General features: G+C 69.5%; 38 protein-coding genes and 2 pseudogenes. 23 read left to right on the plus strand and 17 right to left on the minus strand.

All coding sequences use genetic code 11. The features are described 5' to 3' along the window. Positions 1 to 142: 142 nt before the first annotated feature. Positions 143 to 282 (minus strand): annotated as a pseudogene (locus ACFQO7_RS32460) (short-chain dehydrogenase); the annotation flags it as partial. 198 nt (positions 283 to 480) lie between these two features. Between ACFQO7_RS32460 and ACFQO7_RS32465 the strand changes: the two are divergent. Next, positions 481 to 1128, plus strand: coding sequence for an RNA polymerase sigma factor (locus ACFQO7_RS32465; RefSeq protein WP_376809966.1), 648 nt, complete (start codon positions 481 to 483; stop codon positions 1126 to 1128). Positions 1129 to 1195: 67 nt separating this feature from the next. Beyond that, on the plus strand, positions 1196 to 2062 hold the full coding sequence (locus ACFQO7_RS32470; protein WP_376809967.1) for a hypothetical protein: 867 nt from the start codon (positions 1196 to 1198) through the stop codon (positions 2060 to 2062). 271 nt (positions 2063 to 2333) lie between these two features. On the opposite strand, the gene ACFQO7_RS32475 is transcribed toward ACFQO7_RS32470, so the two are convergent. The 4 genes and pseudogenes from ACFQO7_RS32475 to ACFQO7_RS32490 form a co-directional block, all read right to left on the minus strand. Beyond that, positions 2334 to 2702: a hypothetical protein gene (locus ACFQO7_RS32475; RefSeq protein WP_376809968.1), complete on the minus strand. Its 369-nt coding sequence runs from the start codon at positions 2700 to 2702 to the stop codon at positions 2334 to 2336. 803 nt (positions 2703 to 3505) lie between these two features. Next, a pseudogene (locus ACFQO7_RS32480) lies at positions 3506 to 4218 on the minus strand (IS256 family transposase). A gap of 713 nt (positions 4219 to 4931) precedes the next feature. Next, positions 4932 to 6212 carry a ricin-type beta-trefoil lectin domain protein gene (locus ACFQO7_RS32485; RefSeq protein WP_376809969.1) on the minus strand — a complete coding sequence of 427 codons (1281 nt, stop codon included), beginning with the start codon at positions 6210 to 6212 and terminating at the stop codon, positions 4932 to 4934. A 545-nt stretch (positions 6213 to 6757) separates the two neighbouring features. Then, positions 6758 to 7150: a hypothetical protein gene (locus tag ACFQO7_RS32490; RefSeq protein WP_376809970.1), complete on the minus strand. Its 393-nt coding sequence runs from the start codon at positions 7148 to 7150 to the stop codon at positions 6758 to 6760. Positions 7151 to 7533: 383 nt separating this feature from the next. Here ACFQO7_RS32490 and ACFQO7_RS32495 point away from each other — a divergent pair, with 383 nt between their 5' ends. From ACFQO7_RS32495 to ACFQO7_RS32530, 8 genes are all read left to right on the plus strand, one after another. After that, on the plus strand, positions 7534 to 9075 hold the full coding sequence (locus ACFQO7_RS32495) for an RHS repeat domain-containing protein (protein WP_376809971.1): 1542 nt from the start codon (positions 7534 to 7536) through the stop codon (positions 9073 to 9075). 17 nt (positions 9076 to 9092) lie between these two features. After that, a complete protein-coding gene (locus ACFQO7_RS32500) occupies positions 9093 to 9932 on the plus strand; it encodes a hypothetical protein (RefSeq protein ID WP_376809972.1) in 840 nt (279 codons plus the stop codon). A gap of 781 nt (positions 9933 to 10713) precedes the next feature. Next, the gene (locus ACFQO7_RS32505; protein WP_376809973.1) at positions 10714 to 16788 is read left to right on the plus strand and encodes an RHS repeat-associated core domain-containing protein; all 6075 of its coding nucleotides are present in this window, start codon (positions 10714 to 10716) and stop codon (positions 16786 to 16788) included. Next, entirely contained in the window at positions 16779 to 17375 is a 597-nt protein-coding gene (locus tag ACFQO7_RS32510; protein WP_376809974.1) for a hypothetical protein, read from the plus strand. Before ACFQO7_RS32505 ends, ACFQO7_RS32510 begins: the two co-directional genes overlap by 10 nt. Positions 17376 to 17779: 404 nt before the next feature. Then, complete coding sequence (locus ACFQO7_RS32515; protein WP_376809975.1) at positions 17780 to 24571, plus strand: polymorphic toxin-type HINT domain-containing protein; 6792 nt, start codon at positions 17780 to 17782, stop codon at positions 24569 to 24571. Further along, on the plus strand, positions 24571 to 24912 hold the full coding sequence (locus ACFQO7_RS32520) for a hypothetical protein (RefSeq protein ID WP_376809976.1): 342 nt from the start codon (positions 24571 to 24573) through the stop codon (positions 24910 to 24912). The genes ACFQO7_RS32515 and ACFQO7_RS32520 overlap by 1 nt, the downstream gene beginning before the upstream one ends. A 538-nt stretch (positions 24913 to 25450) precedes the next feature. Continuing rightward, complete coding sequence (locus ACFQO7_RS32525) at positions 25451 to 28507, plus strand: DNRLRE domain-containing protein (protein ID WP_376809977.1); 3057 nt, start codon at positions 25451 to 25453, stop codon at positions 28505 to 28507. Positions 28508 to 28512: 5 nt separating this feature from the next. Beyond that, the gene (locus tag ACFQO7_RS32530) at positions 28513 to 32139 is read left to right on the plus strand and encodes a LamG-like jellyroll fold domain-containing protein (RefSeq protein WP_376809978.1); all 3627 of its coding nucleotides are present in this window, start codon (positions 28513 to 28515) and stop codon (positions 32137 to 32139) included. 89 nt (positions 32140 to 32228) lie between these two features. Here the strand turns inward: ACFQO7_RS32530 and ACFQO7_RS32535 are convergent, their stop codons facing one another. Then, positions 32229 to 33017: a S1 family peptidase gene (locus tag ACFQO7_RS32535; protein WP_376809979.1), complete on the minus strand. Its 789-nt coding sequence runs from the start codon at positions 33015 to 33017 to the stop codon at positions 32229 to 32231. Positions 33018 to 33385: 368 nt separating this feature from the next. On the opposite strand from ACFQO7_RS32535, the gene ACFQO7_RS32540 reads away from it, so the two are divergent. After that, positions 33386 to 33760 carry a PRC-barrel domain containing protein gene (locus ACFQO7_RS32540; protein ID WP_376810007.1) on the plus strand — a complete coding sequence of 125 codons (375 nt, stop codon included), beginning with the start codon at positions 33386 to 33388 and terminating at the stop codon, positions 33758 to 33760. Positions 33761 to 33874: 114 nt separating this feature from the next. Here the strand turns inward: ACFQO7_RS32540 and ACFQO7_RS32545 are convergent, their stop codons facing one another. Continuing rightward, complete coding sequence (locus ACFQO7_RS32545) at positions 33875 to 34021, minus strand: hypothetical protein (protein WP_376809980.1); 147 nt, start codon at positions 34019 to 34021, stop codon at positions 33875 to 33877. A gap of 310 nt (positions 34022 to 34331) precedes the next feature. Here ACFQO7_RS32545 and ACFQO7_RS32550 point away from each other — a divergent pair, with 310 nt between their 5' ends. From ACFQO7_RS32550 to ACFQO7_RS32570, 5 genes are all read left to right on the plus strand, one after another. After that, positions 34332 to 34619: a hypothetical protein gene (locus tag ACFQO7_RS32550; protein WP_360528895.1), complete on the plus strand. Its 288-nt coding sequence runs from the start codon at positions 34332 to 34334 to the stop codon at positions 34617 to 34619. A 347-nt stretch (positions 34620 to 34966) separates the two neighbouring features. After that, positions 34967 to 36424, plus strand: coding sequence for an MDR family MFS transporter (locus ACFQO7_RS32555; protein WP_376809981.1), 1458 nt, complete (start codon positions 34967 to 34969; stop codon positions 36422 to 36424). A 268-nt stretch (positions 36425 to 36692) separates the two neighbouring features. Further along, on the plus strand, positions 36693 to 37655 hold the full coding sequence (locus tag ACFQO7_RS32560) for a polyphosphate polymerase domain-containing protein (RefSeq protein WP_376809982.1): 963 nt from the start codon (positions 36693 to 36695) through the stop codon (positions 37653 to 37655). Continuing rightward, the gene (locus ACFQO7_RS32565; RefSeq protein WP_376809983.1) at positions 37652 to 38329 is read left to right on the plus strand and encodes a DUF4956 domain-containing protein; all 678 of its coding nucleotides are present in this window, start codon (positions 37652 to 37654) and stop codon (positions 38327 to 38329) included. The genes ACFQO7_RS32560 and ACFQO7_RS32565 overlap by 4 nt, the downstream gene beginning before the upstream one ends. Next, positions 38329 to 39978 (plus strand): CotH kinase family protein, encoded by a 1650-nt coding sequence (locus ACFQO7_RS32570; RefSeq protein WP_376809984.1) that lies wholly within the window; start codon positions 38329 to 38331, stop codon positions 39976 to 39978. Before ACFQO7_RS32565 ends, ACFQO7_RS32570 begins: the two co-directional genes overlap by 1 nt. Before the next feature lie 32 nt (positions 39979 to 40010). On the opposite strand, the gene ACFQO7_RS32575 is transcribed toward ACFQO7_RS32570, so the two are convergent. Then, entirely contained in the window at positions 40011 to 40991 is a 981-nt protein-coding gene (locus ACFQO7_RS32575) for a helix-turn-helix domain-containing protein (protein ID WP_376809985.1), read from the minus strand. Between the two features lie 103 nt (positions 40992 to 41094). Here ACFQO7_RS32575 and ACFQO7_RS32580 point away from each other — a divergent pair, with 103 nt between their 5' ends. The 3 genes from ACFQO7_RS32580 (at position 41095) to ACFQO7_RS32590 (ending at position 43922) form a co-directional block, all read left to right on the plus strand. Beyond that, on the plus strand, positions 41095 to 42144 hold the full coding sequence (locus ACFQO7_RS32580; protein WP_376809986.1) for a saccharopine dehydrogenase NADP-binding domain-containing protein: 1050 nt from the start codon (positions 41095 to 41097) through the stop codon (positions 42142 to 42144). Positions 42145 to 42153: 9 nt separating this feature from the next. Continuing rightward, entirely contained in the window at positions 42154 to 42789 is a 636-nt protein-coding gene (locus ACFQO7_RS32585) for a hypothetical protein (protein ID WP_376809987.1), read from the plus strand. A gap of 86 nt (positions 42790 to 42875) precedes the next feature. Next, positions 42876 to 43922: a questin oxidase family protein gene (locus tag ACFQO7_RS32590; protein ID WP_376809988.1), complete on the plus strand. Its 1047-nt coding sequence runs from the start codon at positions 42876 to 42878 to the stop codon at positions 43920 to 43922. On the opposite strand, the gene ACFQO7_RS32595 is transcribed toward ACFQO7_RS32590, so the two are convergent. Then, positions 43919 to 45931 carry a phage holin family protein gene (locus tag ACFQO7_RS32595; protein ID WP_376809989.1) on the minus strand — a complete coding sequence of 671 codons (2013 nt, stop codon included), beginning with the start codon at positions 45929 to 45931 and terminating at the stop codon, positions 43919 to 43921. The genes ACFQO7_RS32590 and ACFQO7_RS32595 overlap by 4 nt on opposite strands. Positions 45932 to 46065: 134 nt before the next feature. Between ACFQO7_RS32595 and ACFQO7_RS32600 the strand changes: the two genes are divergently transcribed. Beyond that, on the plus strand, positions 46066 to 47283 hold the full coding sequence (locus ACFQO7_RS32600) for an RNA-guided endonuclease InsQ/TnpB family protein (RefSeq protein WP_376809990.1): 1218 nt from the start codon (positions 46066 to 46068) through the stop codon (positions 47281 to 47283). 62 nt (positions 47284 to 47345) lie between these two features. Here ACFQO7_RS32600 and ACFQO7_RS32605 read toward each other — a convergent pair whose 3' ends face one another. From ACFQO7_RS32605 to ACFQO7_RS32630, 6 genes are all read right to left on the minus strand, one after another. Further along, positions 47346 to 48104: an MBL fold metallo-hydrolase gene (locus ACFQO7_RS32605; RefSeq protein ID WP_376809991.1), complete on the minus strand. Its 759-nt coding sequence runs from the start codon at positions 48102 to 48104 to the stop codon at positions 47346 to 47348. Positions 48105 to 48113: 9 nt separating this feature from the next. Further along, positions 48114 to 48983, minus strand: a complete 870-nt coding sequence (locus ACFQO7_RS32610; RefSeq protein ID WP_376809992.1) for a hypothetical protein — start codon at positions 48981 to 48983, stop codon at positions 48114 to 48116. 20 nt (positions 48984 to 49003) lie between these two features. Further along, on the minus strand, positions 49004 to 50314 hold the full coding sequence (locus tag ACFQO7_RS32615; protein WP_376809993.1) for a Dyp-type peroxidase: 1311 nt from the start codon (positions 50312 to 50314) through the stop codon (positions 49004 to 49006). 20 nt (positions 50315 to 50334) lie between these two features. Further along, entirely contained in the window at positions 50335 to 51348 is a 1014-nt protein-coding gene (locus tag ACFQO7_RS32620) for a hypothetical protein (RefSeq protein ID WP_376809994.1), read from the minus strand. Between the two features lie 8 nt (positions 51349 to 51356). Further along, positions 51357 to 51890: a hypothetical protein gene (locus ACFQO7_RS32625; RefSeq protein WP_376809995.1), complete on the minus strand. Its 534-nt coding sequence runs from the start codon at positions 51888 to 51890 to the stop codon at positions 51357 to 51359. 81 nt (positions 51891 to 51971) lie between these two features. Continuing rightward, on the minus strand, positions 51972 to 53378 hold the full coding sequence (locus tag ACFQO7_RS32630; protein ID WP_376809996.1) for an MFS transporter: 1407 nt from the start codon (positions 53376 to 53378) through the stop codon (positions 51972 to 51974). A 225-nt stretch (positions 53379 to 53603) separates the two neighbouring features. On the opposite strand from ACFQO7_RS32630, the gene ACFQO7_RS32635 reads away from it, so the two are divergent. Together ACFQO7_RS32635 and ACFQO7_RS32640 are read left to right on the plus strand one after the other, a co-directional pair. After that, complete coding sequence (locus tag ACFQO7_RS32635; protein WP_376809997.1) at positions 53604 to 54113, plus strand: helix-turn-helix domain-containing protein; 510 nt, start codon at positions 53604 to 53606, stop codon at positions 54111 to 54113. 733 nt (positions 54114 to 54846) lie between these two features. Then, a complete protein-coding gene (locus ACFQO7_RS32640; protein WP_376809998.1) occupies positions 54847 to 55332 on the plus strand; it encodes a hypothetical protein in 486 nt (161 codons plus the stop codon). 106 nt (positions 55333 to 55438) lie between these two features. Here ACFQO7_RS32640 and ACFQO7_RS32645 read toward each other — a convergent pair whose 3' ends face one another. Beyond that, positions 55439 to 56152: a GNAT family N-acetyltransferase gene (locus ACFQO7_RS32645; protein WP_376809999.1), complete on the minus strand. Its 714-nt coding sequence runs from the start codon at positions 56150 to 56152 to the stop codon at positions 55439 to 55441. A 140-nt stretch (positions 56153 to 56292) separates the two neighbouring features. Here ACFQO7_RS32645 and ACFQO7_RS32650 point away from each other — a divergent pair, with 140 nt between their 5' ends. After that, positions 56293 to 56976 (plus strand): HEAT repeat domain-containing protein, encoded by a 684-nt coding sequence (locus ACFQO7_RS32650; RefSeq protein WP_376810000.1) that lies wholly within the window; start codon positions 56293 to 56295, stop codon positions 56974 to 56976. Here the strand turns inward: ACFQO7_RS32650 and ACFQO7_RS32655 are convergent. After that, complete coding sequence (locus ACFQO7_RS32655; protein WP_376810001.1) at positions 56962 to 57594, minus strand: DUF998 domain-containing protein; 633 nt, start codon at positions 57592 to 57594, stop codon at positions 56962 to 56964. The two genes, ACFQO7_RS32650 and ACFQO7_RS32655, sit on opposite strands and share 15 nt — an antisense overlap. Positions 57595 to 57671: the final 77 nt, after the last annotated feature.

Consider the following 57671-nt stretch of genomic DNA (forward strand, 5'->3'; position numbering starts at 1 on the left):
GCGGCTGGTTCAACGGCTACGTGATCAACAAGGAGTCGTTCGAGGACCTCAACGACACGTCGAAGCTGATGTTCAAGGCGGCGTCGGTCGACAAGCTGGGCGAGTTCGTCCTGGTCCACCCGGAGATCGTGAACAAGAAGCCCTAGCGGTATCCGGTGACGTCGGCGGGCTTGCCCGGGTCCTGGACCTCGACGAGGTAGCGCCAGCAGTCGGGCGGCTGCCGTCGAGGTCGGTGAACCCGTACTCCCGGGCCAGCTGCCCGCTGGACACCGACTGCCCGTTCGGCTGCCACTCGCAGGATGCGTCGTCAGGGTGACCCTGTCCCCGCCGTGGCATCGTCACGCTCCGTGCCGGTGTCGAAGGGCTCAGAAGTTGTGCCGGTGCGCCGACAAGCGGCGCCGAGCCCGGAAATCGGGGATCGTTACCGTTCCGTGACTATTTCGCGGGAAGTATGTGCAGGTCAGCAGACACGTTCCTGTTGTGGGTGCTCATCAGGAACTGAATGACCAAGAGCTGTGGCTCCGGGCACAGTCGGGCGACGCGAGTTCGTTCGGGCTGCTCTACGAGCGCCACTTCCCGACGGTGTACAACTTCTGCTTCCGGCGGACCGCAGAGGTCGCCGCGGCGGAGGATCTGGCATCTGTGGTGTTCGTCGAGGCGTGGCGGGGCATGACCGGGACGGCACTGCTGCAGCCGAGCGTGCTGCCATGGCTGCTGGGTATCGCGCACAACCTGCTACGCAACCAGTGGCGCGCGGCTCGACGCAGGAAAGCGGCCCTTGCCCGGCTTCCCCCGCTTGGCGACACGCCGGATCACGCCGACAAAGTGGTCGAGAAGCTGGACGCCGAACAGCGTATGCGCGCAGTCCGTGCGGCGCTCGCACGGTTGCCGCGTCGCGAACAGGAGGTGATCGAGTTGTGTGTGTGGGCGGGCCTGTCGGCGCCGGAGGCCGCCGACGTATTGGGAGTCGCGGTGGGCACGATCCACTCGCGGATGCATCGCGGACGGGCCAGATTGCAGTCCCTGATTCGGGAAGCGCCGTCAACCAGCGGCCATGAATACGGCAGGAGCACAACGGTGCTCCTGCCGAAGGCGGATGTGATGGAGGTTAGTGATGGCAGAGCATGACGTCTGGTCTCCGCCCAGCGCTCCTGCGCTGTCCGCCGACCGGCGGACGTCTCGCAGAGAGCAGGTCATGGCAATGATCCAAGAGGATCAGGTAGCGGTCGCCACGCCCGTCAAGGCACCGCACCGGCGGCGTCGCGTATTCCTGGCGGTCCCCGCGATGGGGGCGGTGGTGGCGGTCGCTGCGCTCGTCGTGTCAGGAATGTCCGGCCCGGGAGCCGATCCCCAGGGGCCGGGCGGTTCCGTTGCGGGCATGGAGACGGCGAACATGCGGCTTGTCGCCGCCATCACGGCGACCGAGCAGAGCAGCTACAAGGTTCGGACCGTCTCCAAGCTCGCCTACGAGCCGGGGAAGTTCAACATCTGGAGAAACACCGCCTGGTTTGACCCGGCTACCCGCAGCGCCGCTGTCAACCCCGAGGTCATCGAAGGCTTGGTGGGCCAGCAGGAGCGCCTGGTGGACGGAGATCTCTACATTTGCACTGTCGGCGACGGTTGTGAGAAGAAGCCGGGCAAGCACGATGGGCTCACCTATGAATACGCTCTGAACGGCAAGCTGGGCGGCGCAGCAAGCCTGATGAGCTTGCTGGACGTCCTGCGTGAAGCGGATGCCAAGATCACCGAGGACGGGAACAAGTATCACTTTGAGGTGACGGTGAAGTCAACGCGTGCCGGCACGAACCCTCCGCAGGTGATGCTCGAGACCTTGACCGGCGACATCACCATCGACGCAGACAAGAGAATCGCCAGCGTGGCATACGAGCGGGTGCTCGACTCAGAGAAGCCGGGCTGGGAGGCGACCAGCTACAACGTTGTGGCCACCTTCTCCGACTACGGCAAGGTGACCATCGAACGCCCGGCCCCGAACGAGTGGGTGTGCGCGAATCCGGATGCGTGTCGGGCCCTGGCCGACGAGGTGGGCCGAAAGTGGCTGTGACGTTGGCGCACGTAGATCGATAACGCGGTGCCCGACGGGATGGCCGGATAGCTGAGTGCCGGCCCGGATCCAGGTCCGGGCCGGCACTCAGCGTCGGCGTCCGTCGTTGGGCAATAGCCTCGCAAGAGGTGCATCGACAGCATTGGAGCCAGCCGTCGGCACCGCGAGGGGTTACGCGGAGTCCGGGCCGAGATCCTCGACACCGTGGCAAGCGATCAGGAGGTCAGTGCGACGCTTGTGGTGCGCATGTATGGTTCCGGCTCTCGGTACGTCAGGCCGATTCGGTTGGGCGCAGCCGGAACCACAGCACGCGGGAGTCCTTGGCAACCCCGAACGCGAAGGTCGGGGCGTCGTAGGCCCACGCACTCTGCCAGGCGCTGATCGGCGACTCCGGGTCGATCCACCGCATGGTCCCGTACTCGCGCAGGTCGGGCAGTTCGTAGGTCATCAGCGAACCGCCCAGCACGGCGAGGGTGGAGCCGTCCGGGGTCGTGACCCACGGCCCGAGGCGCCTGCGCTCGTCAAGCGTGATGATGCCGTCCGCGTCGCCGACAAGCCGGCTGTTGTCGACCAGGTCGTAGATGTACACCCCGAACTGGTTGTGTCCCGTCGCGACCAGGAACCGGTCGTCAGGGGTCACTAGAACCTGGCCTCCCTGCGGAGCCGGTGCCGCCCAGCGTCGCATCTCCGTACCGTCGATGGCGTCATAACAGACGACGGTCCCCTCGACGGTGCCGTACACGTAAAGACGGGTGCCGTCGCGGGAGAACGTGGCCCGCACGTCGCGGCCCGGCAGCGCGAAACGCAGCGCTCCGGAGGCGGAGTCGTCACGTCGACACCCTGGCCGAGCACCGCGAAGGAGTCGGCCGCAGCGTCCCGGACGATACCGTGATGTCTCGTGAACGGGGGGTATCGGCGCAGCTCACGCCCCGGACCTGGTTCGTCGAGCCGGACCCGGTACAGGAAGCTGTCGGTAAGTGACGTGTACGGCTTGGCGAGGTAGACGAGTTCCGAAGGTCCGAGGAAGGCGACACCGGGGCTGAGGTGGTGCTCGGTCAGGCTCCACGACGCCACCGAGGTGCCGTCCGCGGTACGCAGGACGTGGACGATCGGTTCGTCGCCTGCGTCAGGTGCGACGCCGCAGGCGAGGAGGGCCCCGTCGTTGCTCAGGTCCAGGTCCCACGGTCCTGACGCGTGAACGGCCTCGCAGTGGGCACCGTCGGGTGTCCATCGAGCCGTCATCTCACACCTCCCAGGTTTGGCAGCCCAGCCTCGCTGGCGGACAGGTCACCGGCCTGAGATGTGGCGTTCCGCGCGATGTTCCCCCACGGCCTGCCCACTCCCGCGATCCTCCGACGAGGTAGATCACGGCGTACGAACTCGCACGGTTTAACCGGGACTGTTGGGTTCTTTGTGGGTGAGTTGCCGGTGTGATCGATATGGTTAGTTGTTGTTGATCCGGTCGCTGTAGGTCAGGGCGAAGGCGTTGAGGGCTTTCTTCGATCCGTAGATCCGCACGGACAGCAGGTTGCTGCCGTTGCGGCTCTTCTCCCGCAGGACCAGGTACAGCACTTTCAACGCGGCCTGCTCGGTCGGGAAATGACCGCGTCGGCGGGTTGCCTGCCGGAACCGGGAGTTGAGGCTCTCGACCATGTTCGTCGAGTAGATGACCTTGCGGATCTCCTGGTCGTAGTCCAGGAACGGGATGAACCGCGGCCATGCCTCGCGCCAGGGCCGGATCACCGCGGGGTGCTTGTCACCCCATTTGTCGGTGAACTCCTCCAGTTGGGCCTCGGCCGCGGCCAGGGTGGCCGCGGTGTAGATCGCCCGTAATTCCACAATGAGGTGCTGCCAGTACTTGCGGCTGGTTAGCGCAGCGTGCCGCGCACCAGGTGGATCACGCACGTCTGGTGGATCGTAGCCGGCCAGGTCGCCTCGATCGCCTCGCTCATGCCCTTGAGCCCGTCGGTGCAGACGATCAACACGTCGGCCACGCCACGGTTGCGTAGCTCGGTCAGGTACGACAGCCACTGCTTGGCGCCCTCGCCGCCGGTGCCGACCCACAGCCCGAGCACGTCGCGTTCGCCGTCGAGGTTGACCCCGACCGCGACGTAGACCGGCCGGTTGGCCACCGCACCGTCCCTGACCTTGATCACGATCGCGTCGAGACCAGCCGGATCGCCCTTCGTAACCCAGGTGATCGGACAGCTCCGTCTCCAGGGCGGTCTCCAGCCCCCCGGCGAGTGATCCCCGCCAGCAGCCCACCCGGGCCGACCAGCTTCAACCCGTCGGCCCTGGCCTGCGCCAGCAGTTCCTCGGCTAAGCGCTGATCCGCACGCACCGCCATCACTGACCCGACGATCGGCCCCTCAGCTGTCGCGAGCTCCTGGGCGATCTCTTCCTTCGACATCCGGTGATCCCTTCCGAACCAGACCCTTGCCTGGTTCAACAGGCCACGCCGGACTCACCCACAAGATTAATTGCAGGCCCAAGAAGATCGACGTGTTGGGCGTGGCCGGCTGTGTTTGCGAGGTCGTCAGCCTCAGTTGGGTACGCGCGGCCGGACGGCAGGAGCGGTGATACCTGCTCCCTGAACTGCTGATATGTGGTTCGGATGCTGCAGGGTATGGTCCACCACTGGACATATGCTGTTATGTCCGAATGTATCGACTGGCCTGGCTCGTTGAGCTAGGCCTTTCGTGTTCAGGAGGGGTTCGACCACCGTGTCACCGACGCCATCGCTGCCGCTTCGTGCGTCTGGTCGCGCGCGGACGAGGTAGGGACAGCGATCCCGGAATGGGTGGGAATCCCTGGTCGGAATTCCCACCCCCGGATTCTGTGATCGCCGACTCGTGCGCTCAGTTGCGGGTCATGATCGTGTCCAGCGCTGATTGCTGCCGCCGTGGCATGTCCACAGCACCACGGCCGTGCCGTTGCCGGTGCCCGCGCCGGTCACGTCCAGGCAGAGGCCGGACTGAACGCCGGTGATGGTGCCGTCGGAGTTGAGCCGCCACTGCTGGTTGGCTCCGCCGTGACAGGTCCAGATCTGGAGCCGGGTCCCGGTGGCGGTGCCCGCGGCATCGAGGCACTTGTTGCCGTAGACGGTCAGCTGGTTGCTGGATGTCGCTGTCCAGGTTTGGTTGGTGCCACCATTGCAGTCCCAAATCTGCGTGAGCGCCCCGTCGGACTGGCTGCGCCCGTTGACATCCAGGCAACGGTTCGATGCGACGCCGCGGAGTGGACCGGTGGAGCCAGGTGGTGGGCTGCTCGGCGGTGGGCTGCTGGGCGGCGGGCTGCTCGGCGGGGTGTCGAGGGTGAGGTTCTTCTGCAGCACCTGCCACTGGGTACGGCACAGCCCGCAGTTGGAGCCGACGAAGTTGCTGCCGGCGGAGATGTCGCCCTTCAGGCGCCACTTGAGGTAGAGCACCGCGACGCGGCCGAACTCGCCGCCGTTGGTCTGGCCGTAGGTGCCACCGTGTCCGACGTTGAGATTGCCCATGAACGCGGGTAGGCCGGACGGCAACTTGCCCCAGTCGTCCATGGCGTTGCCGTAGGCGATGTCGCCGGGTCCGCCGATGAAGTAGGCGATCGGCGCGGTCAGTCGCCGCAGCTGGTAGTCATCGGCGTCGTTGAGCAACCCGCTGCTGAAGATGGCGACGGTGGTGACCCGTGGGTCGTTGTCGACGGCGTACGCCTCCAGGCCGCCGCACGAGAAGCCGGCCACGGCGATCTTCGAAGTGTCGATCTTTCCGTAGTACTTGCCGCCCTGCCGACTGTTCTCCGCCACGACCCAATCCATGGACGCCGTGTGCATCGACGAGTTGGTGCTGCCCGATCCACCGGGAGCGCCGTTGGCGATGGCCAGGAAGCCGTGCGAGGCGATCTCGCGCAGGAAGTTCTGCTGGTCCAGGCCGTTGCCGGAGCAGCCGCCATTTCCCCAGACGAACACGGGCATGCGTTCGCTCGGCAGGGCCTGCGGGCGGTAGATGGTGTGGTTGGGCAGGGTGCTCGAAGTCTCGTAGTCGGCCGGGTACGGGCCGGATCCGCCGACCGCGGCATCTGCCGGGGTCGGATCGAACGCCATGATCGCGGTCGTGGCTGCGATGACTACTGCCGCCAGTCCGGCGCTGACCGTTGTTCGTTTTCTCATTCCACCCTCCAAGGGCGTGGCGGTGGGGCGCTTCCTCGGGCATGACGCATCGACGGCTGCGACGGCGGTCGGCGTGCAGTCGTGCTCAGGCCGAGCTGGCCGGCGACGGGGGTGAAGAGGCCGATCTCTCGGCTACGCCGGCCTCAGGTCAGGGGCCCGGTGGGAACAGTGTGCACTTACTATCACTGGAGTAACGAAAAGTGTCAATGTTCAATCGGGACTGCCCAGCTCCGGTCAAGTGCCCGCGCTCGACGCCCACACCGTTCCTGCTGCGGGCCTGTGACGACCGGCAGGACCGCACCGGGCCGCCCCAGCGAACAGCTGCGCTCCGGGCGGAATTCGGCGACCTGTCACCGCCCGAGCCCGATCAGCGCTGGCAAGACTGGCTGGGCGACCTCGCGCAGCGGCATGACCGGCTGCGCACATCTGCCGCATGCCATGCGGCCCATGTCAATGAGCAAGACTGTTTGCGGTCAGCGCTGATCGGATTTGACGGCCGGTGCCAGTGGCCGGGGCCACTGGCACCGCTGCGCGTCCGACACGGGTCAGAGCTTGGTCGGGTAGCGATAGCCCTGGTCGTAGAGTTGCTTGCGGTAGGCCGCGTTGCTGTCCCAGTTGTTGGGGTACGCCTGCTTGCTGTACGCGGGTGTCAGGGCGACCAACCACGCCGGGGTCGGAGCATCCGTTCCCTTGAAGCCCGGGATGAAGACCTTGCCGCTGGAATGGGGTTTGCCGCTCTCAACGTGCACGTGCGCCTGCACGATGTAGCGCCACCCGTTGAGCACCACCTCGTAGCTGTAGCAGAACGAGCCGTCGAAGCTGTAGTTCTTGTCCAGCGAGTCGTAGTAGTGCAGCAGGCTGTGCGTGGGCTGGGCGGCGTCCCAGGCGGCGAAGACCTCCTGGAAGGTGTTCGGGGGCTGGGCATTGGAGCTGGTCACGATGTCCTCCTCGTCGGTGCGCCGTTCGGTGACGGCTTACGTAAGGGACAGATGGCGTGGCGGTGCCCGCGGATACCTCCCGTCGGTTTCCCGACGTCCTGCCTCGCCCGGGTGACCTGGCCAATGTGCGGTCGGGCACCGAGACCGCTTCCCGAGAACCTCCGGGCGGCTCAAGGCCAAGCCGCTACACGGTCGCCTCCGGCGAGCCTTGTCCTGCCCGGAGAACCTCGGGCAGAGACGAACCTGCCGACCGAGGAGATCCCGCAGCGCCGCGTTGGTGAGGCGTGACTCCGTGCCGCCTAAGGGCAGCGGACCTGGCGCTTGGCTGTTCGCCTTTCGAGGCGATCGCGTCACCGTCGCGATCGCCTCGACGGAGGCGCACCGTGGCAAGCTGGGACATCAAACCGGCCGAGCACCGTCAGACGTGGGAAATCACGCCGTTCACCAACGTCGGACCGTTGAGTTTCGGAAGCAGCCCTGAACAGGTGCGCCATGCACTCGATGCGTCGTCCCCGCCCTGGCTGTTTCGCAGCCCTGTGACCTGCGACTCCCTGCCCATCCGCACACGGTCACGTTCGCTGCCCTACCGCCACAAAGCGGACCGGGATCGCAGACTGTGCAGCAGTCGAGCAGGCAGCCACGATCGTGAGATCTACCTGCCTGGCATGGAGCTGTCCGTCAACGGCACGACCGTGTCCGGAACCAGGTACTACGCGTTCGCGGGCAGAACGGTTGCGATCAGGACACCGGCCGGCATCTCGTTCGAGGCGGCGGACCATCACCGCACCGGCACGTGTGCGATCGACACCAGCACGGGTGCGATCACTTGGCGGCGCACCACACCATACGGCGGCAGCAGGGGAACTCCGCCCGCGGCGTGGCCCCATCAGAAGGGGTTCATCGGCGGCACGCAAGATCCCACCGGTATGACCCATCTGGGCGCACGCGAGTACGACCCGGGCATCGGCCGGTTCGTGTCCGTGGATCCGATCATCGACATGCAGGACCCCCAGCAGATGCAGGGCTACTCCTACGCACTCAACAGCCCGCTCGTCCTCAGCGATCCAGACGGCCGGAGGCCCATCGACGAAATGGGCATTCCGTGCACGAAGGCGGAGGGGAGCTCGAGCGCGCACGGCGTGGCGGTGGCTCTGCGAGTCGCATACCTCCAGATGGCGTTTCCTCACGCCGTCATCTCGTCGGATCCCATGGACACCCGGCACGGCCCCGACATCGTCTGCTGGGACTGCGTTCCCGATCAGGTCTGGGTCTGGGAGGTCAAGTCGGGATACAGCGGTGACCCCTCGGGCACCTACGAAGCCGACAAGGATCTGTTCGGTCATATGCTGTATGCGCAAAACGCTCCGCTGGGCGATGGAAAGGATGTCGTGCGCGGTCCCATGTCGGCGTTCGGCCCGGTTCCACCGAACGCGATGAGCGGGGTCAACCCCATGAACGAGAGGCAGGTCGTCACCGTGCGCTCGGTTGTCGACGGCGTCGAGCTGTACGACGTGAAGGAGTATCAGGACGAAGAGGCGGTTCCCGGCGGCAAGAAGATGCTGAATGCCTCGCGCGCCGCGCTGAAGACGGCCCATCGCCTGAACGACGACTTCGACAAGCTCGACCAATCGCTTCGGAAGGGACGACGGTTCGACGAGGGCCGCACGCCCGGGCCGTCGTCCAGGGTCTGCTACCCCGTGCTGGACCCCGGGTACGCCGAGTCCGGCCCCGGAGATCTGATCGTTCTGACGGGAGGCATCTTCCTGCTCCTTGCCGGTGGTGCATGGCTGCTCGGCGGTGGCGCCGCGGCCGGTGCCGGCGCGGGGACGGCCGGAGCCGGAGCCGGCACCGGTGGCGTCGGTGCTGGTACAGGTGCCGGTGCAGGTGCCGGCAAGGTCGCCGGTGGCTGGGTTCTCGCGGCGTGATGCAGGAGTCGCCCCGAATGGGGCAGGCGCTGGTCCGGCTCGAGTCGTCGCAGGTTGCTGCGGCGGCTCGAGCCACCCGTGCGTGGTTTGAAAACGGTTGGCGCAGCCTGGGCGGGGAACTGCGCGACTGGCTCTCGGCTGATCCCGCCAGTCGGAGAGAGCTTGCTGGGACCTTCCCGCGCGGGGCAACGGTGGAGCTCTTCACCGCAGAGCCTGATGGCCGCTGGCCGGCCCAGGACGAACTCGCGCCTCAGGTGTGGCAGGATTTTCTCGACAAGCTCTGCCTCGCAGAGGGCGGGGCGCTCGGCGCTGCCGCGAACGTCCGCCCAGGTGGTGCGGAAGGCTCACAGGTCCGTCCGGGCGCGTACTTCGAAACAGACCAGTACTTCGAGATGGCCCGCTACCTCGTCGACGCGGGCGGGTCAGGTTATGTGACGCTTGCCTGCAAGAACGTCGCTGGCTGTCTGCTGACCTCGCGGGAACGGCAGACGGCACTCGCCGACACCGTTCTCGCGGCGGTGCAGTTGGTCGATCCCTGCTACGCGGAGGTCTCGCTGAAGGTCGATCCGACCGCGAGCGCGCTCGAGGCGGCCACGGGGCGGTTGGTGTCGCGAGCGCTGCAAGAGTCCCGCCGGTACCTGGCGGGCTACTCTTGGATCACCGTCGTGCCGCGCGAGATCGCGCAGCGCCTCGGCGGCGCGGCGGCAGCCACCCGGTCGGACCTGTTCCCTGAAGTGTCAGAGCTGCGGTCGGGCGCGTTGTGGCTGCGTACGACGCAGTGGCTCGATCAGTACGAGACGGCCGATGCGACCTCCCTCGCCGAGTTCTTCGGTCCGGTGCTGCCGCCGCGCAGGTAGCCGAGGATCCGGCGGGAGGGGCTCCGGCGAGGCGTCCGGTACCAGTGTGCCTGGCAGCCCGAACGGCCTTGGACCAGCCGCCGCTTCTCTTCGGCGGGCGAGCGTCCCGGTGACCTTCTCGATCGGAAGCCGGGCCGGTGCATCTTCGGGCTGGACTTCCGTGCGTACATGGTGAGGTACCTCACCATTTTGTTGACCGAGGACGGGCTATTCGCTTCCGGCGGCGACGTGACGCGAGAGGTCGACCCACGTCACTTCACGTGATTAATTGATCGACCCTGGTGCGCCGGCGAGCGGGCCGTGTCCGCGCATGATCGACCGGGGACAGCGCAGCCCGACGGATTGGCCTAGCGTGCCGCTCCAAGTGCTTTTTGGAGGGTACGAGGTGCGAGGTCCACTCCCGACCGGTCGACCGGATGTCGCCGGGCCGGGCTGCGTCTCCACTGAACCCGCCGATCAGCGCGACCGGTAACCGCGTATCGCGATGGCCGGTGCCCTGCGGGGTGCCGGCCATCTGTCGCATCCGTCGTCTCAGGCACGGGGAGTGTCGAACATGCCCAACATACCCAGATCATGGCCAAGCAGGCCACGCCGCGGCAGCGCCCGGAGGCTGGCGCTCGCGCTGGCAGCCGTGCTGGCGTTGACCCAACTGCAGGTTCTCGCACCGAGCCCTGCCTCGGCCGGCCAGGACAGGCCTGCGGTTCAGGAGCAGCCGAAGCCGGCTCAGGGGACGCCGCTGAAGTCGGAGGCGCCCGCTGCCGATCCGACGGCGGACAAGGTCATGGCCCGTGCCGATGCCGTGACCTGGCCGGTCGCGGGAGTGGCGGAGTTGCGAGCCGACGCCGTAAAGCCCGCGGCGGCGATCGTCGGCGGGCTGGAAGTGGAGGTGGCCCGTGCCGTCGGGCCGCCGGGAGCCGGGGTGTCGGCCCGTTCGGCGGCGCAGGTGCCCGAGCGTACGCGAGTGCAGGTGCTCGACCGCAGCGCGTCGCGCAATGTCGGGGTGGACGGCCCGGTCTTCAAGCTGTCGCGGGCGGACGGTGTCGCGGACGCCGGGGCGGTCGAGGTCACGGTGGGCTACGCGCCGTTCGCGCACGCGTACGGCGGTGACTGGGGTGCGCGGCTGCGCCTGGTGCGGCTGCCCGGCTGCGCGCTGAGCACTCCGGAACGGGCGGAATGCCGCAGGGCGACCCCCGTGGCCTCGGTCAACGACACCACCGCGCGCACGGTCACCGCGAGCGTCGACGCCGCAGGCGTCGCGTCGGGGGCGACGGTGCTGGCGATGAGCGCCGGTGACTCCTCCACCCAGGGCGACTACAAGGCCACGCAGTTGGCCCCGTCGTCGTCGTGGTCGACGTCGCTGCCCTCGGGCGGGTTCTCCTGGACGTATCCGATCACCACCCCTGCCGTCCCGGGCAACCTGGCGCCGCAGGTCGCCTTCGGCTACTCGTCGCAGACCGTCGACGGGCGCACCTCCGCCACCAACAACCAGGGCTCCTGGCTGGGGGAGGGGTTCAGCTACGAGCCGGGCTACATCGAGCGCCGGTACAAGCCGTGTTCCGACGACGGCCACGAGTCGTCAGGCGACCAGTGCTGGGCGTTCCACAACGGCTCGGTCATGCTGAGCGGCCATTCCGGCACCCTCGTCAAGATCGATAATGACACGTGGAAGCTGTCGAACGACGACGGCACCAAGGTCGAGCGCGTCACCGGCACCGTCAACGGCGACGACGACGGCGAGTACTGGAAGATCACCACCCCCGACGGCACGCGCTACTTCTTCGGGCTCGGCCGGCTGCCCGGCTGGACCGCCACGAAGGAGGAGACCGAGTCGACCTGGACGGCGCCCGTCTACGGCGACGACTCCGGCGAGCCGTGTCACAAGACCTCCGGATTCGCCGACTCCTACTGCGACCAGGCCTGGCGCTGGAACCTTGACTACGTCGTCGACGCGCACGGCAACGTCATCTCCTACTTCTACGACCGGGAGACGAACCACTTCGCCCGCGGCGGCCGCACGGACGTCAACGGCACGGCCTACCACCGGGCCGGCTACCTCGCGCGGATCGACTACGGGCAGCGCGACGGGCAGGTCTACACCACCCAGGCCCCGGCCCGGGTCGCCTTCACCACCGCCGAACGCTGCATCGCCGGTGGCAGCGTCGACTGCGACCCCGAGGACCTCAACGAGAACACCGCCGCCTCCTGGCCGGACGTCCCCGAGGACCGCATCTGCAAGCCGAACACGCACTGCGAGAGCAGCCAGTCGTCGCCGACCTTCTTCACCCGCAAACGCGTGACCAAGGTCCAGACGGAGATCCGCGTCAGCGGCGGCTGGTCGCCGGTGGACTCGTGGAACCTCGAACACGAGTTCAAGCTCAACGACGACGCGTCGCGCACGCTCTGGCTGAAGAAGATCACGCGCAGCGGCCACCGCGGCGGCGCCACCCTCAGCCTGCCCGCCACCGAGCTGGAGGGCGAGCAGCTGCCCAACCGGATCGTCAAGGACGGCGACAACCTGGGCCCGCTGATCCGCTACCGCCTGGCGACCATCAAGACCGACACCGGCTCGCAGATCACGGTCAACTACAAGGACCCCGACTGCGACAAGGACAACCTGCCCACGGCAGGGCACTCCACGCGGCGCTGCTACCCGGTGATCTGGAACCCGCTCGGCGGTGACGACGACGACCAGGTCACCGACTGGTTCCACACCTACGTCGTCGAGGACATCCGCGAGGACGACCTGCTCGGCGGCTCCGGCATCGAGGACATGGTCACCGCGTACGAGTACGTCGGCGACCCGGCGTGGCGCAAGTCCGCGCCCGACGGCATCACCAAGACCTCGGAGCTGACCTGGTCGGAGTGGCGCGGTTACGGCCAGGTGATCGTGCGTACCGGCAACGGGCAGGCCATGCCCGGGCGCACCGACCACTTCTTCATGCGTGGCATGAGCGGCGCGAAGCGCCCGGACGGCACCAGCCCGGCCGTGACGGTCAGCGACTCCACGGGGACCGCGCACACCGATCACGACGAGCTTTCCGGCCACGAATTGGAGACGATCGTCTACGACGGCGCCGAGGTGGTCACCAAGACGATCAACCGGCCGTGGCGCCACGTGACCAGGACGCAGACCGAGACCTGGGGCTCCAACGTCGCGGCCCTGATCAACACCGACGTCGTGCGCACCTTCACCGCCATGCCCGACGACGCGCAGGGCAACGCGGTCTGGCGCGAGACCAGGCTCGAGAGCACCTTCGACACGACCTGGGGCCGCCTGGTCAAGGTCGAGGACCTCGGCGTGGTCGGCTCCGGCCAGGACGCCGACGACCAGTGCATCCGCACCGAGTACGTCGACAACCCCGGCCTGTACCTGTACACGTACGTGTCGCGGGAGTGGGCGGTGTCGGTCCACTGCGGGGTCACCAACCCCGACCTGGCCCAGCACCTGATCTCCGACGTGCGCACCAGCTACGACCTCAAGGCGCGCAACGCCGCGCCCACGGCCGGCATCGCGACCCGCAACGAGATCCTCGACCGCTACGACGGCACGAACATCCACTACGTCACGGCGTCGGAGACGACGGCCGCCGACGGGTTCGGTCGGCCGACCGCGGTCCGGGACGCGTCCGGGCACACCAGCACGACCGAGTACACCGAGACCAACGGCCTGACCACCCAGACGAAGGTGACCAAGCCGCTGACCGCGCACGTGACGACCACCGTCTTCGGCGCGGAGTCGGGGCAGCCTGAACAGCTGATCGACGCCAACGGCAGGAAGACCGAGTTCGCCTTCGACGCGCTCGGCAGGCAGATCGCGATCTGGCAGCCGGACCGGGACCGGTCGCAGGGCGCGTCCCCGAGCCTGAAGTTCGGTTACCTGGTCCGCAAGGACAAGGCGACGGTGGTCACCACCGAGACGCTCGCCAACGACGGGACCTACCGCCCGCGGTACGAGCTCTTCGACGGCCTGCTACGGGTCCGGCAGACCCAGGTCCCCGGACCCGGCGGCTGGCTGGTGACCGACACGTTCTACGACGGCCGCGGCAACGCGTACAAGAACAACAGCGCGTACCTGGTCGCGGGCACCGGCGGCGACGTGCCGCTGGTGACGGCGGAGGGCTCCGTCAACGGCCAGACCGTCCAGGTCTACGACGGTGTGGGCCGGGTCGTCACGAGCACCTTCAAGGTGGCCGGGGACGCCCGCTGGGCCACCACGACGGTGTACGAGGGCAACCGCGTCCACGAGACACCGCCGGCCGGAGGCACGCCCACCACCACGGTGTACGACGCCCGCGGCAAGATCGTCGAGCTGCACCAGTACCACGGGGAAACGCCCACGGGCCCGGCCGACGTCACGAAGTACACGTACACGCCGGCGGGCTCGCTGAGCACGATCACCGACGCCCTGGACAACGTCTGGCGCTACCACTACAACAAGCGCCAGCTCCGGGAGCTCGTCGAGGACCCCGACTCGGGCGACACCAGCTACACCTACGACGCCGAGGGCCGGCTCACCTCGACCACCGACAGCCGCGGCGTCAAGCTGTCCTACCGGTACGACAACCTCGACCGCAAGACCGAACTCTGGCAGGGCGAACTCGACACCGGCGTCAAGCAGGCCGCCTGGGTGTATGACAACGCGGGCAACATTGGCCAGCTGCACTACAGCCAGCGTATCGCGGGCGGCCAGAACTACTTCGCCGTCAACGTCACCCGGGACAGCCTCTACCGGCCCACCAAGATCCGCTACACCTTCCCCAGCGGCGGCGTGGGCACCCTGCTGGGCAAGAGCTACGAGTTCACGACCGGCTACAACACCGACGGCACGGTCAGCTCGGTCGGCTTCCCCGAGGCGGGCGGCCTGTCCGCCGAGGCGGTCGCCACCACGTACGACAGCCTGTTGCGGCCGACGGCCCTCACCGGCAGCTCGACCTACGTCACCGCGACCCAGTACGAGACCACCGGCCAGCTCAAGCAGGCCGAGCTGTTCACCGGAGGCGCCGGCAAGAAGGCCTGGCTGACCTACGAGTACGAGCGCGGCACGGACCGCCTCAAGCGGTTCCGGGTCGACCGCCAGAGCGTCGGCGACATCGACCTCGACGCCCGCTACGACTACGACGCCGCAGGCAACGTCCTGTCCATCGCCGACACCCCGGCCAACGGCACCCGCGACGTCCAGTGCTTCGAGTACGACCGACCCCGCCGGCTCACCCGGGCCTGGTCCACCGCGTCCACCACCAACGTGTGCGCGGACGGGGTCGGGCAGACCGGGGTCGGGGGGCCGGCTCCGTACCACCACAGCTGGACGTTCGACAAGACCGGCAGCCGTGACACGGAGACCATCCACTCGACCACGGGCGGCGCCGACACCGAACGCGACTACACGTACCCGGCCCCCGGCAGCGGCCAGAACCAGCCGCACAGCCTGACCAGCGTCACCGAGAACGGCCCCAACGGCCAGCGGACCTACTCCTACACCTACGACAGCACCGGCAACACGGTCTGCCGCCCGAACAGCACCGCCACGAACAGCTGCGCCACCGGCTCACCGAGCGCCCATCAGGCACTGGCCTGGGACGCCGAGGGGCACCTGGCCAGCAGCACACCCGCCGGTGGGCTGGCCACGACCTACGTCTACGACGCCGACGGCAAGCGGATCGTCCGCAAGGAGCCGGGCGGCAAGACCACCCTCTACCTGCCCGGTACGGAGCTCGCGCTCAACGGGGGCACCGTCACCGGCACCCGGTACTACGACTTCGGCGGCAAGAACGTGGCCGTCCGCGGCACGGCCGGGGTGCACTTCCAGGCGACCGATCACCACGGCACGGCGGTCTGCAGCATCAACGCGGCCACCGGGGCGATCACCTGGCGGCGCACCACGCCGTACGGCGGCGCCCGGCAGACCCCGTCGGGACCCGTGCCGGACCAGCGCGGCTTCGTCGGCGGCACGCAGGACCCGACCGGCCTGACCCACCTCGGCGCCCGCGAGTACGACCCGGTGCTCGGGCGCTTCATCAGCGTCGACCCGGCGTTCGTCATCGAGGACCCGCGCCAGTACAACGCCTACCAGTACGCCGCCAACAACCCGGTCACCAGCTCCGACCCGGCCGGACTGTGGGTGCTGTTCGACGACGGCGACAGCACTCCGCCGCCGCCGGCGCTCCTCCACAAGCCGAAGCTGAACCGCGCTCTCATCCGGGTCGCCCAGAACGATCCGAACTTCGACCTGTGGTGGCTGCGGCTCGGCTTGGAGGCACTGGACGAGCGCCAGACGAAGGCTTTCTGGCTCCGATGGACCCGGACCGTGATCCTGACGACCGTGAAGGTCAGGATCAACGGGAAGCTCGAGACCCGGGGTATCGCCTTCGTCAGCAGCGACGGCCTGGACGAGGAGACCATCGAGGATCTGAAGGACAACGCGTTCTTCATCTACCAGGCGTCGCCGAAGTCAGGTCGCCTCAAGGACGGGCACGCGGAGGCGGCTGCGGCGTCACTGGCGAACGACGTGTCGCGGCAGGTGAAAGACCTCGGAGGTGAGATCGAGGAGGTGACGACCTACGTGGGTACCACCCGAACCTGCTCGGACGAATGCAGCGAAGACGGTCGGGAATTCCTTGACGATCTCGAAGGCACCAAGTTCAAGCTGAAGAAGAAGGACAGCTGGGGCAAGATCTTCGACACGGAGATCGACGGTGACATGATCGACGAGCTACGTCGGCGGCAGGGATACGAGCCGGGCAAGGGCGGGGCGCTTAAGGTCCTGGTCGGTGCCATCACCCAGGGCTGGCGGGGTGGCGGTGGCCGGGGCGGACCGTCGATCCGGGCGGGCGTCGAGGACGTGATCGGATGGGACTGACGATGCTACTCGGGGATCTGTCGCGGACGGCGCACAAGACGCTGAAAGCGTTGCCCTACCCGCATTACCTTGCCGCTGCCTGGATCATCACCCGGGAGCTGGAAGACCTCTACGGGCCGGCGACGCCGCAGGAGTGGCGGCCACTGGTCGACGACTCGCTCGGCACGCTGCGCGCTGCGGCTACACGAGGGGCGGAAGCGGTGACGGCGGAGGCGAACGCGCTCCTCTGGCGTTGGTGCGAGGCCATGGGCATCGACGTCGATGACCCCGACAACGCCCAACCGGTCGACTCGCCCGTGCGTTCCGGGCATACCAACCTGTGGTTCGCCTGGCTCGGGCTCATGGCCGAACTGGGCGGACAGGGCCCTCGGAACGAGGGGTTGGAGCCCACCATGCGGGCGGTGACCATGTACCACGACGGGGTGCAGCCGCTGGAACCCGTCACGGCCCAGTCGGCGGGCATGGTGTTCAGCGTGCGGATGCTGAACTCGTTCCTCCTGCTGGCGGAGTTGCTGGGCAGAATGCCCGAAGGCGAGCCGGTCGACCTCGACGGGCTGCGCGAGCGGGTGTTCCGGCAGCCGGTGTAACCGAACCATCCGGGTGGGGCGCGGGCCGTCGGCGGTCCGCGTCCCACTGGTGACAGGCCTCTGCGCAGAGATGTGCAGGGGCCTTTCGAGTCTGCTGTCCAATGTGATGCATATCATTGCCGAGATCGGGATGCCCGCCCGCAGCCCGATCACGGAGCGTGATCGGGTGTGGCCGCTCCGCACATTCCATCGACGTTCGGCATCGCCGAGGGCCGGTGTTCCCGCCTCGGTTGTCCTCTCACCGGGCAGCGGGGCACCCCTGTTTGGCCTACCATCCCGCTCCAAGTGCCTATGGAGGGTTGGTCATGCGGGGAATCATTCGTGGCCTGTCGGTGGGCCACACGTCGACTGTTCGGCGTGATGGCCGCGACGATCGAGGTGGTGGCGGCGACGCCGGCCACCCGTTGACGGCGCGTGTCGGCCGGGGCCGGCGCAAGCGGCTGCTGGTGGCGGCCCTCGCGCTGCCGCTTGTCGCCGGCCTGCTGCAGGTGCCCGCGCCGCCCGCCGCGGCCGAACGGCCCGACGGCCCGCGGATGCAGGCACAGCCCGCCCCGGCCAAGGGCACGGCCCTCAAGGCGGAGAAGGCCAAACCGGACCCGACCGCCGACAAGACGATGACCCGCGCCGACAAGGTCACCTGGCCGAGTGCCGGCAGTGCCGAGCTGGCCGCTGACGGCAAGCCCGCGACGCTGGGTGGCATGCCCGTCACGGTCGCCGCGGCGGCCGATGGGCGGAACCGCGTCGCGCAGGCCGACCGGGTGCAACGGGTCACGGCGCAGGTCGTGGAGCGCCGCGTGTCGGAGCGCGCCGGAGTCAGCGGCCCGATGTTCGGCCTGTCCCGGGCCGACGGCGCCGCGACCGGCGCGACCGTCCGGGTCCAGGTCGGCTACCAGGACTTCGCGCACGCCCGCGGTGGTGACTTCGGCGCACGACTGCGCCTGGTGGCGCTGCCCGCCTGCGCCGCGACCACCCCGGAGCGGCCCGAGTGCCGCATCCAGCGCCCGGTGCCGTCGGTCAACGATGTCGGCACCCAGACGCTGCGTGCCGATGTGGAGGCCTCGGCGACCGGTGCCGGGGCGATGATGTTCGCCCTCACCGCCGGCGACTCGTCCGCGCAGGGCGACTACAAGGCCACCCAGCTCGCCCCGTCGTCGTCCTGGCAGACGGCGCTGAGCTCCGGCGGCTTCGCCTGGAACTACCCGATTCGCGTCCCCGCCACGCCCAGCGGCCTCGGCCCGCAGGTCGCGCTGTCGTACTCGTCGCAGGGCGTGGACGGCAGCACCGCGGCCACCAACAACCAGGGCTCCTGGGTGGGCCAGGGCTTCAGCTACGAGCCGGGCTACATCGAGCGCCGCTACAAGCCGTGCAAGGACGACGGCCACGACACGTCCGCCGACCAGTGCTGGGCCTTCCACAACGGCACCATCATGCTGAACGGCGCCTCGGGCACGCTGGTGAAGATCGACGACAACACGTGGAAGTCCTCCAGCGACGACGGTGCCAAGATCGAACGGTTGGAAGGCGCCGTGAACGGCGACGACAACGGCGAGTACTGGAAGGTCACCACCACCGACGGCACGCAGTACTTCTTCGGCAAGAACCGGCTCAACGGCTGGAGCGCCAACAAGGAGGAGACGAAGTCGGTGTGGTCGGCGCCGGTCTACGGCGACGACTCCGGTGAGCCCTGCTACCAGAGCAGCGGGTTCGCCGACTCGTACTGCAACCAGGCCTGGCGCTGGAACCTCGACTACGTCATCGACCCGCGCGGCAGCGTGATCTCCTACTTCTACGGCCGGGAGTCCAACCACTTCGCCCGGGGCGGGCGCACCGACGTCGACGGTGCCGCGTACCACCGCGGCGGCTACCTCGCCCGGATCGACTACGGCCAGCGCGACAACGAGGTCTACTCGACCAACGCCCCGGCTCGGGTCGTGTTCAGCACGTTCGAGCGGTGCATCCCCGGTGGCGGCGTCGACTGCGACGAGCAGGACCTGACCGAGACGACCGCCGCCTCGTGGCCGGACGTGCCCGAGGACCTGATCTGTGCCGCCGGCACCCACTGCGAGGCCACCCAGGCCGCCCCGACCTTCTTCACCCGCAAGCGCCTCACGAAGATCCAGACGCAGGTGCGCGGTGCCACGGACTGGCTGCCCGTGGAGTCCTGGGCGCTGGAGCACGACTTCAAGGCCAACGACGACGCGTCCCGGACGCTGTGGCTGAAGAAGATCACCCACACGGGCCACTGGGGCGGCACGGACGTCACCCTGCCCCCGACCGAGCTGGACGGCATCCAGCTGCCCAACCGGATCGTCAAGGACGGCGACAACCTCGGCCCGCTGATCCGCTACCGCCTGTCGACCGTCAAGACCGACACCGGCGCCCAGATCACGATCAACTACAAGACGCCCGACTGCACCAAGGACAACCTGCCCACGGCCGGCAACTCCACCCTGCGCTGCTACCCGGTGGTCTGGAACCCGCTGGGCGGCGACGACGAGGACCGGGTCACCGACTGGTTCCACAAGTACGTCGTGGACAGCGTGGTCGAGGACGACCTGGTCGGCGGCAACGACGACATGGTCGCCAAGTACGAGTACGTCGGCACGCCCGCCTGGCGCAAGGCCGACCCGGACGGGATCACGAAGGAGGAGTACCTCACCTGGTCCCAGTGGCGCGGATACCAGCAGGTGACCGTGCGCAACGGCAACGGGCAGAGCATGCCCGGCCGGATCGACCACTTCTTCCTGCGCGGCATGAGCGGCGCCGAGCTGGCCGACGGCACGAAGCCGGTCGTCACCCGCACCGACTCCACCGGCGCCGGCTACACCGACCACGACGAGTGGTCCGGGCACGCGCTGGAGACGATCGTCTACAACGGCTCCCAGATCGTCTCGAAGACGATCAAGCAGCCGTGGCGGCACATCACCCGTACCCAGACCGAGACCTGGGGATCGAACGTCGCCGCGTACGTCGGCACCGACGTGGTCCGCGAGCTGACCGCGATGCCGGACAACCCACCGGGCACCCCGGTGTGGCGGGAGACGAAGAAGGTCACCACCTACGACCCGACCTGGGGTCGGGTCACCAAGCTCGACGACCTCGGTGAGGTCGGCACGGGCAAGGACGGCGACGACCGGTGCACGCTCACCTACTACGCCGACAGTCCGACCAAGTACATGTACAGCTACGTCTCGCGGACGCGGACCGTCTCGGCCAAGTGCGACGTGACGAGCCCCAACCTGAACACCCAGCTGCTCGCCGATGCGCGCACCAGCTACGACCTCGGGGCCTGGGGCGCGGCGCCCACCAAGGGCATCGCCACCCGCAGCGAGACGCTCGACCGGTACGACGGCACGAACACCCTGTACATCGTCGACAGCGAGATCACGAGCCTGGACACGCACGGCCGCGCGCTGTCGGCCAAGGACGCGCGTGCCATCGCCGAGGCGCGGCCTTACGCGGTGCAGACCGAGTACACCGAGACCTACGGACTGACCACGCAGGTGAAGATCACCAACGCGCTCGGCTACTCCACGACGAACACGGTGGATCCGGCGTACGGCGCGCCGACCGCGTCGGTCGACCTGAACGGCAAGCGCACGGACCTGGTCTATGACGGTCTCGGCCGGATCAAGGCGGTGTGGCTGCCCGACCGCAGCAAGGCCGATGGCGCCGGCGCGAACACGAAGTTCACCTACCTGGTGCGCAACGACAAGTCGACCGTGATCTCCACCGAGTTGATCAACAACGACGGCGGATACCGGGTCAGTCACGAGCTCTTCGACGGGCTGCTGCGCCCCCGGCAGAACCAGGCGCCCGGCTCGGGCGGCTGGCTGCTGACCGACACCTTCCACGACGGGCTCGGCCGCGCCTTCAAGGTGAACGCCGCGTACCTGGCGACGGGCACGGCGGGAGACATCCCGATCATCACGCCCGAGGGATCGGTCAACGGGCAGACCACCACCACGTTCGACCAGGCCGGCCGACCGATCATGGAGACGTTCTCCGTGGCGGGTGACGCGCGATGGTCGACCACCACCTCCTACGAGGGCGACCGGGTGCACACGGACCCGCCCACCGGCGGCACGCCGACCACGGTCGTCACCGACGCCCGCGGCCAGACCACCGAGCTGCACCAGTACCACGGCGCGAGCCCCACCGGACCGGCCGACATCACCCGCTTCACGTACACCGCCGCCGGTCTGCTCGACAAGTCCACCGATGCGGCGGGCAACGTGTGGGACCACGACTACAACCAGCGCGGCCAGGAGATCCTCACCAAGGACCCCGACAGCGGCAACACCGAACGCACCTACAACACCTCCGGTGACGTGACCTCCTCCAAGGACGCCCGGCAGCTCACGCTCTCCCACAAGTACGACGTGCTGGGACGCAAGATCGAGACGTGGCAGGGGGCCGTCGGCAGTGGCACGAAGCTGTCGGCCTGGGTGTACGACACCCTCGCCGGAGCGAAAGGGCAGTTGCACTACAGCCAGCGGTTCGCGGGCGGGCACACCTACTCCATCGTCACCGCGACTCGCGACTCGCTGTACCGGCCGACCAAGGTCCGGTACACGTTCCCCTCGGCCGGCGTCGGCACGGAGCTGGGCACCAGCTACGAGTTCACGGCGGCGTACAACACCGACGGCACCGCCCAGTCCTTCGGCATGCCCGCCGCGGGTGGCCTGGCCGCGGAGGCCGTCGCCACCACCTACGACAGCCTGCTGCGCCCGACCGCGCTCACGGGCAGCAGCAGCTACGTGGTGGCGGAGGGCACCCGGTACGGCAACCTCGACGAACTGCTCGGCCTCCAGCTCTACACCGGCGCAGGCAAGAAGGCCTGGCTGAGCTACGAGTACGAGCGGGGAACCGGCCGGCTGACGCGTGCGCGCCTGGACCGGCAGGACATCTCCTTCATCGACATGGACGCCCGCTACCAGTACGACGACTCGGGCAACGTCCTGTCCATCGCCGACACGCCGGTCAACCGGCCCGGCGACGTCCAGTGCTTCGACTACGACTACCTGGGCCGGCTCACCAACGCCTGGGCACACACCAGCGCCGTCAAGACCTGTGCCGACGGGGTGGCTCAGACCGGGGTGGGCGGCCCCGCGCCGTATCACCACTCGTGGACGTACGACAAGGCGGGCAACCGCGACGTCGAGACCATCCACTCCACCGTGCCCGGCGTCGCCGACACGGTCCGCGACTATACCAACCCGGCGCAGGGCCAGGGCCAGAACCAGCCGCACACCGTCACGAGGATCGACGAGGTCGGCCCGAACGGCAACAAGACCTACAACTACGGCTACGACCAGGCCGGCAACACCGCGTGCCGGCCCAACTCCGCGGCCGGCAACGTCTGCGCGCCGACACCGAGCGGCCACCAGGCCCTGACCTGGGACGCGGAGGGGCACCTGGCGACGAGCACGCCCGGCGGCGGGCAGCCCACCAGCTACATCTACGACGCCGACGGCAACCGCATCGTGCGCAAGGAGCCGAACGGCAGCACCACGCTCTACCTGCCGGGCATGGAACTCACCCGCACCGGCACCGTGGTGGCGGGCACCCGCTACTACTCCTTCGAGGGCCAGATCGTGGCCGTGCGGACCTCCGGCGGCGTGTTCTTCCAGGCCGCGGACCACCACGGCACCGCCGGTGCCACCGTCAACGCGGCCACCGGCGACATCACCTGGCGCCGGACGACCCCCTTCGGCACCGCTCGGGGCACCGCGCCCACGTTCTGGCCGGACCAGATGGGCTTCATCGGCGGAACACAGGACCCGACCAGCGGCCTCACCCACATCGGGGCTCGCGAATACGATCCGGGGATCGGCCGGTTCGTCAACCCCGATCCGCTCCAGGACCTGGGCAATCCGCAGCAGTGGAACGCATACACGTACTCGAGCAGCAGTCCCGTCACCAAGAGCGACCCGAGCGGAATGGTGGAGTGCCACCCGGAGGAGGGGGACTGCGGACCGGACCCCATCGTCGACGGCCCGCAGTGGACCACCACCTATCCGAACGGCACCGAGCTGACCCTCGTCATCGAGGACGGCGACCCGTTCTTCTGCATCGACGGCTTCTGCTTCAACGAGAAGGACGTCCCGGACCCGTACGTTCTGGCGGAGAGTGTCGACAAGCAGGTCGTGAAGTGGCGCAAGAGCCGTAATGCCGAGGAGCTGACCGAACTCGACGTGATCGTGCTGCTCTCCAACGGCTGTATCAACGCCGCGACGTGGGTGTGCAGCTCGTTCCTGGAGAACGACCTGGACAGTTACCATGCCGCTCTGGTCGCGGCGCAGAGCAACCCCTCGCTCGGGCAGATGATGTTCACGGCCTTGCTGGCGGAGGTCTTCTCGGGCTTCACCGGCGCCGGCTGCGGGGGTTGGCGATCTCCGCGAACCGCACCACGCACCATCACCGGCCGCGGCAACAGCTTCGCTCCCGGAACGCTGGTGCTGATGGCCGACGGGACGACGAAGCCGATCGAGGACGTACGCGTCGGTGACCAGGTCGTGGCCACCGACCCCGAGACGGGCGTCACCGCGGTGAGGGAGGTGACGGCGCTTCACGAGAACGCGGATGAGCTGCTGACCGACGTCTCGATCCGGGTGGACGGTGTGGACGGCGTCAGCACGGTCCACACCACCTGGGAACACCCGTTCTGGGTCGCGTCTGCCCGTTACTGGGCCGAGGCCGCGGATCTCCGCTTCGGTGACGACCTGCGCACGGCGGACGGCGTGACGGCCACCGTCCTCGATGTGCGGAACCGGGTCGGGCAGGAGCTGATGTACAACCTGACCGTCGCCGACATCCACACCTACTACGTGCTCGCCGGCGAGACCCCGGTCCTGGTGCACAACACCGGTGGGCCCAAGGGCGGCCCGACGTGCAACAAGACGATGGACGGGTGGCCGAAGCAGGAGGGCGGGAACTGTTACAAGTGCGCTGTCAAGATCCAGAAGAAGCTCGGCGGCGGGGAGATCGTGTACATCAAACCTAAATATGGTGATCGCCTCGGTCCTTCCACCCATGATCCAGACGGTGAATGGCGCTATCACTATGTCGTCGTCAAGGACGGTCGGGTCTACGACGGCACGACCGGGAAGAACGGCCTGACGCCCGATCAATTCAAGGCACAATGGACAGGGAAGAGATTCGACTACGCCCCCGACATTGACTTTGGATTCTGATGGATCATCTAGAGCTCGCGCGGCGACTCCGGGTCACCCCGCGCATGTTCCTGCCCGACGACCGGTTCGCCACGCTTGTCGCCTTCCTGGAGGGTGGTAACCAGCTGACGAACGGGGACCTTCTGCGGGGGTTCAATGAGTGGGTGCAGGAGCGGCTCCACGGCCCTGATTACCAGAGCTCCCTGCACTGGTCGGCGGAGATAGCCGAGTCGGTCGCCGGCCGCGCCAGGAAGGGGCTGAGCATGCCCGAAGCTCAGGAGGAGCAGGCGAAGGAACTGCTTCTGGATGCGCTGGACGGGTTCCTGGCAGCCAACCCTCGGTCGGCGGCGGTCGACGACTGACAGATGTGAGCTGCGGGCTTCGGATCCGGCAGGGCCTATCGGTCCTGCCGGATCCGAGACTCCCGTCGTCTACGCCGCGCATCTGGTCAGGCGGCGTCGGGAATGAACTCAAAGCGCCAGTTACTCCCGGTCTCAGCATGCTGTGAGATAGCTCTCAGTCTGTTGAGGGCAGCCGCCGCGGGCGTATTCCGCAGCGGATCACTCTCCGTGATCGCGCTTCGTCAGACGGTTGCAGAAATCGACTGCGTTGACTGCATGGCGCGTGCGACGGACAGCCACTCTGCAGCGCCGCGGGACAACGCGATCGCAGACATTGGCCTAGCGTGCCACTCCAAGTGTCCTTGGAGGTTGAGTCATGCGGGGTCTGCTCGCCGTCAGTCGACGGAGTGTAGGTAGGTCGTTCGGTGCCGCTCTTGCGGCAACCGTGACGACCGTCAGCCTGTTGGTAGTTCCGGCTTCGGCCGAGGAGGCACCGGCGGTCACCGCCGGTGCGATTAAGGAGAATGCGGAGGCCGGTGGAGCATCGGCCGAGAAGTCAGTGGCTCAGGCGCAGACGGAGGCGGCCGCAGAGGCGCGCGCGTCCGGCCGGCGCGTCCGGGTCGACGAGCTCACGGACGAGACCACCGAGGTCTGGGCGATGCCCGAGGGTGGTTTCCAGGCGACGCTGAGCCTCGGCCCGGTGCGGACCAAGCGCGGCGAGGACTGGGTGCCGGTCGACCTGACGCTGGTCAAGGACCCGGCCACCGGTGCGATCCGCACCGTCGCCGACCCGTACGACATCACGGTGTCCGGTGCCCGCCCGGCCGGCTCAGGCGAGCTGCTGGGCATCGGCAAGGCCGCCGACCGGCTGTCGATGGCCTGGGACGGTGCGCTGCCCGAGCCGGTGCTGTCCGGCAGCAAGGCGACCTACGTCGACGCCAAGCCCGGCGTGGACCTCGTCGTCGAGGTGACCCGCGGCGGGGTCGAGACCTTCCTCGTCGTGAAGACCGCCGCCGCCATCGCCCAGGTGCGCGACGTGTCGTTCCCGGTGACCGGGCCCGGCGCCGCGGCCTCGGTGAGCGACAAGCACGGCAACGTCACCCTCAAGGACGCCGAGGGGCGTGACGTCGCGATCGCTCCCGCGCCGGAGATGTGGGACGCGGCCAAGACGGCCACCGGCGACCCGGCGCACCTGAAGAAGGTCGACACCGAGGTCAGCACCACGGCGCAGGCGTCCGAAGCCGGTGTCTCCGGCCGTACCGCCCGCACGGGCGTGAACTTCCGGCTGCGTCCGGACGAGGCGTGGCTGAAGGACAAGTCACGCCAGTTCCCGCTGACCATCGACCCGCAGATCAACCCGCTGTCGGCCCCCTACGACATCTACGTCAAGGAGACCGACACCACCCACAACGGTGGCAACGGCGACATCCAGATCGGTATCGGGTCCGGCCTCAAGCACCGCGGCCTCGCCCGGCTGAACACGACCGCCCTGGTCGGCACCTCGATCACCTCGGCCACGTTCTACTTCTGGAACTTCTGGTCCGGCATCTGCGGGTCGCGGAACTGGGAGCTGTGGACCACCGGCCCGATCCCGAACGGCGTGCTGTGGGACAACCAGCCCACCTGGAACACCCTCCACACCACGTCGAGCCAGACCATGGGCGGCGACGCCTGCAGCGACGGCTGGGTGAGCATCGACGGCAAGGCCTTCCTGCAGGCCGCCGCCAACGCGGGCGACACCGCCGCCGACATGGGCCTGCGGACCAACGAGACCGACGGGACCTACTTCAAGCAGTTGCGTTCCTCGAACTACTCGGACACCACGCAGATCCCGTACGCGGTGGTGAACTACAACTCGTACCCGAGCGTGACCGCCCGGTCGACGACCCCGGCGACGACCTGCACCACCGGTGCCGGCCGGCCCACGATCGACACCGTCACCCCGCAGCTGTCCGCGACCGTCACCGACGTCGACACCGGTGCCACGGTGACGACGGAGTTCGAGTGGTGGGCCGTCGGCGGCTCGGCGAAGATCGGCTCGACGGTGACCGCGGCAGGCGCCTCCGGAACCGCACAAACCGTCACGGTCCCGGCGGGCGCGTTCGCCGAAGGCGGCAGCTACCAGTGGCGGGCGCGCGGCAGCGACGGCTCACTCACCAGCCCCTGGTCGTCGTTCTGCGAGTTCACCGTGATGGTCCTGCCGCCGCCCGCACCCGGCTGCCAGTTCGGCGTCGACGGTGACTTCAACGGCGACGGCACGCGCGACATGCTCGTCGCGGACCCGCTGGCCACCGTGAACGGCGACGCCAAGGCCGGCCTGGTCCGGATCGTCAACGGCGCCGACGGTGCCACCCGGGCCATCACCCAGGACGACACGGAGATCATCGGCGACTCCGAGCCGGACGACCGGTTCGGCCACTCGCTGGCCATCTACGACGCGAACCTGGACGGCTGCGCGGACGTGGCGATCGGCGCCCCGTTCGAAGACGACGGCTCGCTCGTCGACGCCGGTGAGGTGCAGCTCGTGTTCGGTGCTCCGGAGGGCCTGGGCCGCGGCCCGAGCACCCCGGCGATCCGGTACGCGCAGGGCGTCGGCGGCGCCCCGGGCACCCAGGCGGGCGGCGACTGGTTCGGTTACTCCCTGGCCGGCGGCAAGACGTCGGCGGGCCAGCCGTTCCTGGTCGTGGGCGTGCCCGGCGACGACGCCAACGCGAAGGACAACAGCGGCTCGGTGTACTACTACCGGGGTTCGGTGAAGGTCGCGTTCGACCAGCTCAACGGTGCCGCCGGCACGCCTGAGGTGGACGACCGGTTCGGTTACGCGGTGGCCGCCACGCCATACCACATCGGCGTGTCCACGCCGGGTGAGGCGCAGGCGACCGGGACGGAGTTCTCCGGCTTCGTGTGCGCCTACAGCCACACGCTGACCAGCAACCTGCCCACCCGGGGCGGTTGTGCCACGCAGAACTCCCCCAACGTCGACGGTGATTCGGAGGCGGGCGACCTGTTCGGCCAGTCGATCGCGATGGCGCCGTACTGGCCCGTCGGCGACTCGATCATGGTCGTCGGCGTGCCGGGCGAAGACGCCGTGGACGGCGCCGACGCCGGCATGGTGCACGAGTTCCGGGTATCCGGCACGTCCCTCACCCAGCTCAAGGCGACCAGCCAGAACACGGCGGGTATCTCGGGAGACAACGAGGCCGGCGACCAGTTCGGCGCGAAGGTGATCGTGGTCAACACCAGCCCCGGCACCGCACCCACCGCGTCCACCGTGCTGGTCGCGGTCGGCGCGCCGGGTGAGGACCTCGGCTCGACCCGCGACGCGGGCACGATCCGGGTGTACGCCGGCGGGGCGGGCACGATCACCTACGACGTCGTCGTCGAGCGTGTGGCGGGATCCCTGCCCGGCACCGCGGGTGAGCGGGAGCTGATCGGCATCAGCATGGGCGCGTCGCCGACGGAGCTGTTCGTCTCCTCGCCGTACCAGAACCAGGCGGTGTGGGGTCTGTCCTGGGCATCGCTCGGCGCCGACACGGTCACGGTCACCAAGACCCTGGCTCCCGGCACCGGCCTGCCCGCCACCGGTTCGGTCGCTCTCGGCACGCAGGTCGGGTGACGGCGATGCGAAGAAGTCTGCAGAAGGTGTTCGGCAATTCGATGAAGGAGCAGGTCGGCATGGTACGGGGGTGGCGCGTCCGCGCGCTGGCGACGACGGCGGCCTTGGGCCTGGTCGCCGCCGGATGGTGGGTGGCGGTGCCGGACAGCGGCTCCGGCGACGTGGTCGCGATGGGGGCGGCGGGCGCTGCGGCGCCGAGCACGCCGTGGACGGAGCAGCAGGCGCAGGTCGCCGCGGTGAAGTCCGGCAAGCAGGTCGAGGTGGCCGGCCGGGCGAACACCCGGCAGGTCACGTACGCCAACCCGGACGGCTCCTTCACCCAGGAGACGCACGTGCAGCCGTACCGCACGTTGCAGAAGGGGAAGTGGGTCCCGATCGACACGACCATGATCCGCTACCCGGACGGCAGCGTCGGGCCGAAGGCGGCCGTCACGTCGATGCGGTTCTCCGGCGGCGGTGACATGCCGCTGGCCACCATCACCCGGACCGGCCGCACCATGCGGCTGACCTGGCCCGGTGGCCTGCCGACGCCGACGCTGGCCGGTGACACCGCGACCTATGCGCTCGACAAGGACGTCGACCTGGTCCTCCGGGTCAGTTCCACCGGTTACAGCCACGTGCTGGTGGTCAAGACCCCCGAGGCGATGCGCGACCCGCGCTTCGCCCAGGTCAAGTACGGCCTGAGCGGCGACCATGTCACCTACTCGGTCGACGGCGGCCGCCTGGTCGCGCACGACAAGGGCTCCGGTGGCCTGGTGTTCGAGGCGCCGGTCCCGAAGATGTGGGACCACGGGGCCCCCGAGGAGCGGGCCGACGGCTCGCTGTCGGCGGTGTCCGCGCCGCAGTCGTCGATCCGCGCCGAGATGAAGGCCGCCGTCAAGGACGGCATGCTGGTGCTCACGCCCGACGCGGCGATGCTCGCCCGGACGGACCTGCGTTACCCGCTGTACCTCGACCCGTACACCGCCCCGCACACGAACACCTCGTGGGCGATGGTCGACTCGGGTTACCCGGACGAGGAGAACTGGAAGTTCGACGGCGACCGGGACGAGCGGATCGGCCTGTGCAACCGGACCGACTCGCCGAACTACTGCAACAACTCGTACATCAAGCGGCTGCTTTACGCGATCCCGACGCCCTACCAGGACGACACGCTCGTGATCTCGGCCGCCACCTTCAAGATCACGATGGTGCACACGTACGACGGTTCGGCCCGCAACGTCACGCTGTACCGCATGGGCGCGGGCATCTCGTCCGCGACGAACTGGCGCAACCAGCCGGCGTGGAGCAAGGCGCAGGAGACCAAGGCCCCCACGGTCTCGCAGGGCTCGTGCACGACGACGAACCACAACGTGACCTTCAACGCCAAGGCCGCGGTCCTCGAGGCGCAGTCCAGCGACTGGGCGACCACCACGTTCGGTCTGCGGGCCAACGACGAGGACAGCAAGTACTACATCAAGCGGTTCTGTGACAACGCGGTGCTGTCGGTCACCTACAACCGCGTACCGGCGGTGCCGACGACGCTGACCTCGAACCCGGGCGGCCCCTGCCGCACCGGCACGGTGGACAACTCCTGGTACGTCTCCAGCGTGCCGAAGCTGTCCGCGTACCTGGCCGACTCGGACGACAAGGACGCCGAGCCCTTGACCGCGCGGTTCACCGTGCAGTGGATGGAGAACGGCACCCAGCAGACCAAGGTCTGGACTAGTGGTGAGAAGGCCAACAAGTCCACGTTCGACTACGACCTGAGCTTGCCCGTCACGGGAGTTCCCACCCTGCCGCAGAACACGGTCGTCTCCTGGTACGTGGAGTCGTCCGACGGCACCGCCTGGAGCACGAAGTCGACCACCTGCGGCTTCATCCTGGACACGACGAAGCCCGCCGGTCCCGACATCGACTCCGCGAACTACCTGCCGGACGACGCCGCCGACAACGCCGGGACCAACCCGGCGGGCTGCATCGAGGGTGACGTCTGGCACGACGGCGTCGGCCGCTACGGCAGCTTCACGTTCGACACGAGCGCGACCGACGTGGTCTCGTACAAGTACTCGTTCGACGGCGCTCCGAGCACCTCGATCGCCACGACGGCCGGTGGCCCGGTGTCCGTCTCCTGGCTGCCGCTGACCGAGGCGCCGCACACCGTGTCGGTCATCGCGGTCGACGCGGCGGGCAAGGAGAGCGACACCAGCAGCTGCACCTTCCGGATCGGAGCGGGCAACGCGCCGATCGGGCAGTGGAAGCTCGACGAGCAGGCGGGTCCGACCGCCTCGGACATGGCCGGCGCCAACCACGCGACCGCGGGCACGGCCGTGTCGTTCGGCCAGCCCGGACCCGGTGGCGTCCTGCACCGCTCGGTGCTGCTTGACGGCAGCGCTGCCAGCTACCTGAGCACCACGACGACCGGACTGCTCGACACCAGCAAGGGCTTCACGGTGTCGGCCTTCGTCAAGGTGAACGACCTGTCGCGACCCCAGGCCGCGGTGTCGCAGGACGGCTCGGGTGAGCCCGGCTTCGTGCTGGGCTACGACGGCGCCGGCCGGTGGACCTTCCGCGTGCCGGTGTCAGACCTCGACACGCTGGGCACCTGGAGCGTCAGCACCGGGCAGACGGTCACCGCGACCACCGGCTGGACCCACCTGACCGGCATGTTCGACCCGGTGCTCAACAAGCTGTCGCTGTACGTCAACGGCACGTTCGTGGCGAACGCGACCATCACGTCGGAGTGGGCCTCCCACGGGCCGCTGCAGTTGGGGCGGCGCACCGCCAAGACCGGCTACACCGACGCCTGGTCCGGCGGGCTCGCCGACGTGATCGTGTACGACCGGCTGCTGATGGGTACGGAGATCGGCGAGATCGCCGAGCCGCGCCTGAAGCGGGAGGTGTACTGGTCGCTGGACAGCGCGGACGAGGTCGACACCGCTCCGGGCACGTACGTCAGCCCCGAGGTCGTGGGTGACGGACTGGAGGCCGACCCGGCCAAGGAGCTGACCCTCTCCGGCGGGGCGCACCTGTACGTCCCGGACTACGACATCGATCCGGTGGCGGAGTCGCCGCTCATGGGCGCGGGGCACCTGGAGCTCTACGGCACCGGCGAGTACGCGGCCAACAGCCTGCCGCTCGCGGGCACCACCGGCAGCTTCTCGGTGACCGCACGGGCCAAGCTCGCCGCGGCGTGCTCGGCCGACCAGGTGGTGCTGTCACAGCCGGGGACCAGCGTCAGCCGGTTCCAGGTGCGCTGCGCCACGGTGGGCGGCCAGCAGCGCTGGCAGCTCGCGGTCGCCAACAGCGACAGCACCACCACCGGTTGGACGACCGTGGTCGACACGGTTCGCCTGCCGAACCCGAACGACGCGGCCGGCTCGCACCTCGCGGTGACGTACAACGCCTACACCAAGCAGGTGCAGCTGTTCGTCAACGGCCAGCTGTCCGGCACCGTGGATCACACCGCGGTCTGGAACGGCGCCGACCGCGGCATCCAGGTCGGCCGGGCGCTGCTGGACGGCACCACGACCACGCCGACGTACGGGTCGTACTTCTCCGGTGTCATCGACGACGTGCGCGTCTACACCGGCGTGCTCGAACCGGTGACCATCTCGCGGCTGGCGGACCTGACGCCCCAGTCCGAACTCTGAGATGATCCGGGGCGGTGGCGGTCCGACACGGGCCGCCACCGCCCCTCTCAGTTCGACCGGGCAGGCAAGCCGACTCGGTCGCCGACTCGTCAACCGCGGATGATCTGCTTGATCCAGTCGGCGATGTTGTCCACCCGGGAGGTCCGCTCCTCCAGCGAGTGCGGGCAGGACGGCCCGCCGCTCTCCACCGACACCAGAGTGGGATGCCCCTTGCCGTGCTCCGTGAAGTACGGCGCACCGGAGTCGTACGGGCAGGCGCTGGTGTCGGGCGACGGCGCCAGGCCGGTCACGCCGACACTGGGTGCCGTCACCGCGACGACGGTGACCTGGCCGGTCCGCAGCTGCGGCGACGGCACGGGGCTGGAACTGGTGACCGAGCCGAAACCGGTGATCCGCAGGACGTCGCCGACATTCGGCGCCTTACGGCTCAGAGCCAGCGGCTTGATGCCCTTGATCGGGAAGCTGAGCTTCGCCAGCGCCAGATCGGTGGTGGGCGACTGGCGCACGGCGATGACGGTGGCGACGTGACCGATGTCGGTGGTCAGGTCGGCCCGCCCGACGGTGGCGGTGGTCAGGTCGGCGACCGGCCGCTCGACCCGGACGCCGTTGAAGTCCCGGAAGCAGTGCCCCGCGGTGACGATCCACTGTGGTGCGATGAGCGCACCCGAACAGGCACTGTTGCGGCGACCGCCGTCGGCCGTCGGGATCCCGGTCATGGTCAGCTTGACCGCGAACTCATACTGGCCGTTGGGCACGATCTCGCTGTTCGCGACGGCGTTCGCGGGGCCGGCTGAGAAGATCCCGAGGCCGGCCGCGATGATCGTCGACGAGAGCAGCAGCCCGGCCCGTCGAATGCGGTGCTGGTGTGTGACGTCCAAGAACTCATCCTTCGCTCTGCGCGGGAGGGCCCGCGTCTGTCTGTCGTCGACTGCCTCGACGGCGGCGACGGCAAACTTCCCTTCCACTATGGATAGACGCCGAACGCGTGGCACTTGGTTGTGATCTCCAAGCATTCGATGTCATGGCGGCGACGGTGGACTTGATCGAGCGAGGAGCGCAGCTCGCTCCGGATATGCCCACGCGGCTGAGCCTGCCGTTGGTCTTGCGGGCGAGCCTTGCCGCCGAGAGCTGAACCCGTGTTCGCCGGGGCGGATCGGTTCGAGGGAGCCTGTGATGATTGGCGGGACTGCCAGCGGGTAAGTGGGCAGCGTACTTGGCGGTGAGCAAGGAGGCTGTCGTGACGCTGATGAACCCCACGCCCTGGGATCCGTGGAACTACCACGAGACCTTGGACTACAAACCCGTCATCGAAGGCGGGGAGAGGGATTTGACCGGCTTCCGGGTGGAGGCGACCGACGGCCCGATCGGCAAGATCGACGAGCAGGCCGGGGAGCAGGGCTCGCGGATCCTCGTGGTCGACACCGGCCCGTGGATCTTCGGCAGCAAGGTGGTGCTGCCTGCGGGCGTCATCAAGAGCATCGACCTCGACGACGAGCGTGTCTACCTCGACTGCACCAAGGACCAGGTCAAGGACGCACCGGAGTACGAGGCCGAGCGCCACCAGGACGGTGCCTACCTCGACTCGCTGGGCTCGTACTACGGCCAGTTTCGGCAACTCTGACGGCGCGACCGCAGGCGGCACCCGGTGACCGCCCAGCGGGCCGGCCCGCGCCCACGCCGGGAAAAGGAACAGGCCCGGGTCCGCTCAGCGGTACCCGGGCCTGTCGGCTCGTGCTCATCGCGCCGTGCGGTCGCGCGCCTCGCGGCGCTTGCGGCCGTGGCGGTGCACCCTGTTGGCGACCCGCTCCTTCGCGGCCTGGTCGATGAGCTCTCGGTGATGCATCTTCGCGAGAGCGAAGTCCATCTCGGGCGATCCGAACATCTCAGACTCCTCAGTCCTTGACACTGTGTTACCGACGAGATGAATACTCCTCCGGCGGCAGGCTCTGCCCATCCGCACCGGCGGCGTATCTTCCCTGCACCCGACCTACTTAGACAGCCGCCCCGCCCGCTCTAGGTATGCCTACTCGTAGTGAGGGCCGTCACGGCCGAACTTCCACCGCGCAGGTCGATGTGCTCGCCGGTACCGTGATCCGGCTGTCCACTGATACCCTCGACGTTCGAACGTATGTTCGAAAGCGGGTGGCCGCCCGCGTCAGGGCGGTCTCGTTCTCGTCGAAGGGCGGGCAGGCGTGAGGCGTCTGTGGGCAGGCGATTTCCGGCGGGGCGCGCTGTCGTACCGCGTTCGCGACAACCAGGTGCTGTACGTCGTACGCCGGGACTGGTCCCACCCGGCTACACACGAGTTCGTCCTGCCGCGACTGACCGAGGCCGAGGCGGTCCGGACCGCTGCCGCGGACTTTCGCTACTGGCGGCCCGGCCCGGTGCGCCCGCGGCTGAGCGTGGTGCAGATCAGCGCGAACGACCTGCGCATACATCGCCGCCGCCGCGACTGCATGGCACCCGACTGCCCGCGCTGACGGCCGCTGCCCTGCGGCGCTCACCTGTGGAAACGTTCGCCCGTCGATCGTCGGCGGCATGACTCCGGCCGGGTCGGGTGGGAAGTAGTGACGAGCGCCACTGCCGTTCCGGCGGATCGGTGCGCCTTCGGTGACACCGTTCCGGCCGGAATGTTGTTGTAGGTGTCGTCACCCGTTGGGAGTCGTCTGCCGGTGAAATCCGGGTGACCTTTGCCAGAACTTGTAGCAGTGTGAGTAGCTGCGATGCGTTTTGTCGGTGGCATCGGTCAGTCTGGGCAAGACAGCGACTGCCGGTGAGTCCGCCGGCAGTCATCGCCTGAATCCCCGAGACCCCCGATAGAGGTACCGTGTCCAGCCAGCTGCTCGACTCACCCACCAAAACCGCGACACCGCCGTCAGGTCGCACCCCGCCCGTGATCCGGCTGCTCGTGCTGGCCACGTTCATCGTCATCCTCAACGAGACGATCATGATCAACGCGATCCCGAACCTGATGGACGCGTTGAAGATCACCGAGCAGACCGCGCAGTGGCTCTCGACCGCCTTCATGCTGACCATGGCCGCGGTCATCCCGATCACCGGCTGGTTCCTGCAGCGCGTGTCCACGCGCGGCGCGTACGCCACGGCGATGGGCCTGTTCCTGCTCGGCACCGCGGCTGCCGCCGTCGCACCGAGCTTCGAGATGCTGCTCGGCGCGCGCATCATCCAGGCGTCCGGCACGGCGGTGATGATGCCGCTGCTGATGACCACGCTGATGCACGTGGTGCCCGAGCACGACCGGGGCAAGGTCATGGGCAACGTCACCCTGGCCATCTCGGTCGCGCCCGCGATGGGCCCGGCGCTGTCGGGCGTGATTCTCAACTTCGGGTCCTGGCGTCTGCTGTTCGCCGTGGTGTTCCCCATCGCCGCCGTGATCGCCTGGGGTGGCCTGAAGCAGTTGGAGAACGTCGGCGAGCCCGAGGTCAGCACCATCGACTGGTTCAGCGTGACGCTGGCCGCACTCGGCTTCGGCGGCCTGGTCTACGGGCTCAGCCAGTTCCAGGGCGACGACCTCGGCATGGCCGCCGGAATCGTCGCGGCCGGGCTGGTCGCCATCGCCGTGTTCGTCTTCCGCCAGCTGTCGCTGCAGAAGTCCGGGTCCCCGCTGATGGACCTGCGGACGCTCAAGCACCGCACGTACACGATCGCGCTGATCCTGATGTCGGTCGCGTTCATGGCCATGCTCGGCTCGATGATCCTGCTGCCGCTGTACCTGCAGAACATCCGCGGGCTCAGCGCGCTGCAGGCCGGGCTGCTCGTCATGCCCGGCAGCCTGGCCATGGGCCTGCTCGGGCCGTCCGTGGGCCGCCTGTTCGACCGGTTCGGCGGCCGGGTCCTGGTCATCCCCGGGGCGATCGCGATCTCGCTGGCGCTCGCCGGCTTCACCCAGGTCTCGATGACCATGCCGTACTGGCAGCTGCTCGCCATGCACGCGCTGCTCATGGTGGGTCTGGCCGCGACCTTCACCCCGGTCTTCACCCTGGGTCTCGGCGCGGTCCCGCCGCCGCTGTATGCCCACGGCAGTTCGATCCTGGGCACGCTGCAGCAGGTCGCGGCGGCCTTCGGCACCGCGCTCGTGGTCACGGTGATGAGCGCGCGGGCCGACTCGCTCAAAGCCGACGGTGTCGCCGCCACGGCCGCAAGCCTGGATGGCATGCGGCTGGCGTTCGTCATCGGCGTGGTCCTGTCCATCGGCGTGGTCGTCACGGCGCTGCTGCTGCCCGCCAGGGCGGACAGCAACGCCGAAGGCGCGGTGCACGCGCACTGAGCAGCATCTGAAGGCAGGGCGCACCCCGTTGCGGGCGGTGCCCTGCCTTCATGGTTTCCGAATGTGCTGCGACCAGGCTGCCCCAAGCGGCCGGCTCGGCGGGTATCGAGAGGCTCCGACCTTTTCTCAAAGAATTCTGAGGTTTTCCACGGAGGTTTCTTAGATTGGCTCGCCAGGCTGATCGGTGTTCACCCTCAGCCAACCCGGGGTTCAGGCACCGTTCACCATCGTGCCGAACGTCTTCCGGGGCGAGAGAAACGGTACGCGCATGCGACTGCTCCCGCGCTCAGCGCCGACGGGACCCGACAAGGGCGGCGGCCCGGCCCAGCAGGCATCCGGCAGGACGTCCGACGACCACGGCGGCCACGCGCTGCGCGCCCCCAGCCCGCTGCACGCGTTCAACCGCTACGAGATCAAATACCTGGTGCCGACCGAGCGCCTGTCGGCGATCCGTGCCGAACTGCGCGCCCGGCTCGACCTCGACAGCCACGCCACCGAGGGCGGCTACGGGGTGTGGAGCGTCTACTACGACACCCGGCTGCTGCGCTTCTACTGGGAGAAGATCGAGGGCCTGCGGTTCCGCCGCAAGATCCGGGTGCGCCACTACGGCGACCGCTTCGACATCGACAACGACACGACGGTGTACGTCGAGATCAAGCAGCGGGTCAACCGGGTCACCCAGAAGCGCCGCGTCGCGATGCCGTACGGCGACGCGCGACTGCTGTGCGACGGCCGGCAGATGGTGCGCCACAAGCCCGGCCAGACCGGCTTCCTCCAGGAGGTCCTCGGCCTGGTGCAGGGCCTGGACCTGCGGCCGGTGGCGATGACCGGCTACCAGCGCGAGGCCTACGTCGGCCGCGACGCCGACCTCGGCCTGCGGGTCACCCTCGACCACCGGGTCCGCGGCCGCGACCGCGAGTTCGACCTCGGCTCCGGCGCCGAGAACCGGCTGATCATCCCGGCGTCGCTGTCGGTGCTGGAGGTCAAGGCCAACGACCGCGTGCCGTACTGGCTGACCGACCTGGCTGCCCGCGCCGAACTGTCCGTCGTGCGCGTGTCCAAGTACTGCCAGAGCGTCGAGGCCTTCGGCCGCGCCCCGCGCTCGCTGTTCCACATCCCCGACCACGACGCCGAGGCGTCCGCCCCGGCCGTCGAGGACATCGACAACCCCACCCACCTGGACGTCGCCGCAGCGGAAGCACCGGCACCGATCATGAAGGCAACCCGATGAACTTCGAACTCCAGGACCTCACCGGCACGTTCAGTGTCACCGACATCGTCATGGCCATGGCCCTGGCATTCCTGCTCAGCACGATCATCGGCTGGGTGTACCGGGCCACGCACCGCAACGTGTCCTACAGCCAGTCGTACGTGCAGACCCTGGTCATCCTCGGCATGCTGGTGTCGCTGATCATGCTGGTCGTCGGGTCGAACATCGCGCGGGCGTTCGCGCTGGTCGGCGCGCTGTCGGTGGTCCGCTTCCGCAACGCGATCAAGGAGACCCGCGACGTCGGGTTCATCTTCCTGGTCATGGGCGTCGGCATGGCGGTCGGCACGCGGTTCTACAGCCTCGCCGTGATCGCGACGGTGGCGATCTGCCTGGTCATCTTCGTGATGTTCCGGTTCAGCTGGTTCCAGCTGTCGGTGCAGCGGCAGGTCGTGAAGGTGCAGGTCCCGCCGGAGGGCAACTACACGGCCACGATCAACGACGCGCTCATCGCCCACACCACCGAATTCGAGCTGGTCAGCATGGAGTCGATCCGCGGCGGCGCGCTGACCGAGCTGATGTACACGGTGCGGCTGAAGAAGGGCAGCGAGCCCGGCGACCTGATCGCGGCGCTGAGCCGGCTCACGTCGGGCCAGCGGGTCACGGTGCTCACCGGATACGACCAGACGGACTTGTGATGACCACGAGTCCCGCGACTGAGCCCGCGGCACCGCCGCCGCGGGCCCGGCTCGAGCACCGCGTCCCGGTGCGTGTCCGCCACTACTGGAAGCTGCTGGCCACCTGCGTGGCCGTCGTCGTGGCGCTGGTGGTTGTCGCCGGCAAGGTGCGGATCGCGCCGATCGTGACCAGCCAGGCGGCGGGCAAGCACGACGAGGTCGTGGAGAACATCGACGGCACCGTCGACCTGTTCGACGCCACCGTCGCGCACACCGTCACCATCACCTACACCGAAGCCGACTACCAGCGCATGTTCGACGAGTACATGGAGACCGGCGAGAAGGAGTACGTGCGCGTCGACGCGACCGTCGACGGCACCCTGATCCGCGACGTCGGCGTCCGCCTCAAGGGCAACTCCACCCTGTCCGGCGTCACCCACGAGGGCAGGACCCGGTCGCTGTTCGAGGACCGGGGCGGCCAAGGCGGCCCCGGCGGCCGGCCGGGCATGCCCGAGGGCGGGTTCCCCGGCATGCCGGAGGGCGGGTTCCCGCAGATGCCCGGCGGCGGCGAGGGCGGCAACCAGGGCGGTGGCCGGGGCGGACCCGGCGGGATGATGGGCGGCGGTTTCGGCCGGGCGAGCCTGGACAGCGCCAAGCCCGAGGAACTGCCGTGGCTGATCAGCTTCGACGAGTTCGCCGAAGGCCGCCGATACCAGGGCCGCAGCGAGGTCGCCGTGCGCGTGTCCGGCATGGGCGGCGGCACGACGGTGGTCAACGAGGCCCTGTCGCTGGCCGTCGCGGCTGCCGCCCAGCAGCCCACGCAGCGGTACGCCTACACGGCTCTGCAGGTCAACGGCCGGCCCGTCAAGGCGCGGCTGCTGGTCGAGCACCCGGACGAGGACTTCGCCGACAGCCTCGGCAACGGCGTGCTCTACAAGTCGCTGGCCACGGGACAGTTCACCTACCAGGGCGCGGACCCGACCGAGTACGAAGACGACTTCAAGCAGGTCAACAACAAGGGCAGCCACGACCTCGCGCCGGTCATCGACCTGGTGAAGTGGGCCAACGAGGCCTCCGACGCCGACTTCGACGCCCAGCTGGCCGACCACGTCGACGTCGCGTCGTTCGCCCGGTATCTCGCCCTGCAGAACCTGCTGCTCAACTTCGACGACATGTCGGGACCGGGCAAGAACTACTACCTGTGGTACGACCTGGACACCAAGAAATTCAAGGTCATCAGCTGGGACCACAACCTGACCTTCAGCGGCAGCGCCACGGCCGGACCCCACGACACGATGTCGATGGGCGGCGGCATGGGCGGCTTCCCCGGCGGCGGTGGGGATTTCCAGCTGCCGGAGGGCATGGAGCTGCCGGAGGGGTTCACCCCGCCCGGCGGCGGCCGCGGCGGGATGATGGGCGGCAACAAGCTCAAGGAGAGGTTCTTGGCTTCGGGCGCTTTCAAGAAGGCGTACGAGGACGCCTACCGCGAGCTGTACCAGAAGATCTACGCCGACAAGGCCGCCGAGAAGGCCCTGGACCAGATCGCGGCGACGCTGAACACCGTGCGGGGAGCCGACGCCGCCGCCGTCAAGACCGACGTCGACAAGCTCCGCGCCACGGTCCGGCAGCGCGCCGAAGCGCTGGCCAAGGACACGGTGATCAAGGGCTGACCTGTATCGCCCCGGGATCGAGACAGGGCGGATCAGGACAGGTGGGAGGCCGCCTCCCCGTACGGGAGGTGGCCTCCGGCCGTGCGGAAGGTGCGGCGGTAGGCGTCCGGAGCCACGCCGACGGTGCGGTGGAAGTGCCGGCGCAGCGTGGTGGCGGTGCCCATGCCCGCCGCCTCCGCGATGGCGTCGATCCCGCTGTCGGTGTTCTCCAGCAGCTCCTGCGCGCGGCGGATGCGCTGCGTCGACAGCCACTGCAGCGGGGTGGTGCCGGTCGTCGACTTGAAGTGGCGGGCCAGGTTGCGCGAGCTCATGTTCGCCTGCCTGGCCAGGTCTTCCACGGTCAGCGGGCGGTTCAGCCGCTCCATCGCCCAGGGGAAGAGGTCGGCGAGCGGGTGGTCGTCGCGGGCGGGCACCGGGGTGGTGACGAACTGGGCCTGGCCGCCGGCGCGGTGCGGGGGCACGACCAGCCGGCGGGCGACGGCGTTGGCGACCGTCGAGCCGTGGTCGCGGCGGATGAGGTGCAGGCAAAGGTCGATCGCGGCGGCCTTGCCGGCGGAGGCGAGCACGTTGCCGTTGTCGACGTAGAGCACGTCCGGGTCGACGTCGATCCGGGGGTAGCGGGCGGCCAGCGCCTCGGTGTGGGCCCAGTGGGTGGTGGCGCGTTGCCCGTCGAGGACCCCGGCGGCGGCGAGCACGAACACGCCGGTGCACAGCGAGACCAGCCGGGCACCGGCCCGGTGGGCTGCCCGGACGGCCTCGACCAGGTCGGCGGGCGGTTCGGCGTCGATGTCGTCGATGGCAGGGATGATCACGGTGTCGGCGGTGGCGAGCCGGTCGAGCCCGGCGTCGGGTTCCATCCGGAATCTGCCGATGCCGACCGGGCCGGGGCCGCAGACCACCAGGTCGTACCAGGGGTCGGCCAGGCTGCTGGGGTCGCGGACGAAGATCTCGCAGGCCATGGCGAGTTCGAAGTGGAGCATGCCGTCGGTGGCGGCGAGCGCGATCGTGGCCATGTCCGAAAGTGTATGGGGCGTGGCGTTCCAGACACTCGTCCGGGGCTGCGCCCGTTGGGAGGATCTTTTCAGTCGATCTTTGAAGAGCACTGAGGAGACCAAGATGGGTACGGACAAGACCGTGGCGGTGTTCGGGGCGTACGGGCACACCGGCCGGTTCGTGGTGGCGGAGCTGGCCGCGCGAGGGTTCGTGCCGCTGCTCGTCGGCCGTGACGCGGGCAAACTCCGGGAGCTGGCGGAGTCCCGTCCTGGCCTGGCGCACCGGGTCGCGTCGGCGGACGATCCGGCCTCGCTCGACCGGGCCCTGCGGGGCGCGGCCGCGGTCGTCAACGCCGCCGGCCCGTTCGCCTCGACGGCAGGCCCGGTGATCGAAGCCGCCCTGCGGGGCGGGATCCCATACGTGGACGTGGCCGCCGAGATCGAGGCCAACCTCGACACGTTCGCGCACTTCGCCGGCCGGGCCCGGGAGGCGGGGGTCGCGGTGGTCCCGGCGATGGCGTTCTTCGGCGGGCTCGGCGACCTGCTGGTCACCACGGCGATGGGGGACTGGGCAGCGGCCGACGAGGCGCACGTCGCGTACGGGCTGAGCAGCTGGCAACCCACGGCCGGGACCGTCGTGTCCGGCACCGTCTCGCGGGACCGGCGCGACGGCCGCCGGGTCCGCTACACCGGCGGCCGGATCGAGTACTACGCCGCCGAGCGCGACCTGCCGACCCTGGACTGGGACTTCCCTGCTCCGCTGGGCACCCGGCCGGTCCTCGGGGAGTTCACCATGGCCGACGTCGTCACCGTCCCCAGCCACCTGGAGATTCCCGAGGTGCGCACGTACATGACGGCCGACGCGGCCAGGGACCTGGCGTCGGCGCACAGCGCGCCGGTCGCGGTCGACGACAGCGGCCGGTCCGCGCAGACGTTCGTGGTCGACGTCGTCGTGCGCTCCGGCGACACGCAGCGCCGTGTCGTGGCCACGGGTCGGGACATCTACGCGATCAGCGCACCGCTGGCGGTCGAAGCGGTCCACCGCATCCTCGCCGGGCAGGCGAAGACGACCGGGGTCGCCTCGGCCGGCGAGATCTTCGACGCGGCCGACTTCCTTCGGGCGCTGTCGGCTCACCTGTCGGTCGAGCCGCGCCACGAGTCCCGCGTGGCATGATGCTCCGCCGTGGGCAACTCGACCGTGTACCGGATCTACACCAGCGACGACCTCGACGCCGTGTACGCCAAGGCACAGCGGCTGCTCGACCTGCGCTCGCCCACCTGCTGCCCGGCGCGCGTCGACGCGTGCATCGAGGTCGACACCCATCGGGACCTGGCCCGTTACCTGACCCTGAACGGCGCGCACCTGTCGATGTCGGTCCCCGCGGAGCTCTTCGAGCAGTTCGCCGCGGCACTGGACCCGCATCTGCCGACCGCCGACCGGATGACCCGGCGACGGGACGGCAGCGCGTACCTGATGGCCGACCTGACCGAGGCCGTCGTCACCGTGCTGTCCGGGCTCCCGCTGCTCGACGGCACGATCTTCACCCGGGAGCACGACCTGCACGACGACCCCGCCGATCTCGTGGTCGCGGCGGTGGGCTGCGACCCGGCGACGATCGCCTGGCACGTGTGCTGGCCGGGGCGGTGCAATGGGGCCGGGTTCGAGCTGGGCCTCAACGGCATGGAGATGTACGACCGTGATCCGCCGCCGGGCCACAGCCTGTACGTGCACGTCGGCGCGTACGAGGAGGAACTGGCGCAGGGACTGGCTCGCGCGGTCCGGGGCGGCATCCTCGGCGACGCCGCGAACGGCTGGTGACCTACCGACGTCCGGCAGCGCTGCAAGATTGTCACAGCTCAGCGGCTATTGACATCAAGTCTGCTTGAAGTCACATGCTGTTGAGCATGGAAAACGGGGTTCTCGACGAGGTATACCAGCGGCTGCAGCACACCGGGCCGGAGCGCGACGGCTGGCTGTCCAACCACGCGCCCATGGCGGCGGAGGCACTGGTCCGGCATGGCCACGCCGACCAGGTGCACGCCTGGATCGACGGCTACCGCGACCGGCTGTCCGAACGCCCGCGCGGCATCCAGCGCATCTCCGCCGGCGAGTGGCGCGATCCGCTGGGCGACCCGGTGCGCACCGGCGACTGGCTCACCTTCTTCGAACGGCAGCTCACCGAGCGGCCCTGGCGCGAGGTGCTGATCCAGTGGTGGCCCCGGCTGCTGCCGGGAGTGGCCGCCGGGGCCACGCACGGCGTCATCAGGGTCGGGCACGCGGTGCGCGCCCTGCTCGACAGCGAGCAGGACGGCACGGCGACCCCCGCCCGGGTGGCCGAGCTGGGCGCGGGCCTGGGCTACTGGGCCGCCCGCTGGCAGCCGCTCGCACCGGCGGGCAAGGGCCCGTACCGGTCCAGCGATCCGCGCTCGGCGCTCGACGCCGTGCCCCGGGTGCCGCACCAGCGATCCGGGATCCGCAACCGGCTCGCACAGCTCGCCGACCTGCCGGGGTGGCCGGAGTCGGCCGGGGCGGTGCCCGGCGACGCCGAGACGAACGCGCCGGACCGGATCGCGGCCATCGTCGAGGCGGCGGCGCTGCGGTTCGGCACGCACGGGCACGGCAACCCGGTGATGCTGGTGCACGCGACCACCGCGCCGAACGCGATCGCACGGGTGCTGCCGGTGCTGCCGGCCGCGCTGTGGGAGCCCAGCATCCAGGCCGCGTGGGCCGCGACGGCGGCGGTGACGAGCGCGTACTCGCCCGCCGAGGCCCGGCCGATGCCGGTCCGCGGAGCGACGGACCCGGCCGACCTGATGGCGCGCGGGCTGCACGACCGGGACTCGCACGGGATCAAGTTCATCGACGCGGCCCTCGACGTGCACCGGCGCACCGGCGAGCAGGCGGTGCTGGACGTGGCGACGTACGCCAACGATCTGATCGTCAGGGGCTAATCGGGCGGCGGTGTCCGCAGTCCGAGGTCCTCCAGCCAGCGCACCAGCTGCCGGTGGACCGCGTCGGCGCCGACGAGGGCGTCCGGCGCGGTCCATCCGGCCGGGTGGATCAGCACCGGCCGGGTCTGCCACCCGCCGAGCCCGCCGTGGCAGCCGACGAGCTCCTCGAACGCGGCCACCTCACCGGTCGCCGGATCGAGCAGGCTGTTGAGCACGATGTCGCCGACGTGCGGCAGCGTGTCGTGCCGCCGCAGGTCGTCGGCCGCGTGCGGGCCGAACGGGGCGAGGGGGTCCGTGCCGTCGACCCGCCCGCCGGTGAGGTGGTGGACGCCGTCGCGGCCGAGCACCACCGGTCCACGGGCCCGGGACCGCACCATCGCGAACCCGATGCCCGGGTGGGTGACCAGGCCGGTGAGCAGGTTCGGGTGCCGGGCCTCGATCTCCTCCAGCGTCAGCCGGCGGCGCTCCCGGGCGAGGTAGACCATGCCCAGGTTGCCGGACGCGACGACGACCAGTTCCGCACCCGCGGCAGGCCCCGGCGCGGTTTCCGGCTCGCGTGCCTCCAGCATGTCGTGGGTCAGCCGGCCGACGGCCTTCCGCTCGCCGCCGATCTCGGTGAGCAGGGCCCGGACCCGGCCCCACTGCTCGTTTTCGGGCGCGGTCGCCACGTCCGCGCCGTCGCCCGCCATCAGCTTTCGGACCAGGGCCTCCAGCGTCGTGCCATACCGCTGCAGGAACGTCGCGCCCTGGCTCTGCCCGTGGTCGGACAGGACCACGATGTGGTACGGCCGCGGCGCGCTGCGCGCGAGCTGCTCCAGCGTGCCCAGCACCCAGTCGATGCCGTCCAGGGAGGCCAGCGACTCGGCCCGGGTCGGGCCCGCGTGGTGGGCGATCTCGTCGTAGTCGACGAAGTCGCAGTACAGGGCCGGTGCGCCCCGCATCATGTGCTCGGCCGCCAGGTTCAGGTTGAGGTCGCGCAGCAGCACGTTGGTCACGCCGCGCAGCGCCATGTAGGACGCGGCGCGGTGCACCCGCGGTTCGATGTCGCGGGCCCGCTGCCGACGGGCCTGGAACACCTCCTTGACCATCTCGCCGGCGGTCAGCACCAGCGAGCGGGTCAGCCCGAACGGGTCGACGAGATAGCTGCTGACCTCCCGGGTGGGGCCGCGCCGGCTGCCCTTGCGGGCCGTCGTGCTCATGGTCAGCAGGCTCACCGGGGCGTCGCCGGAGAACACGTTGGACAGGCTCACCCCGCCGTCGGCGAGCAGGCCCCGCCCGTCAGAAAAGCCGCGCTCGACGTACTCGGCGTCCTTGGGGTGGTTGGTGACCACGAGCCGGCCCGTCTCCTTCTCCAGCCAGCGGAACGCGGGCACGTGCGCACTGGCCCCGTGCAGCAGGCCGGCCTGGCTGGCGGGAGTGGTCGCGGGCAGCTGGGCGTGCCATTCGGCCAGCGTGTGGCTGCCCGAGCGGATCCAGCGGGTCAGCGTCGGCAGGTTGCCCGCCTGGATGGCCCAGCGGGCCAGCGGCGCCGACAACCCGTCGATCTGGATCATCAGTACGCCGGGGACCGCGGTGGCGACGGCTTCGCGGCGGGTCGTCTTCGTGGACCGCAGCAGGTGCGCGAGCATCGCCGAGTTGTCGCCCGCGGTGACGAGCCACATCCCGGCGCTGACCAGGATGGAGTAGATCCACGACGCCCAGAACGCGGGCCAGAAGCCGTCCACCGTGATGTGCGGGGCGAGGATCAGCGCCAGGTACACCAGCAGCGACTGGGTCAGCAGCCAACCCGCCACGACCCCGGCCCAGCCGAGCCGGGCGGCGAACGCGGCGAACAGCGGCCGCAGCACCGCGGCGGCGATCGCGAGCAGCACCGCGGCCAGCAGGACGTCCCATCCGGTGCTCGCGGACAGGCCCGGCGTGACCGCGATCGCGATGCTCAGCGCCGCCCAGTCGAGCAGCAGCACCACGATCGCCGGGCGCAGCCGGCCGCCGAGGCGGTGGAGGTTCACCGGAACCTCCGAAGGATGCCCCGTCCTTCAGGACGGGGAGGAATTCGGACTCCTGCGCAGCAGGGCAAGGAAAGGCGATTCGCCCGCAGGGCGGACCGCCGTCGACTGTCAGACCCCGCCGCTAGGTTGGGACCATGACCGCCACGCCGCCGGATGATGCCGGTCATGCCCGGTACATGTACCGGCTGCGCGTGTCCAAGGCCGCGGCCACCTCGCTGGAAGCCGAGTGGGCCCGCTGCCGTTGGGTCTGGAACGAATGCGTCCACCAGTCGAAGGCCGCGCACCATCAGTCCAGGTCGACCGGCGTGAAGGTAGCCCGGGGTCCGGCGCAGCTCGACAAGATGCTGACCGAGGCCCGCTGCCGCACCGCGTGGCTGCGCGAAGGGTCGTCGGTGCCGCAGCAGCAGGTGATACGGGACTTCGGCAAGTCCCGTGCCAAAGCGCTGAAGGACATCAAGGACCGGCTGCCCATGGCACGTCGAGCTGGGATGCCCCGGGTGAAGAAGAAACACCACAGCGACCCGAGCCTGAACTACACCCGCCGCGGCTTCCGCCTGAAGGACGGCAAGCTGCACCTGGCGGGCGGCGTCGTCGTGACCGTCGTGTGGTCCCGCGAACTCCCGGCCGACCCCAGCTCGGTGCGCGTGTACCGCGACAACCTCGGACACTGGTACTGCTCGTTCGTCATCGCCGCACCGATCGAGCCACTGCCCGCGACCGGCAGTGTGATCGGCATCGACTGGGGCGTGAAAGAGGTCGCGACCACCACCAGCGACGCCCATGACCTTCCCCACCCCGAGCACGGGCGTAAGGCCGCCGCAAGGCTGGCCCGCTACCAGCGCCAGATGTCGCGCCGCGAACGACCCAAGGGCAAGCCGCAGAGTCGGGGCTACCGCGAGGCGCAGCGGCAGGCCGCGAAGCTGCACAAAAAGGTGGCCCGTCAGCGGCAGGACACGGCCCGTAAATGGGCCAAGGCCGTGGTCGCCGACCACGACCACATCGCGGTGGAGGACTTCCGGCCGAAGTTCCTCGCCAAGACCACCATGGCCCGCAAGGCCGCTGACGCCGCCATCGGCGCCACCACAGCCGCACTGGTCGAGATGGCCCGCAAGCATGGCCGGGACGTCCGGCCCGTACATCCCGCGCATACCACGATGGACTGCGCGCATTGCATGACGAGAGCCAAGCATGCACTGCCGCTGGGGGAGCGCACCTATACCTGCACCGCGTGCGGAGCCGTGTCCCCACGGGACAAGAACTCCGCCCGCGTGATGCTTGTCAGGGCTGGTCTGAGCCCTGCTGGTGCTGAGGGCATAAGACCACCTGAGCCGCTGGCTCGGGTGGCTGCCTGAGCCAGGAATCCTCATAAGCCCTGAAGGCGGGAAGAATCCCCCGCCTTCAGGCGGGGGAGCAGTCAAGGCAGCCATGTCAGCCCGCTGCCGGGGGCCAGCACCCGTACCTCGGTGGGCAGCTCGCGGGCCGCGACGGCGGCGGCGAAGGCGCGGGCGGGTTCGCGCAGCCGGTCGCGGTAGAAGACGCGCAGGCCGTACGGGAACAGCGTGCCCCAGTGGATGGGCACCGCGCGGCGCGGCCGCAGCAGGGCGACGGCTTCGGCGGCCCGCTGCGGGTCCAGGTGTCCCGGGCCGAGGTTCGGTCCCCAGCCCCAGACCGGGATCAGGGCGAGGTCGAGGTCCGGGGACAGGTCGCGCATCCCGGCGAACAGGTCGGTGTCGCCGGCGAAGTAGACGGCGCTGCGCGCGGACCCGATGAGGTATCCCACCGCGGCGGCCCACGGCCCGAACGGCTCCCGCCTGCCGTCGTGCACCGCCGGGGTCGCGGTCACGGTCAATGCGCCGACCGTGTGGGACTCGCCCGCCTTCAGCGTGACCACCTGGCGGAAGCCCCGCCGCCGCAGGAAGTCCCCGGCTCCGTCGGGTGCGACGAGGCGCACGTCGCGGCCGAGCAAAGCGAGCGAGCGCAGGTCGCAGTGGTCGTGGTGCAGGTGTGACAGCACGACCACGTCGACATCGGCGTGGTGGTGGGCCGGCACCGGCGCGGCGACCCGGCGCAGGAACGTCAGGCGGCCGCGCAGCACGGGATCGGTGAGCACGCGTACGCCGTCGAGGTCGAGCAGGACCGTCGAGTGGCCGAGGAACACCAGCGAGCACGCCACCGGGACCTCTCAGCTCCGGGGCTCGCCGCGGCGGCGGGCGAGGGCCGCGGTGATGGGGATGGCCGCGCAGAGCCCGCTGAGCAGGATCGCGGCGAGCGCGCCGAGCACGGCGGGCTGGTCGCTGAACGCGATCCCGATGGCGGCCAGGGCCGGGCCGAGGTTGCGTACGGCGGTGACGGCGCCCATGGTGGTGCGGCGGGCCGGTGACCCGGTGGACAGCAGCGTGCCCAGGCCGAAGGCGAGGACGGAGAACAGGAACCCGGCCAGCAGCGCCCGCGAGCCCAGCAGGTCGACGACGTCGCTCCAGCTGCCCAGCAGCATCCCGGCGAGCACGATCAGGAACGTCACGTTGGACACCTTGACCGCGGCCGGATGCCAGGACAGGGCCGTGTCGGCGGCGTAGTGGCGCAGCAGCAGGCCGATCGCGAACGGCACGAGCTGCAGGATCGCGACGGTGCGCACCAGCGCGCCGACGTCGAGCGAGACGCCGCCGCCCACGTCGGCCGCGGTGAGCAGCACGTTGGCGGTCAGCGCGAAGGTGACGCTGCCGATGGCCGCGAGCAGCACCTGCATGGCGGCGCCGGTGGTGACGTCACCGCGCTGGATCATGCCGAGCTTGGCCCCGAACGGCCCGCCGGGCGAGCAGGCGATCAGCAGCAGCGCGATGAACGGCGCGGTCGCGAGCTGCAGCAGGGCGGCCAGCCCCCAGCCCAGCAGCGGGACGACGACCAGGTTGGCCAGCAGCACGAGCACGAGCAGGGGCACGTCGGTGAACGCCCGGCGCAGGGCGGGCACGGTCGCGCCGAGGCCCGCCGCGAACATGGTCGACGAAATGAAGATCACGGTTATCGCGTTGAGCAGCAGCTGCAGCGTGTCCACGTGGCCTCCGGCCGGTCAGGTCAGTCGGTGAGCTCGCCGAGCCAGCGCAGGGCGCTGATGCCGGGCATGAACGCGTACTCCCCGCCGCGGGTGGTGACGAAGCGCGGCACCTGCGGCAGTCGCCGCCGCACCGGCCGCCGGGGGATCGTGTAGTCGGACAGGCCCTCGCCGAGCCCGGCGATCGGGTCGCGGGCAGCGCCTCCGCCGAAGAACACCCCGTCGTTCATCCACTGCGTCTGCGCGAACTCGAACTGCCTGCCCAGGTGCGCGCCCACGAACGCGAAGATGAGGCCGCGGTCGGCGCCGTCGTCGTCGAGCATGCCCTCGGGCAGCAGCGGCCCGTACGCGGTGCCGCGCCTGATCATGCGGTGCAGCCGGGGTTCGCCGGCCACGGCCGAGTCGCGGGGATTGGCCCGGCGGACGTGGCTCCCGCAGGGGGTGGCGAAACCGTCGGGGTCGTCGTCGCGGAACAGGAAGGCGTTGTTACGTTCGTGGTCCGCGCCGAGGTCGGGATCGTCGCGCTGCGGGCACAGGGCGAGCGGGGCGCCGCTGCGCCAGCGGCCCATGAGCTTGGCGGCCAGCTGCTCCTGCTCGTCGGGTCCGGCCGAGTTGTCCCGCAGGAAGCGCCGGAACGCGGCCACGTCCTGGCGCAGCTTGCGGAAGGCAACGTAGCTGCCGTTGCGGCCGAGCACGTCGGGTGTCGTGGTCTGCACGCCGCCGAGCTCGTCGGGGTAGCCGAGCACGAACTCGCCCGCCGCGAGCGGCTTCTCCAGCGGGTTGGACCCGGCGATGCCGCTGCCGTCGACGGCCGGGTGGCTGATGCCGTCGCGGTAGCCGAACGGCTCGGTCTCGGTGGGCAGGGCGTGGCAGTTCTGCCGCCAGATCGCGGTCACCCCGGGCAGCTGTTCGTACGCGGGCCGGGCCTGGTCGATCGCCGCTTCCAGGGTCGGCGTGTCCGGCGCGAGCGCGACGAGCACGACGTGCACATCCGGGCTGCCCAGTGGTGCTTCCCAGTGTTCGGTTCCGTTGTCGCCGGTGTCGCCCAGCGCGGTGGCGCGGGCGGCCATGCCCTGGCGGAACTCCCAGGCGAGCGTGTCCAGCGACGGCTGCGGCACACCGAGCGCCCGCAGGCCGGAGTGGGTCACCGCGACGCTGACCCAGGTCTCGCCCAGCGGGCTGATCGTGTCGGCGGCGCTGGTGACCACGGCGGCGACCCGGCGCATCAGCTCTCGCCCGTCGGCCCGGTCGTCGATACGGAACAGCAGGTACGTCGCCGCATACGGGGACGGGCGAGGGCTGAGCACCCCGCGCTGGATGTCGTGCAGTTCCACGCTCCGCCTCCCCGGTGCCGCTAGAGCGTGACGATGTTGCGCCAGAAGGCGCGCAGGCTGTCGTCGGCGCCGAACAGGGTGCTGAAGATGGTCGAGTCGGCCATCAGGATGTCGCCGGCCCGCTCGCCCGCGGGCGGCAGCCACAGGAACATGTTGAACTCGGTGTTGCCCGCCTCGGTGAACGGATGCGGCCGGGACAGGTCGATGGGCTGGCGGCCCAGCACCCGTACGGCCTGCTCGTCGGCGGTCGTCACGGCGTAGTGCGGCAGGTGCATGTGGAAGTTGAAGCTGGTCACGTCGGTCAGCCAGCCCATGGTGTCGCGGTCGCGGTCGATCGACAGCGGGGCGATGCGTTTGGGCGCGGCCACGGCCGGGCGCAGGCCGTAGCGGTTCTCCACCGGCACCCCGAGCCCTTCCATGAGCGAGCGGGTGTACCGGCCGAAGCGCTGCTGCCGTGGCACGAGCGCGTCGCCGTGGTGGTGGTACTCCACGTCGCGCACTGCCAGGTCGTCACCGGCGCCGACGTCGTGGTGCGGGCCCAGAACCAGGCGGGTGCCCTCCCGGGCCGTCCACTCGCGCAGCGCGGCCACCTCCTCGGCGGTGGCGTCCTGGCCGGTGACCATGTGGTCGAGCCCGAAGACGAACAGCGTGTCGGTGTCGGCCAGCACCCGCTCGTCGAGCGGGGTCATCACGCCCGCCTGGTCGACGCGTTGGTACATCGCCACCGGGTGGCCGGTGGTCTCGGCGACGAAGTCCTGGAACGGCACCCAGGCCCAGAAGAACAGCTCCAGCGCCCCGGCGATGCCCTGCTGGAAGCGCATCGGGTCGGACCACTGCGGTTCCTCGTACGCGGGCCAGGTGACCCGGCGCACCTCGGTCATCGTGGAGAAGCGGTTGTCCAGCTCGGCAGGGTTGCGCCCGGCCTCGGCCGGATAGCTCCACGCCACGTAGATGCTGACCCGCCGCCGTCCCGGCGTGTACGGGCGGGGCTGGTGGCGGGTGTTGTAGACACGGGCGGGGCGCTGGTCGGTCATCGCTTTCCTCACTGCAGCTGGTCGAGCATCTCCGACAGCGCGTTCTTGACGCGCAACGCCTTCTTGATCTCGTCGGCGGTGACGTACGGGTACTCGCCGTACTCGATGAAGCTGGGGCACTGGTGCTCGCGCACGAAGCGGATGAACGCCTCCGGGTTGGTCTTCCAGTCCTCCGGGAACCCTTCGAGGTTTTCGAACGCCGTGTTGACCCCTGACTTGCCGAACAGCGCGACTGCGTCCTCGGTGTACTTGTCGAAGTCGGTGTCGAAGATCCCCTGGTACATGAACCGGGTGTCGTCGTCGAACAGGACCCACCGCAGGTAGTGCAGCTTCAGCGGGGCCAGCAAGTACGGGTCGGCCTCCAATGCCTTGGCCAGGGTGTTGCCGTACTCGCGCATGGTGTCCGCGCGGCCGGGCTTCACCTTCGCGATGATCGTGAACCCGTAGCAGGCGGGCGTGCGGGGGAAGACCGGGCCGTACTTGCCCTGTTCGAGATGGCTGGTGTCTTTGGGGATCACCATTGCCGCGGGCTTGATCTCCATGGCGTCTCCCCTCGCAGGCACCCCGTGAGCACGGTGGCGACCAGCCGATTATCCCCAGATGGCAGGCTGAAAATGGCGAAATCAGGGCATAGAGGGTGTTGTTGTCCTCGGCAGCTTCGCGGCCGCGAACAGCCCGGCCAGCGCCACGACGGCCAGTACGGCCATGGCCAGCCCGTACGCCCGCCCGGGGGTCGCGGTGATGCCCGCGACCAGGATGGTGCCCGCGACGGCGGTGCCCAGCGACGAGCCGAGATTGGACACGCTGCGCGACAGCCCGGAGATCTCGCCCTGCAGGTCGTCACCGAAGCTGGACTGCACCACGTTGACCGACGGGGTCAGCATCAGGCCCAGCCCGAGCCCGATGAGCAGCAGTCCCGGCGCGAACGCCCAGACCCCGGGCGTCCCGGCGACCAGGGCGAGCAGCACGAGCACACCGACCGCGGTGAGCACGAAGCCCGCCTGGATCAGCGTGCGCTGCGGGCGGCGTTTGGCCAGTCGCTCGGCCGCCAGTGACGAGACCAGCAGACCGACCGTCGCGGCGGTGAAGATGACGCCGGTCTGGATCGCGTCGTAGCCCCGGACCACCTGCAGGTACGCCGCCACCGTGAACGAGGTGCCCATCAGGATCAGCCACTGGGCGTTCTGCGTGATCAGGCCCAGGTTCGAGGTGCGGTTGCGGAACAGTGCGGTCGACAGCAGCGGCTCGCGGCCGGCCCGCTCCTGGGCGCGTACCCACCGGAAGAACAGGAACAGCAGTAGCACGCCCGCGGCGATCAGGCCGAGCATCAGCCAGGCGTTGTCGTCGGCGGCGAGGATGCCGGCCACGACGAGGATGAGCCCGGCCGCCGACAGCACCGCGCCGCGGGTGTCGAACGGGCGGGTCGGGTCCGGTGGCAGCGGGTCGAGCACCTTGCGGCCCAGCACGATGATCACCGCGATCACCAGGGCCTGGAACACGAACGCCCAGCGCCAGCTCAGCGCCGAGGTGATCAGACCGCCGATGAGCGGGCCCGCCGCGGCCCCGACGCCGCCCATCGCGCTGATCGCGCCGAACGCCTTGGCCCGTGCGGTGACGCCGGTGAACAGCAGGGTGGTGAGGATGTAGACGGGCGGGATGAGCAGCGCGGTGCCGACGCCCTCCAGGATCGAGTTGCCGAGGATGAGCACACCCAGCCCCGGTGACACGGCGCTGAGCAGCGCGCCGATGCCGTAGAGGATGAGGCCGGCGAGGAAGCAGCGCTTGCGGCCGTACCGGTCGGTCAGCTTGCCGCCTGGGATCATCAGGGCGGCCATCACCAGCAGAAAGATCGTGATGGCGATCTGGACGCCCTGGACCGTCGTGTTCAGATCCTGGCTGATGTCGTTGATCATCACGTTCATGTTCGAACCGGCGAAGCTGCAGATGAACTGCGCGAGCGCGAGCGGTACGAGCATCTGCCGCAGGGCCCGCGCGGGCGGCTCGGCGGCGGGGGATCGGGCCGTCGTCATGGGTGCCTCCTCGATCGCCCGTGTGCGTGGGCCGCATCGAGCAGCCTGTCCAGGCTCTCCACGCGCCCGATCGCAGGGCGCGGGTGTCCTACAGCGTATTGAGCGTGTCTGTTTCATGTCGTTATATTGCAAATCGCCGATGATAAACCTCGTGTTCGTTCACATCGGGAGTCAGCAGCGAGCACCCGGTTGCGTTTTTGGTGTTTGTTGCGGCATGGTGGATGCATGGAAAGCAGCTCCGACGATCTTCTGACCACGACCGAGGCAGCCGCGCTGCTGCGCTCGTCGCGTCAGCACGTCGTCGACCTGTGTGAGCGGGGAGTCCTGCCTTTCGTCAGGGTGGGCACGCACCGCCGCCTCTCCCGGGCGGACGTGCTGGCTCTGCTGCGCCCCGAACTCACTCGCGACCAGCTCAAGTCGTTGTGGCTGCACCGCGCCGTGGCTGGCCGCCTCGTCGCCGACCCTGACAAGGTGCTGGCGGACGCCGCCGAGAACCTGCGCCGGCTCAAGCGCGTACACCCGGACGGTATGGCGGCGATGTGGCTCGAGCGCTGGCGGCAGGTCCTCGACGCGGGAACCGAGGCGGTGCTCGACGTCTTGACATCGCGCAGTCGTGACGCCGCCGAGCTGCGCCAGAACTCGCCGTTCGCGGGCGTGCTGCCCGAAAGCACTCGCCAGGCGGTGCTGGTCGCGTTCGCAGAGCACTACCACGCGCGACTCGGCGGAGCCGGCTGAACGGCACCGGGCCGATTATCTATATTGTTCGATTCATCCTTTCTGGGTAGTTCGCCTGGAGCCGGTCGGTGCACGTCTGAGCTGGACAGCCGCCCTATGTGTCAGCGGTAGCCCACCGTGTTCCCTATGCCCCATTCCATGGCTATGCGGCAGGGTTGTTCGCGTGGCCGCAACCGGACGCCTCCCGGCGATCCGCGCAGCGGCACCCGACACAGGAGGCCGCCCGTGGTGCACCAGCCGCTGACCCGGCGAGGCCGACGTTTGCTCGCCACCGGTGCGCTGGCCGCCACCACCGTGCTGGTCGCTGCCGGTGCTGTCGCAGCCGCGGCTCCCTGGCGCGGCTCCGCACAGGTGCCGGTCGAAGGCCACGCGGCCGGAAGGTGGCCCAGCCCGTCGGCGCACGCCGGGCCGACAGCCGCCCCAGCGGCCCCGACACCGACCGGAACCGCCCGACCGGGCACCGACGAGCCGGACGCGTCAGCGTCCGCCAGCCCGTCGCCGATACCGACTGCGTCGCCGTCGCCGTCGGCCGTTTCGCCGCCGGCCGGCGAGACGCTGCCTGATCCGGCTCCAGACGCCGTGCCCTCAGCGACCCCGATCCCCGAAAGCGCGACGGCCGACCCGTCGCCGCCTGTCCCCGCGACGCCCGCGTCCGCGGCGTAACACCACGTCAACCAGCAGCCGGTGCGCCGTGTGGGCGCGCGGGCCGACTCACCCTGTCCAGGAGGACGTCATGACGCACCACCGGATCACCAAGCGGACCGCCGTCGTCGGCACGGCCGTGCTCGGCACCATCGTGGCAGCCACCGCCGCGTGGGCCGTCTTCGGCTCCACCATCGTGGCCGGAGCCAACGGCGGAGCCGAGATCGTCCAGGAGATCACCGTCGTCGGGGAGCAGCTCAGCTCGCCGCTGCTGCCGGGCGAGTCGTCGAACGTGAAACTGGCCATCCACAACCCGAACTCGAACGTGCGGGCACAGGTCACCGGCATCAGCCCCGGCACGGTCACGGTCAGCGGGGTGGCCCCCACAGACGTGGACACGTGCAAGGCGTACGTCGTCACGAACCAGGGCATGTACCCGGCGCTGCCGACGCTGGCCAAGGACGGCGACTTCGACTACACCATCGGCGACGGCGTGAAGCTCGGCGACGCACCCCTGATCTGCCAGGGCATGAAGTGGACGACGAACTGGAACGTGACGTTTCAGGCAGTTCGCTGACCGGGTGGCGGCGACCGGCGTGCTCCCGGTGACGGGCGGTCCCGACGTCGTATCGCTGCTGCTCACCGCGGCCGGTCCGGCCACCCCCTTGCCCGTCGTCCCGGCGTCAGCTGTGGTCCGACCGGAACGCGGCCGGAAGATGCTCCTCGGGAATGTGCACCGAGCCCATGGTGATCGGCCGCCGCAGCCGGAAACCGAGCCGTTCATACATGGCGTACGCGCCAGGGTTGCCGTCGCTCACGTGCAGGAAAGCCCGCTCGCCCCGCTCGCGCATACCGGCGATCAGCGCGCGGACCAGCCGCATGGCCAGGCCCTGGCGGCGGTGGGCGGGGTCGGTGCAGACGGCGCTGAGCTCGTTCCAGCCGACCGGCCGCAGGCGCTCCCCGGCCATCGCCACCAGCGCCCCGCCACGGCGGATGCCCAGGTAGGTGCCCAGTTCGAGGGTGCGCGGCGTGAACAAGCGGCCGTTGCGGTGCCGGGCCACGAACGCCACGATCTCGGGCAGGTCGGCCGGGCCCAGCCGCACGGCCTCGTCGTCGTACCGCGGCTCGACATCGTCCTCGACGAGCTGCAGGCCGGGCCCGACGCCGGTGACCTTCCAATCGTCGTACGGCGCGACGACGACGCCCGCGATCGGGGCCCGCTCGGGGCCGACCAGCGCGGCGGCGTCGGCCCAGTCCTCGGCGGTCGTCGGATGCGGGATCGCGATGAACCTCGACAGCTCCGGTGGATAGCGCAGAATGCGGCCACGCCGCTGCGCCAGGTGGGCGTGCGGCCCGGTCAGCGCGGATCGCACGGGGTCGTCGAGCGGATCGGCCATTCTGATCCCCAGGTCGCTGCGAAGGCCGGCGCGGACTCCAGCCCGACCCTGACGGTCGTGAATGGAGTCTAGATTCGGCGGCCAAGGCCGCGCTGGGCTCCGGCGCGAAACCCCGTTGGGTGGCGACCGACAATGGCCTGATGGGGAATCAGGACCGCAGGGTCGAACCGGCTCGGATGCCGGACGCGGAGTTGTTCGCGGCAGCGGCGACCGAGGTCGCCGAGGGCGACCCCCTCGGCCCGGCTCCACACCTGGTCGCCCTGCACGAGCGGCCGACCCGGGCGGTGTACGCCACCGCGGTGAGCTTGCTGGACGACGAGGACCCGGACGTGCGCGAACTCGGCGTGCGGGTCCTGCGCGAACTGGGGCGGCAGGACGAGGCGGGACGCAGGCCGTTCAGCACGGAGGCGATACCGCTGCTGGTCGGGCGGCTCGATCGGGAGCAGGACCCGTACGTGCTCCAGAACGTGATCTCGGCGCTCGGGTACAACGCGGCGCGGGAGGCCCTCGACGAGGTGCTCCGGTTCACCGGGCACCCGAACCGGTGGGTCCGCTTCCACATCGCGGCGGTGCTTCCGGCGCTGGCGGACCAGGAGCGGATCGAGCCGAGAGCGCTGGAGGCGCTGCGGTCGCTGTGCCGGGACGACGAGGCCGACATCAGGTACTACGCCCTTTATGCGATGGTCGAGGAGGTCTCGGGCGCTGATCCCGAACTCGTCGCCCGGTCACTCGCCGACCTGGTGGACGACCCCGACGAGCAGATCCGTGAGCTGGCCCGGGTCCGCCTGGCCGCCGGGGAGGGCGGCCGATCAGCGCCGGACTGAGCCCGCGCGCCAGATCACCGCGCCGAGCACGACCGTCCAGACGGTGAGCGGGTCGAAGCCGAGCCGTTCCGTGCCGCCGACGCCCAGCCCGAGATGCAGCCCGCTGGCGAACAGCACGCAGCCGACGATCCCGACGACGCCCATCGTGAGCGAGAAGACCCGCTCGCGCCGCCGCTCGCGGGGTGTGGCCAGGCCGAGCAGCAGCGGGCTGAGCGCGGCCGGGAACTGCAACCCCGCCCCGACCAGGTGCAGCGGCATGTTCACGTCACCGGGCGCGAGGCCGACCAGCACGGCGCCGACGCCGCTGACCGCGATCAGCGCGAGCCCCGACCCCACCAGGCGATGCCGCGGCCACCAGCCCCGGGTCGTCAGCGCGCCGACCGTCGTGCACAGGCCGACCAGCATGAAGGTCACGTTCATCAGCACGTGCCGGGGCGAGCAGAGGACGACGCCGGGCCGCCACGATTCGTCCGAGGTGGTGCATATCGCGTTGCCGAGATCGCTGATCGTATTGTCGGCGTAGCTGTACGCCGGATCCCAGGCCGCCGCGACGACCGGCTGCACCAGGAAGTAGACGACCGTCAGCATCCAGCAGGCCGCACCCAGCCGTTGTCTCACCCGGTCGAGATTAGACCGATCGGCCGGGATACGCGGTCCCGGCAAATTGTCGTACCGGGGGCGGCCTGGTCGCGGTT

Origin of the sequence: Catellatospora aurea (genome assembly GCF_042663325.1) — a bacterium.
Taxonomy (GTDB): Bacteria; Actinomycetota; Actinomycetes; order Mycobacteriales; family Micromonosporaceae; genus Catellatospora; species Catellatospora aurea.

Excerpts from the sequence above, each read along its gene's own strand:
- ACFQO7_RS32580 (WP_376809986.1), top strand. The coding sequence starts at position 41,095 with ATGGGTACGGACAAGACCGTGGCGGTGTTCGGGGCGTACGGGCACACC.
- ACFQO7_RS32545 (WP_376809980.1), bottom strand. The coding sequence starts at position 34,021 with ATGTTCGGATCGCCCGAGATGGACTTCGCTCTCGCGAAGATGCATCAC.
- ACFQO7_RS32565 (WP_376809983.1), top strand. The coding sequence starts at position 37,652 with ATGAACTTCGAACTCCAGGACCTCACCGGCACGTTCAGTGTCACCGAC.
- ACFQO7_RS32530 (WP_376809978.1), top strand. The coding sequence starts at position 28,513 with ATGCGAAGAAGTCTGCAGAAGGTGTTCGGCAATTCGATGAAGGAGCAG.
- ACFQO7_RS32640 (WP_376809998.1), top strand. The coding sequence starts at position 54,847 with ATGACGCACCACCGGATCACCAAGCGGACCGCCGTCGTCGGCACGGCC.
- ACFQO7_RS32635 (WP_376809997.1), top strand. The coding sequence starts at position 53,604 with ATGGAAAGCAGCTCCGACGATCTTCTGACCACGACCGAGGCAGCCGCG.
- ACFQO7_RS32520 (WP_376809976.1), top strand. The coding sequence starts at position 24,571 with ATGGATCATCTAGAGCTCGCGCGGCGACTCCGGGTCACCCCGCGCATG.
- ACFQO7_RS32625 (WP_376809995.1), bottom strand. The coding sequence starts at position 51,890 with ATGGAGATCAAGCCCGCGGCAATGGTGATCCCCAAAGACACCAGCCAT.
- ACFQO7_RS32500 (WP_376809972.1), top strand. The coding sequence starts at position 9,093 with ATGGGGCAGGCGCTGGTCCGGCTCGAGTCGTCGCAGGTTGCTGCGGCG.
- ACFQO7_RS32560 (WP_376809982.1), top strand. The coding sequence starts at position 36,693 with ATGCGACTGCTCCCGCGCTCAGCGCCGACGGGACCCGACAAGGGCGGC.
- ACFQO7_RS32540 (WP_376810007.1), top strand. The coding sequence starts at position 33,386 with ATGAACCCCACGCCCTGGGATCCGTGGAACTACCACGAGACCTTGGAC.
- ACFQO7_RS32590 (WP_376809988.1), top strand. The coding sequence starts at position 42,876 with ATGGAAAACGGGGTTCTCGACGAGGTATACCAGCGGCTGCAGCACACC.
- ACFQO7_RS32485 (WP_376809969.1), bottom strand. The coding sequence starts at position 6,212 with ATGAGAAAACGAACAACGGTCAGCGCCGGACTGGCGGCAGTAGTCATC.
- ACFQO7_RS32650 (WP_376810000.1), top strand. The coding sequence starts at position 56,293 with ATGGGGAATCAGGACCGCAGGGTCGAACCGGCTCGGATGCCGGACGCG.
- ACFQO7_RS32645 (WP_376809999.1), bottom strand. The coding sequence starts at position 56,152 with ATGGCCGATCCGCTCGACGACCCCGTGCGATCCGCGCTGACCGGGCCG.
- ACFQO7_RS32575 (WP_376809985.1), bottom strand. The coding sequence starts at position 40,991 with ATGGCCACGATCGCGCTCGCCGCCACCGACGGCATGCTCCACTTCGAA.
- ACFQO7_RS32620 (WP_376809994.1), bottom strand. The coding sequence starts at position 51,348 with ATGACCGACCAGCGCCCCGCCCGTGTCTACAACACCCGCCACCAGCCC.
- ACFQO7_RS32470 (WP_376809967.1), top strand. The coding sequence starts at position 1,196 with ATGGCAATGATCCAAGAGGATCAGGTAGCGGTCGCCACGCCCGTCAAG.
- ACFQO7_RS32510 (WP_376809974.1), top strand. The coding sequence starts at position 16,779 with ATGGGACTGACGATGCTACTCGGGGATCTGTCGCGGACGGCGCACAAG.
- ACFQO7_RS32630 (WP_376809996.1), bottom strand. The coding sequence starts at position 53,378 with ATGACGACGGCCCGATCCCCCGCCGCCGAGCCGCCCGCGCGGGCCCTG.
- ACFQO7_RS32600 (WP_376809990.1), top strand. The coding sequence starts at position 46,066 with ATGACCGCCACGCCGCCGGATGATGCCGGTCATGCCCGGTACATGTAC.
- ACFQO7_RS32505 (WP_376809973.1), top strand. The coding sequence starts at position 10,714 with ATGGCCCGTGCCGATGCCGTGACCTGGCCGGTCGCGGGAGTGGCGGAG.
- ACFQO7_RS32570 (WP_376809984.1), top strand. The coding sequence starts at position 38,329 with ATGACCACGAGTCCCGCGACTGAGCCCGCGGCACCGCCGCCGCGGGCC.